Consider the following 57671-nt stretch of genomic DNA (forward strand, 5'->3'; position numbering starts at 1 on the left):
CAGTCCGGTTTAGCGCAAAAACAGGAAAAAAAACCAAAACCAAAACCGTATTCGAAAAAGGGACGATCAAAATCTAATTTTAGGTTCTGAAAATTGAATTTTTTACTCTCCTGATTATTGAAAGTCCGACAGACTCCTAGTAATTTATTAATATAACCCATAAAAACAACACACTGTATAGATCGAATTAAAAGTCCTGTTACTGATATTCATCTTACAATCAAATTTCTTACCTTTCAGTTTTCTTACTGTGACCACAAGTGATGCCTGAGACCATAGAAATCAATACAAACTTTGCATTGGCCATTGACTATGTCAACACCACCAACGAACACCTGTATCTGACTGGTAAGGCTGGTACGGGTAAGACCACTTTTCTCAAGTACATCAAAGAACACTGCCACAAAAAACTGGCGATAGCAGCACCTACCGGAGTGGCAGCCATGAATGCCGGAGGTGTCACCTTGCACTCGTTGTTTCAGTTGCCTCTGGGTAGTTTCATCCCGGAAGCCGACTCGTCCGGAAATGAAAGCAGTGATTTCTTCGATAGAAAAAGCCTGCTGAAACACCTGCGACTCAACAAAGCCAAACGTGAGCTGTTGCAGGAACTGGAGCTATTAATCATTGATGAAGTGTCCATGCTCCGATCCGATTTATTGGATGCCATTGATACCATTTTGAAATCAATCAGGCGAAAAGCCAGACTGCCCTTTGGGGGAGTGCAGGTGCTGTTTATCGGGGATTTATTCCAGCTTCCTCCGGTTATCCGAAACAGCGAATGGCACGTACTCAGGAAGTATTATACCTCTCCGTCGTTTTTCAGTGCGAAAGTGCTTACCGACTTCCCTCCCATCTATCTGGAACTGAAAAACATTTATCGACAAAGCGATGAAAATTTCATACGGGTACTCAACAACATCCGCCACGATGAAATGACTGCTGAGGATCTCGATTTGTTGAATGCCTATTACCAACCTGATTTCAAACCAGAGAAAGAAGGCGAGTACATCATTTTGACTACTCACAACAACAAGGCAGACATCATCAATCGAGATCAGCTTGCTAAATTATCAGGCACAATTCATACCTTCAAAGCCACCATTACGGGTGATTTCAATGAAAACAATGTGACTGCCGAAACGGAGCTAAAACTGAAAGAAGGGGCTCAGGTGATGTTTATCCGCAATGACAAAGGCGAAAAGCCAAGGTACTACAACGGGAAAATCGGTGTGGTAAAAAGCATCAAAGGAGAAACCATTACAGTAGTTTTTCAGGATTCCGATGATAGCGTTACGGTAGAGAAGGAAACCTGGGAAAACAAACGGTACAAACTCAATAAGGAAACGGACATACTGGAAGAGGATGTGAAAGGCACTTTTACGCAGTTTCCGATCAGGCTGGCATGGGCGATCACCATTCACAAAAGCCAGGGACTGACTTTTGATAAAGCCATCATAGATGCCGGAGGTTCATTTGCTGCCGGGCAGGTTTATGTCGCCCTCAGTAGATTGACTTCTCTCGATGGGCTGGTGTTGCATTCTAAGATTTCCGGGGACAGCATCAGTAGTGATGCTTCTGCTGTAGCTTTTAGCAAACAGGAAAAGGAAAGCGAATTGCTCAAGGAGCAACTGGAGCAGTCACGTGTTGGCTTTATCCGGGATATGCTGCTCAAAGGATTTGACTGGAGAAAACTGACCTGGACCATCAAAGACTTTATTCAGGAAATGGCAGACAAACGCATTCCTGAAAAAGAGAAAGCAATGGCAATGATGCAGAGCATCAATCAAGTGTTGAAAAGCCAACAGGAAACTGCCGACAAGTTTACCTCCCAACTGAACGGACTGCTTGATGAGGCTCAAAAAGGCCAATATGCCCAGGTACATGCACGAACGGAAGCTGCGGCAAACTATTTCAGTAAAGGGCTGAAGAATGAAGTATTCGATTTGCTGGAGGAGCATTACAAATCCATGAAAGTGAAATCGGGTGTAAAAAAATACCTGAAAGAAGTATATGAATTGATGGCAGCTGCCAAACACAAGCACCAACATCTCAAGGAATTGGTAATGCTAACGGAGGGGCTGACCAAACAGGCAGACCTGTCCAAATTATTCGGAGAAATATCTGCTCAAAGAAAGGCAACACAGAAAAAAATAGAAGCTGAAGTAAAGGAAACACATAAGCCAAAAGTAAAAGGTGAAAGCCAGCGACTAAGTTTGGAAATGTTTCAAAATGGCAAAACGATAGAGGAAATCGCTACAACAAGAAGCCTGAGTCCATCCACTATAGAAGGGCATATTGTGAGCTTTATTGGAACGGAACTCGAATTGAGTCAATTTATGAATGATGAAAAAGCGACTCGAATCAAAACGGTGATCGACTCACTCAAAGAACCTACCCTAACAGAGGTCAAAGCAAAACTCGGAGATGAATACAGTTATTCGGATGTCAGGGCAGTACAGAACAGCCTCAAGTCAACAGAAAAACAATCATAGCTTCCTTCGCAATTTCTTCTTCTCACCTAATTTCTTTTTGCTGTCAAGTCTTTTCTTAATACTAGACTTGGTAGGTTTGGTTGGCCTGCGTTTTTTTCTTTTGGTGAAAGCTTTTGCTATCAACAGATCAAGCTTTTTCATTGCTTCTTCTTTATTCTGTAGTTGAGACCTGGTACTTTGAGCTGTTATCAAAAGCACTCCATCGGTGGTAATGTGAGTGGATAATTTGTTGAGTATGGTAAGTTTCTCTTCCTCGGTCACCAATGCTGAATTAGCAATATCCCACTTCAATATCACCTTCGTATTAGTTTTGTTTACATGCTGCCCGCCAGGGCCACCACTTTTTGAAGTCAGAATTGACAATTCCCCGGAAAGATATTCGGATGATATTTTTGTAATACTACTCATGGCTTAAGCATTCAAAATTATATTGATTTGACAGGATACCCAAAGCAAACTATGAATGTTATAATTGTTCTTTAAATGTCATTAATCATCATTGCTTTAAAATCATTTTAAACAATTTTTGGATTTACATATTTAAGGTTTATTTTCGGTGCGTAGCTTTACATGGTTTATGCAAATGCATATACCCACTACTATGTACAACCCTGAAAATGCAACATTTATTCTATACTTCTAAAGCCATGCATCCTTGTATATACCATTAAGTGTGAAAAAGAAAGTTTTATTTTATTTAGGTATTCTTATTGCATGGTTTCCGGCTTTTAGCCAAACCGACAACTCAGTCTCAGCCATTACCGAAGCAAGGGAGCAATTGGTTCGCAAAAACCACGAAAAATCTTATGTTTCTCATATACTTACAGGTAAGAGGTATGACCTGAAATATAGAGGAGCAGTAAACAGTCAATTTTTCAGAGACATATATCCTTCTTATGGAACGTTGGTGTATGATGGCGTTTTCTTTGATCACATAGAAATCCAACTTGATATTTATCAGGAAAAAGTGGTGGTGTTACTCGAATCAAAAAACAACGAGCAATTTGTTACAATTGATAATGAGAAAGTATCTGAACTAACATTCAACAACTACAAGTTCGTACACATCCGACACGATTCAATCATGAGCGACGGTCTGTACCAGCATGCTTTTCAAGGTAAACATTCGGATACCTTTATCAAAAGAACAAAGTTAAAGAAAGACAAAATAGAGAACACCAAAATGATCATTGAGTTTGTACCATTAGATAAATATTATATTAAAAACGATTGGGGAACATTTGCCATCACAAATAAAAAGAGTTTTCTGAAGGCATTTCAAAACTCGGAAGCAGTAGTTTCTATTGTAAAAAAGAACAAAACCAAATTCTCAAAAAAGAAAATTGAAAACGGGCTACTCAAAGCAGTCTCATTGTTGGATCCATTGCTCATAGACAATTAAATTCATGACTAAGAAGATACCACTGCTGCTCATTATTTTATCCTTTATCTACTCCTTCTCAGCACAGAGCCAAGATTTGATGAGCGGCTCATACCAACAAACATATTTCATGGATATGATCGACGATTTGGAGTCTCGCTATGACATAAGATTCTTTTTTGAACCTAAGCTCGACAGTACAAAAGTAGATTTGACTTTTTCTGAATTGACATTAGAAAAGCTATTGAGTGAGATCACTAACATGTCCAACATTAATTTCTATCTTAAAGACAAAAAAACGGTAATCGCCACCGGAGAATACGTTATTAAAAATGAATTACCTCCTACCCTTTTTAATGAACAATCAGACACACAACAACAGCCCGTCAGAGACGATAGTTTTATTCTGGACAATATTCGGGAAGTAGCAGAACAGGACAAAGACAACAGACTTGAGAAACAACTTATTGAGATTGGAGATCCTATTAAACGCTTTGATGGCAACACAGCAATTATTTCAGGTTATGTCAGGGAAGACAAAACGGGAGAACCAGTTATTGGTGCTTCTGTTTTCAAGAAAGACCCTCTGGTAGGTGTGGTTACCGATCAGTATGGCTATTATTCTTTTACTCTCCCAAAAGGTAAATATGAATTGTTTATTAACTCTACCGGGATGAAAGCCACCAAAAGACAGATCATGTTGTATAGTGATGGTGAACTGAATATGGAAATGAGAAATGACATTATTTCTTTAAAAGAAATAGTAGTGTCAGGAGAAAAAAACACAATAGAAAACCTGCAAACAGGGTTTGCAAACCTCAACATTAAAAATATCAGGCAGATTCCTTCTATCATGGGAGAAGCAGATATTATGAAAATTGCATTAACACTGCCCGGTGTACAAACTGTAGGTGAAGGTGCGGCAGGATTCAATGTTCGTGGCGGCAGTGCAGACCAAAACCTGGTATTGCTTAACGATGTACCTGTATATAACACCAACCATCTATTCGGATTTTTTTCTGTATTCAATCCGGATGTAATTTCGAGTGCAAACCTTTATAAAAGTGGGATTGGTGCCAACTATGGTGGAAGAATAGCTTCCGTTTTTGACGTGGCACTACGTGATGGCAATAAGAAAAAATTTACTTACAAAGGAGGAATTAGTCCTGTGACTGGAAAAATTACCCTGGAAGGCCCTATTAAAAAAGACACCAGCAGCTACATAATTGGCATCAGAAGCACCTATTCTGACTGGATGCTCTCTCTGCTAGATGATCCAAATCTGCGAAACAGTACAGGTGGATTTTCTGATATAGTAGGTAAAGTGAATCATAAAATTGATGAGAAAAACAACCTGACACTATCTGCATACCATAGCCGGGACAAGTTCAGCCTAAACTCTGATTCCTTGTACAGGTATTACAACACCAATGCCTCCCTGCAATTGAGGCATACATTTTCTAATCAATTGAACTCCACATCCTCCCTGTCGTTTGCGAATTACAATTATAACCTTTCGAGTGAGGACAATCCTGTCAACGCTTTCAAGCTCGACTATAGGATCAATCATTATTCATTCAAAACGGAGTTCAATTATTTCCCTAAGGAAAAAGCTAATGTGAAATTTGGAGTATCATCCATACTATATCAACTACAACCGGGAGACAAACAACCATTGGGTTCTTCTTCTCTTGTTATCCCAATTGACTTGTATGATGAAAAAGGGCTGGAAACGGCATTGTATGGAGGTTATGAATATGACCTGAGCGATAAGCTCAGTGTATATGGAGGACTAAGGCTTTCTGTTTTCAATAGCTTTGGACCCGGACAATCATATACTTACCTGCCAGACAGCCCTAAAGAACCTGAATTCATAAAAGACACTACCTATCACTCAAACAACGAATTAATCAAAACCTATCTGGGCCCTGAAATACGCTTGTCTGGCCGATACAAGCTCCAAAATGACCTTTCTGTAAAGTTTTCGTATGACAGAATGAACCAATACATTCATGTGCTTTCCAACACCACGTCAATCTCTCCTACAGACAACTGGAGACTGAGTAGTGATGCTATAAAACCGCAAACGGGAAATCAATACTCAATTGGGCTGTACAAGACTTTTTACGGTACCAGCCTCGAATTGTCGGTGGAAGGGTACTACAAGAGGGTGAAAAACATACTTGAATATAAAGACGGGGCGGATTTGTTATTAAATGAGGCTCTGGAAACAGAAATAATCAGTGCCAAAGGAAAATCCTATGGCCTGGAAATTTTATTAAAAAAGAACTCGGGTAAATTCAGTGGATGGCTGAGCTATACTTATGCAAGGTCGTTGATTCAGGCCAATGGCTTATACAGTGTCGAACAAATCAACTCAGGAAATTATTACCCATCCAACTACGACAAGCCTCATGCGGTCGTCCTTGTTTCCAATTTCAAAATTAACAGAAGGGTCAATATTTCATTCAATGTAAATTACAGTACAGGGAGACCTGCTACTTTTCCAGTCACCAAATATGTGTTTAAAGACCAGCCTCTATTGTTATACACATACAGAAACCAATACAGGATTCCTCATTATTTCAGAACCGACCTGGCTTTTAATTTTGAAGGCAACCACAGAGTTCATAAAAAAATACATGGCTCATGGTCATTTTCAGTATATAACCTGACCAGCCGTGCCAATGCATATTCTGTCTTTTTCCGAAGTGAAAATGAAGAAATAAAAGGATACAAATTATCTGTATTTAAAAGTGCCATACCGACGGTAACCTATCATTTCCAACTCCAATGAAAATTTCTATTTCATATATAATCCCAATTTTACTTATTGAACTCAGCTTTTTTTCTTTGAGTGCCCAGGAAAAGATTACTTCGGAAAATGGGTTGAAAGAGGCTTTTGAAACGCAGGTAACAAATATTCATCAAGAAAAGGTATTCGTACACACAGACAGACAAGTATATATTACAGGTGAAACCATCTGGATGAGTGCTTACTGTGTTGATGCCTCATTTCACCTTCCGCAAAATTTATCTAAAGTACTCAACGTAGAACTCTTCAATTCGGAAGGGAAAGCTGTCAAACAGGAAAGAATCCAATTGATTGAAGGGCTGGGAAAGGGACAAATATTTGTCTCCTCAGACATTCAATCAGGAGTTTACATCATGAGGGCTTACACCAATTGGATGAAGAATTTCGAGCATGGATTGGTTTTTCAAAAGCAAATCAATATTGTTAACCCCATTTCCAATCCTGATACTAAGAAAGAAGTACAACAAGTAAGTAAAACCCTTGTCAACTTTTTCCCTGAAGGGGGAAATCTTGTAAATAGTCTAAAAAGCAAAGTGGCTGTAAAAATCAATGACAATATGGGGCAACCACTGTCTCTCACGGGTGTCGTATATGATAACAATGACAATGAAGTTGCAAAATTTAGTACTTCGGACTTAGGATATACCTATTTTCACCTTACTCCACAGCAAGGCAAAACATATATAGCCAGAATAGCCCGGAACGGTTTAATTGAAAAACACGAATTGCCAAAAGCTCAAGTGTCAGGAATAGTGATACAACTCTCTTCTACCCAAAAAGGAGATTACGAATTGTCATTAAGTGCTACTAAAGGGACTCTTACCAATGGAGTGAATGTTATCATCCAAAACAGAGGCGTGATTCAACAAATCACAAAACTTGATCTGAAATCTCAAAGTAATTTGTCTCTGCCTGTTAATTCTCTAAAAGATGGTATTTCTCAAATAACCTGCATGGATGATCGGTTCAATCCTTTAGCAGAAAGATTGTTGTTTAAATTTCCAGAGAATCCATCTTCTCCAGACCTTAAACTAGACAAAACAGAATACTCCAAAAGGGAGAAGATAATTTTAAATCTAAAAGATGAATCATTGAAAACAGGCGACTCGGTTCAGGTTTCCTTGTCGGTATTTCGATCCGAGAGGCCTAATGAGGGAAATGAGAACATCATTAGCAACTTGCTATTAACTTCGGACATTAAAGGTGAAGTCCGGAACTCATGGATATATTTTGATTCCAAAAATAAATCAAGGCAAGATCAAATGGATCTTGTCATGCTCACTCATGGCTGGAGAAGATTTGTGTGGAAAGATGTCTTAAACAAGAAAGAATTTAAGATCAAGTATCCTGCTGAAATGAATGCCCCTGTCTTATCAGGAGAACTGAATAAAAATACATTCGATAAATTACCAAAATCCGTCTTACTCAATTTTTTAGGGAAAACTTCTGTAATGAGTTCGATGGATATTGACGATGATGGAATTTTCCACTTCGAACTTCCTTTTAGACTTGAGAATAAAAATGTTTATTTTCTGCTTAATTATGATACCTTAAGTGCAGATCAAATATCCTTGTTCTCACCATTTGATTTAAAATATCATAATCCTTCTAAATCAGAAAAACCTTGGCCGATTGAATCCAAAACATATCTTGAAGCACTCAATACAAACATCCAAATCTCACAAGTATATAGAGACTACAATAACATCAACGGCACATTGCCTCAATTGGAAAAAGTAAATACCCATTTTTATGGAAAAGCGGATTATGAATACCTTCTGGACAATTATACACGCTTTGAAACAGTCAGGGATTTGTTTATAGAATACATAAGATCTGCTGTAATCAGGCGGAGACAAAAACAGAATAGTTTTCATGTGTACAATGATCTCGTGCTCCCTGGTCGAGCATTGACCATGATAGATGGTATCCCAATATGGGATGCTGATTTTGTATTGAATTTTGACCCACTTAAGGTGGAGAAAATAGACGTTGTAAATGATCTGTACTATGTTGGAAATAGCACCTATTCGGGCATCATTAACTTCACGACATATAAAGGTGATTTTGCAGAACAGGAACTTCCGGATTATCTGGTAAAAAAAGCATATCATGGACTTCAACAAAGCAGGGAATTTTACGCTCCAGATTATCAAAACACCACCAGTACATCTAATAGAATTCCTGATTACCGTAATACACTATATTGGAATCCTAATATTACTATTACCAATAAAGAAAATTTGAAAATTGAGTTTTTTACTTCAGATGATCTAGGTGAATACACTATTGAAATCAATGGCGTGACCAATTCAGGTAAACTTATCTATCATAAAAGTGGATTCAGGGTAAGAAATAACCTTCCCTAAAAGTTTTTTTTGAAAAGATCTATTTTCACACTCATACCATACGAGAATCCGGCCAGATCACCTTTGACTAATTCTTGCAATTTCAAATCACTCATTAGCCGATAACCAACGTTAAATTTAAGTTTGACCTGGCTAAAGGGAGATATTTCAAATCCTACATCCGGATGCATGATGTACACACTTTGTTTTACAATACCTGTTTCGCTATTGGTATTCAATAAACGTACCGACCCTTGCCCTACTCTTGTTCCCAAATTCAAAGTTGACGATTTTGAAATGCGGAGGTTATAACTGGTCAATACACCGCCATGGATATATTTCATCTTAAACTGACGAAGAAGCCCTGTTTTTTCAAATGAAAAATCATCGGTACTCCAGGCACTAAACACCCCCAGATTCACTCGATTATTAATGGTAATTCCCGCACTAAATCCTTTTTGAACAATTGTTCTGTTCTCTCCATGTATTTGTTCAACCATCAATGAAACAAAAGGGATAATCGTATTTGTTGGTTTCTGTTCCAAACTATCCAACTCAGAATTTGCAAACACTGAAAAGTAAATGCAAAACGAAAGGATGGATAGTATGATAAACCTAAGTTTCTTCATAACAAAACGATGTTGCTATAAGGTACTCAAATTTTATCGAATATTCTTGTAGTCCGGGGAAGAAATATTGTAATATGATTAATACACTACTTTTTTCTCTTATAATATATCACTTTCCCGACATTTATATATCCTCTTTTCATTCATTCCGCAGGGAGTTCACCGGATTGGATAGTGCTACCTTACTTGCCAGGTTTGCAACTATTATCAAAGCAAATACAAGTACAGAAACACCTGCCACCGGAAATATCCACCAGCTAATTTCAATATGAATTGGATACCTATCCAGGTAAGAATCGAGCAGATACCATGCAATAGGAGTTGAAATAAAAAATGAAATTACAACAAGTCTTGAAAATTCCTTTGACATCATCGCAACCAACTCTGATACCGATGCTCCCAATACTTTTCTAATTCCAATTTCTTTGTTGCGTTGTTGAGCGGTGTAGGATGCCAAACCATATAGCCCAAGCCCTGTAATGACAATAGCAAGAATAGAAAACAAAGTAGTAAGCCTTCGGGTCATCGTAATGGTAGTAAACTTTTTCTGAAACTCTACATCTGCAAATTTGTATTCAAATGGATAGGCAGGATTGTGTATCTCAAAAATATTTTCTACCGTTTTGAGAGATGCTTGTAAATCATTTGTTGATTTAAGCCGCACAGACAGCACATTAATCCAATCATTGTCCATAATCATAAACATAGGTTTCACCGCCTGGTAAGGTGATCCCATCAATACATCATCCACTATACCGATCAAGGTTCTCTTTTTACCCCAGAGATTCAATTTGGCACCTATAGGATCTTCCAATCCCATAATATCAAGACCTGCCTTGTTGATTATGATGGCTGCTGTATCGGTTGCAAAGTCTTTAGAGAAATCTCTACCTTGAAGCAATTTAACCCCCATGGTTTTAGTATAATCGTATTCAGTGGCAATTGTTGTAAACAGTACCTTGAGTGTTTCAGGTTTCCCAGGCCAACCAAGAAAATTATTCGAATTGATGCTTGTAATACTACTATTAGACCGTGTTACAGCCTCTACAACACCTGATTGCAATAGATCATTCTTAAGTACATCGTAATTCTTATCAAGGTTTTCTGTAGTCTCTATCGAAATTAAATTCTCCTGATTGTATCCCAGTTCCCTCCCCTTTACCAAATCTATTTGTTTGAATATGACAATTGTACTAATGATCAATAAAATCGAAAAACCAAATTGAAGTATAACCAGTATTTTGCGAGGCAATGCAGCATTCTTCCCCACCTGTATGGTTCCTTTAAGTGTAGTAACAGGTTTAAATGATGACAAGTAAAAAGCCGGGTAGCTTCCTGACAATACACCCGTAATGAAAACAACAACAACAGAACCTAGCCAAAACAAACCTGATGAGTAATCTATAAAAAGATCTTTATCAACCAAAGTATTATAAAAAGGCATAGCTATCTCAGAAATCAAAAGAGCAAAGGAAAAAGCAATAACTGAAATTATAAGTGACTCCCCTATGAAATGGAGGATCAAATCAATTCTCTTAGACCCCAGGGTTTTTCGAATACCCACTTCTCTGGCTCTATGCTCAGATCTGGCAGTAGCCAGGTTCATAAAGTTGATACAGGCAATAACCAGGATAAATATGGCAATCACGCTAAACAATTGAACATGATCACTCCTACCACCTGTTGATTTGCCATTTTCAAAATTTGAATACAATCTCCAATTAAGTAATGGATGAAGAAATAGTTCATTTGGAATATCAGTTTCTCCGTTTTCGACCAACAGCTTGCCTATATTATTTTCGGTGGTTTCATGCTGCGAAGGATCGAAAAGTTCCACATAAACCTGAAAAGAATAATTACCCCAATTTGCTTTATTTTCCACTACCCATGGACTTACAGATTCCCAGTTCTTCCACGAAATCAGATAATCAAATTCAAAGGATGAATTACCTGGAATATCGTCCAATACACCTGTCACTTTCAGTGAACTCTTATCATCTACTCTGATCACCTGCCCCATCGCATCTTTATCTTTAAATAAAACTTTGGCGAGAGATTCCGTAATAACTATGGAAGTAGGATCATCCAACACAGTTTCGGCACTTCCCGATTTCAAAGGAAACTCAAACATCTCCAGAAATTCTTCACTCACATAATAACCCCGCTTAAGGATTCTGGTGTCTCCCACAGTGAGCAAATGGTTGTCCCCCCAATTTGATACAGCAGTATTTTTGATCCGGCTATCTGTCGTTTTTAAAGCTTCATAAGTTGGAAGTGGCACAGAGTTCCAGGAATTGATTTTACCATCAAACTCCGCATTGACCCAAAGCTGATATAACCTGTCTGCCTTTGGATGAAATGAATCATAGGATGTCTCATCAGCTACCCAAAGTAAAATCAAAATACTACATACTATTCCTATGGATAATCCAGAAATATTGATAATGGAATAGAGCTTATTTTTGAATATATTCCGAATGGTTAAGAGGAAGAAGTTTTTAATCATCTGCAAAATGTGGATACAATTATCAGATGTGAGAAACTTCAAAAAAGTTGCACAAGTCTCCATTATTTTGATGAGGTAAAATATTATTTCTTATTTTTGATACAGGCTTATATCGTCAGCAACGTAGATTGACCATTAAAAAAATAAAATGAAGAGATTTGAAAATAAAGTTGTGGTAGTGACTGGGGCAGGAATTGGTATAGGGTATGAAATTGCAAGAAAATTTGCCCGGGAAGGTGCTATAGTTGCACTCAATGACCTGGATAAATCACTTACGCAAAAAGCAGTTGAGTCCATCACTCAAGAAGGAGGAAAATGTATAGGTATTGCCGGTGATGTCTCAAATGTCGGGTTTATCCAAGAACTAGTCCGACAGGTAAATAAAGAATATGGTAAAATAGATATTGTGATTCCAAATGCTGGCATCACCCTATTTGATAATTTTCTAAACTACACAGAAGAAAAGTTATCCAAAGTTATTCAGTTGAATATTATTGGATCATTTTTCCTACTTCAGGCTGCTTCCAAAGTAATGATTGAAAACAAAACAAAAGGAAAGCTTATCATAATGTCTTCTGTAACGGGACATCAGGCTCACAAAGACTTAGCAGCTTATGGACTTACAAAAGCTGCTTTGGAAATGCTTGCTCGCTCACTGGTTATTGAACTCTCCCCTTATGGGATAAATATCAACGGGATTGCACCTGGTGCAACTACAACCGAACGCACCAGTTCTGACAAAAATTATAATGCCACCTGGTCGAAAATCACTCCTCTGGGAAAACCTGCTACCACAACAGACATTGCCAATGTAGCACTGTTTCTAGCATCGGGCGAAGCTGACCACATCACAGGACAAACAATAATTGTAGATGGTGGGTGGACAGCTATTAGCCCGGGTCCGGAAACTGTTAACTAACTCTCTTTATATATCGGCATCAATCTATATACAAATCCGGGTTTCTCAACAGCTACATAGATGTAACCCTGCGGGCCTATTTTCACATTCCTCACCCTTCCAATGTTCTTCATCATAATTTCCTCTTCTACAATCTTATCTCCAACTATTTTGCACCTGTTAAGATATTTGAACCTTAAAGAACCAACCAACAAATCTCCTTTCCAATCCGGATAAATATCAGAATTGACGAAAGTCATACCGGAAGGGGCAATTGAAGGCACCCAATATAAAACCGGCTGTTGCATGCCATCAGCTTCCAGTTTGTCGGTAAAAGTGGTGCCATCATAATTGATTCCATATGAAATCACAGGCCATCCGTAGTTCAATCCTTTATTAATAATATTCACTTCATCCCCGCCTCTGGGACCATGCTCATGTTCCCATATTTTTCCTGTCTCCTGATTCATAGCCACTCCCTGAGGGTTTCTATGTCCATAGGAAAAAACAGAAGCAGCCTTGCCTTCCTGACCTGCAAATGGATTGTCAGCAGGAATACTACCATCATCCATTATCCTATGGATTTTTCCGCAATAGCTTTCCAGGCTTTGAGGATTTTCATCTCTATTGCCCCTGTCTCCAACTGAAAAATACAAGTATCCTTCCTGATCAAACTGCAAGCGAGAGCCGTAATGATGACGTTTTGTGGAATAGGGATGCCCCTCAAATATCTTTTCTCCATCAGTTAACTTATTATCCTCAAATTTATAACGGCTAACCGCAGTGCCTGACAATGTATCACCATCTTCAACCCTATAATCTGAATAACTCAGATACAACCACTTATTATTCTCAAAATCAGGATGCAACTCAACATCCAACAGTCCTCCCTGGCCTTTGTACATTACTTTTGGTACTCCGGAAACTTTTTCTTTATTCCCATTCCCGTCCACTTTATACAACTCACCAGACCTTTCAGTTACCAACATTTCTCCTGAAGGTAAAAAAGTCATGCCCCAAGGGTTGGTCATCCCTGAAACAATAGTATCCAAACTAAATTTCACCAGTTCTGTCTCAAAAGTATCTGACTCAAGTTTTACTTCCTGAAAACCATACCGTTCTACATTTTCTATCCCTTTTAGAATGTAATTGACCAAATTATTGATTTCCTTATCTGAGAACGAAGCTTCCCAACTTGGCATACCAGCATCAGCATATCCGTTTTTTATTGAAGCATAAATACTGTCTTTTTCTTTTCCATGTTTCCACTTCCTATCTGCAAATGCCATCATTTGTTCTCCATGACAACTGGAACAAAACTTTTCAAAATTATCCATCGCCTGCAATGTCGCACTATCCAACACTTCAACTTGCTGGCCTTGCTCATCATATGATGACATTTCCGGCTTCTTGGAACATTGGAAATATACAAATGCTATAAAGGTGAAAATAGTAAGCTTCTTGATGAAATTCATGGCTAATAGGTTTATCAGATTATACTCTATACTTGAGAAAATTAAAGATAGTCAAACCCAATTGAACTAGGATCATTAAACAAATGCAATTATTAAAAATAAGTTCAAAACAAAATGGTTCTTTCGTATTGAATACTAAAAGCGTGATGTAACGGAATGCTACTTGCAATATGTTCTAAGTGCTGTTTGAGCTTCTTCAACATTCAAATTGGCAGCCAACTTAAAATCCTTGCAGGCATTTTTGCTTCTTTTGAGTTGCACGTTGATAGCTCCCCTATAGAGATAGGCCTCTCCCAAACCATCATCCAGATTTATTGTTGCATTGTAGGCAACTAGTGCTTTTTTAAATTCTCCCAACTGATGAAGAGATCGCCCCTCCCAAAAATATGCCTGAGCTAATTGATCGTTGAACTCAATGGCTTTATCTGCATTATAGAGTGCCTGTTTATAATTTCCTTTCCTATAATAATACTTCGCTAAACTCAGATATGCAGCGGTATTTTTTGCATCGAGTTCCAATACGGCTTGGAAGTTGTCAAATGCGCTTTCGAAATCACCCAATTCTTCGTAAGATCTTCCTTTATTGTAAATGGATTTAATATCACCCGGATTCAACTTTAAGAATTCATCATAAGCTTCTATTGCCTGTTCGAATTTACCCGTGCTAAAAAAAATATCTCCTTTCCTTTCGTCTTCGTTTCCGCATGAAAAAAGTATAGAAATAAGCAAAATAAGTAGTGTCAATCTTTTCATTAAATCACAGCACACTTGCATTCTGGCAAGTTTCAAGGTTTTAGGTTTTAAAATCTACAATTAGATTTGTATTATATCGGTTGAATAGAAAAAATAAAAACGCAAAGTTAGAGTTTATATTTTAATAATGAATCAACAAAAGCCGAATAGAGTTATAAAATTGTTAATAATGAGTTCAAAGTAAGCCCTAGTTTTCGACCACTGCTTTAATTGAAACTGTTTGTGTCGGAGCAACAGGATCATTGGAATAAATGGTGATTGTTTTCAATTGGTTGCCCCGCCTGCCCTGCCCATCAAACTCAGCTGTCAATGTTGTTGATTCTCCCGGTTTTACATCATAGTCTTGTAACTGGACAATCACACAATTGCAGTTTGACATCACTTTTCGAATATTCAGATTGTTTTTGCCTCCATTGGTTAATGTAAATTGAGTTTCCTTAACCGTGTTTTTTGAGATCTTACCAATATCAGAAATCCTGTTTGGAATATTCAATTGAGGTGCTTGCTGCTTTTCTTCCTGAGAAAGTGGTGCAAAGTACTCCGTAATTGTCGCCATTACATTTAATTCTTTTTCTTGCTCATCACTTTCATCAGTAAAGAATTTCACATTGTGGTTTTGAAAGCCAAGGTTATTCTGGAAATTGGGGTCATAATTAATATTAATCTTTCCTTTGGTTTTGGGTTGAAGAGTGGTTGGCTCAAATGACAAATTGATAAACTCCGGTGCTAAAACCTTACCTGTAAATGAAAAGGCAGAATCACTGTCATTGTACACATCAATTTGGCGCACCACGGCTTTTTGTGTTGTCACCCTACCCATGTTCACGGTTTTGTTTTTCATCCTGAGTGCTCCTGATTTCGCCCTCAATTCCTCTTCCACAGTTTTTACCTTTGGAATTACCTTTCCCTGAATGTACAATATTTCTCTGGGATTTTCCCCATTGCTTGTTATAGTAAGAGACTTCTTAAACGCTCCCGGTCTGTTCATCGGATTGTATTGAGCCTTCACAAACCCTTTTTTTCCAGGCAGGACTGGTTCTTTTGACCATCCCGGTGTAGTACACCCACATGACGCCTTCACATTGCTTATAATAATAGGTGTAGCTCCCGTATTCGTAAATTCAAATTGATGGATTATCGGGTCTGCCTCTTCACGTACTTCACCAAAATCAAACGTTTCCTCTACAAATTTTAATTTCCCCTTTTCCTGTGCAGATGCTATATAACCAGAAAGTAATAATACCAATAAATTAAATATTCTCATTTTGTGTAAAATTTGACCCATTAAACAATTACAAATAAACAATAATAGAAGAACGTAACAAAGGGAAATAATTTTATTTAATTTGTAAGAAAAAATCAATGACGAGAGTTTTAACAGGAATACAAAGTTCAGGAAAGCCACATCTTGGAAATATATTAGGAGCTATTCAACCTGCAATTAATTTATCAAAAACACAAAAGGAAGAGTCTCTGCTTTTTATAGCAGATTTGCATTCACTGACAACAATCAAAGATCCGAAAGAGAGACAAGACAATACTAAAGCAGTAGCTGCTGCATGGCTTGCTTTCGGTCTGGATACAGATAAATCCGTATTTTACAGGCAATCAAAAGTGACAGAAGTTTGTGAATTGGCCTGGTATTTAAATTGCCTCACACCTTACCCCATGCTCGCCAACGCTCATTCATTCAAGGACAAATCTGACAGGCTTTCAGATGTGAATTCCGGGCTGTTCACGTATCCAGTACTGATGGCTGCCGATATACTTTTGTATGATGCCAACATTGTTCCTGTTGGGAAAGATCAAAAGCAACATCTGGAAATCACCCGGGATATTGCAAAAATTTTCAACAATCAATATGGTGAGACTTTTGTAGTTCCGGAAGCAAGAATAGACGAGAGTTTAATGACCATACCAGGTACGGATGGACAAAAAATGAGTAAATCGTATGGCAACATCATTGACCTTTTTTTACCGGAAAAAAAATTAAAGAAGAACGTGATGGGAATCATTACAGACTCTACTCCACTCGAAGAACCTAAAGATCCGGACATTTGCAATGTTTACAATATATACAAAACAATAGCCAACGATGAACAGATTTTACAGATGCGAAAAAATTATTCCGGAGGAAATTATGGTTACGGACATGCAAAAACCGAATTGTTTGAGTTGTTGTTGACAAAATATGCTGAAGAAAGAAAGTTATACAACCATTATATCGACAATGAAGAAGAATTGGAAAGAGCTCTGATAGAAGGAGAAAATAAAGCAAAAGACATAGCTCAAACTGTATTGTCAAGAGCTAGAAAAAAAATAGGATATTAATTTAAACTAAACGACATACATGGAATCATCTGTTAAAAAAGCAATAGATCAATGGTTAGGAAGCAGCATAGATCAGAATGATAAGGAAACGATCAACCAACTGATAAAGGATGGAAATGAAACTGAATTAACAGATTCATTTTATAAAGAACTAGAATTCGGTACCGGAGGTTTAAGAGGTATAATGGGAATAGGTCCAAACCGAATGAACAAATATACTATCGGTATGGCGACTCAGGGACTTGCCAACTACCTTAAGGCTGTTTTCACCGATCAACAAATCAGTGTGGCTATTGCTTATGACAGTAGAAACAACAGTGATTTTTTTGCAGAAACAACGGCTGCCGTTTTCTCTGCCAACGGCATCAAAGTATATCTTTTTGAAGAATTGAGGCCTACTCCAGAGTTATCCTTTGCAATAAGGTATCTGAAGTGTCAGAGTGGTGTAGTGATTACTGCTTCACATAATCCAAAGGAATACAGTGGCTACAAGGCATACTGGGATGATGGCTCTCAAATCATAGCACCACACGACACCAACATAATAGGTGAAGTACGCAAGATCAGTGACATTAGCCAGGTAAACTTTAAAGCAAACGCATCGCTTATTGAAAAAATAGGCCCTGACGTTGACAATGCTTACCTAGATGCAGTTTCTCAACAAGTGCTGTCGCCGGAATCAATTAAGAATCAAAATGACTTATCCATAGTGTTCTCTCCTATACATGGAACAGGAATTACAATGGCTCCAGCTATTTTAGAAAAAATAGGATTCAAAAATGTACATGTGGTAGAAGAGCAATCTGTGCCTGATGGTAATTTCCCAACTGTTGTTTATCCTAATCCGGAAGAACAAGAAGCAATGGCAATGGCAATGGCCAAAGCACAGGAGCTAGATGCGGATTTAGTACTTGCCACTGATCCAGATGCCGACCGTGTTGGAATAGCTGTAAAAAATTCTAATGGTGAATTTCAATTGCTTAATGGAAATCAAACAGGCGTTCTTATCATTTATTATCTATGTAAAAAATGGAAAGAAAATGATAAACTAGATGGAAATCAGTTTATTGTAAAAACCATTGTTACGACAGAATTGATAAAAGATATAGCTGACAGTTATAATATTGACTGCTATGATACACTCACAGGTTTTAAATTCATAGCTGGTCTGATCAGAGAACTTGAAGGCAAGAAAAAATTCATCGGTGGTGGTGAAGAAAGTTATGGATACCTTATAGGAGACTCAGTTAGGGACAAAGACGCTATAGCATCGTGTGCCATCATTGCAGAAATGGCCGCATGGGCAAAAGACAACAATACCACTCTTTATGAAGTGCTTATGGATATCTATTCCGAATATGGATTGTACGATGAAACCATGGTATCTATCACTAAAAAGGGAAAACAAGGAGCTGATGAGATTGTTGAGATGATGAAGGCTTTTCGCAATAATCCCCCTACTCAACTAGGCAATTCAAAAATTGCGAAGTTAATTGATTACAACTCCTCTACATCCAAGGATTTAATATCCGGAGAAACTAAAAACATTAATTTCCCAAAATCAAATGTTCTACAGTTTATTACGGAAGACCGAACCAAAATTTCAATAAGGCCTTCAGGGACTGAACCTAAAATAAAATTCTACTTTGGTGTCTATAAGAACAAGATTGAGAAAACTGCACTTAACGAAGAAATAGCTTCATTGGTCGAAAAAGTATCTCAAATTAAAGAAGAACTTGATTTATGCTAGCTAAATCAAACTGTTTTTCAGTGAATTAAAAATAATTATATTATAATTGTAACTTGATTAATTCATAGGATTATTTAATAATTATTTTGTATTTAATCAATATTTGAATTAAACAGAATCCATGTATAACGAAAAGGAAATGAATTATCCATTGAAAAGGATGCGTAATAGTTTCAATTATCATTATATTTAATTCGGTTAACTTTTGAAGCAACCCAAACCAAAAAGGAAGTGGATACTTTTATAAGCTTAGTACTGATTGTAGTTGGTTTTGTCTTATTGATAAAAGGTGCAGATTACCTCGTAAATGGTGCTTCTTCTCTGGCAAAAAGGTTCAATGCCTCGGATATTGCCATAGGTTTGACTGTGGTAGCGATGGGTACATCTGCTCCAGAGCTTGTCGTAAACCTTATTTCCGGAGCTCAGGGTGCAAATGATGTTGTATTTGGAAACATCATTGGATCAAATATCTTTAACATGTTTCTTATCCTGGGGTTGGCAGCTGTCATATATCCCATCACTGTTAATAAAAATGCTCTTTGGAAAGAAGTACCATACTCTTTAGCGGCAACAGTTATCTTTTGGTTGCTTGTAAATGATAAACTGTTGTTTGATGCAGAAACAAATGCAACAAGTGTATTTGATGGTATAATTCTATTGGTGCTTTTCATGATCTTTCTGGTATATGTATTTTTAAATATGAGCAAAGGAGGATCGGAAGCTGTACCCGATGGTGAAGACATTGAACTTTATGGAAGTGTTAAAACCACAGTGCTTATAGTGGTAGGAATTTCAGGTTTGGCATTTGGTGGTCAAATGATTGTGGACAATGCGATAAAAATTGCAGAAAGTTTTGGTGTCAGCCAAAGGCTTATTGGTCTGACTATTTTAGCGGCAGGTACATCCCTGCCCGAACTGGCAACCACAGCGGTTGCAGCTTTTCACAAAAAATCGGATTTGGCTGTAGGAAATATCATTGGATCCAATATCTTCAATTTACTTTTAGTACTTGGAGCAACAGCAGTATTCAACTCCCCTCTTGAATTTGACATAGCTTTGAATACAGACCTTTATATTGTCATGTTTGGTACAGTACTTTTATTCCTCTTTATGTTTACTTTAAACAAGTACAAACTAGATAGAATTGAAGGTGGTGTATTCCTACTTGGATTCGTAGGTTATATGGTCTTCTTGTTCCAAAGATTGTAAAGTCCCTTCTCTATTTTTCTGGATTCTATTAATAACATCTAATATAGTTGATGCTGGTTTAGTTTAACTCTAACTGCAATTGCTATAATGGGCTTGCATTTACATTTTTTGTTGTCATTAGAAAAATATATCGATTTCTCTGCAACCATATACTTTTTAAATACATCTAATAGACAAATAATAAAGTTTCATCCATTTTAAAACTAAGTAATCATGCTCAAGGTTTACATACTCCTGGCAATTAGTCTCATCCTAACGCTGTTATCAAAAGTACAAAGCCAGGATTTTTCATTTAGAGAAGAATATTCTATTTCCCAGCCTTCAGGCCTTAAAATCACTACTAATGATGGAAATATTCAGGTAATGGCATCTGATGGCAGCAAAGTGGAAGTCTATTACATCGTAAAAAAGACTTCAGAATCATAGAAATCAGCAGAGAAGAACTTGAAAAAAAATTATTTTTGGATGTATTCACCAATCAAAACAGTCTGGAAATTAAGGTGAGACAAAAAGACGGCATTTCCAATTGGAGAAACAGAATGTATGTATCGTTTAAAGTTTTAGTACCAAAACAAACTTCCTGCGTACTACATTCATCAGATGGCAATATACATATTGAGGGATTAAGCGGAGATCAGGAATTAAGAACCAGTGATGGAAATATCCATATCAGAAATATAAACGGAAATATTGATGGACGCACCTCTGATGGTAATATTGATATTGATCAGGTACAAGGATCGAATAGTCTGGTCACCAGTGATGGGAATATACAGGTAAGAAACGTAAATGGCAAAATTACCGGACGGACATCAGATGGAAATATAGACTTAGCTATTATAGAAGGAGGTGTTAGCATGGTCACCAGCGACGGAAATATAGTAGCATCTAGTATTCAGGGAGACCTTGATCTTACTACCAGTGATGGAGACATCCACTCTAGTAATACCTATGGGCATACCATTTTTAAAACGTCTGATGGCAATGTATTATTTGAAAACCTCTCCGGGTCCCTGAAAGCGGTTACATCAGATGGAGATATCAGAGGGAATATCGACGAGCTAAAAAACAAACTTGACTTACGTACCAATGATGGTAACATAGATGTAACCATTCCAAATGGTTTAGGGTTGGATCTCGCATTAAAAGGGCAAAAAATCCGTACTGAATTGAAAAAATTCAACGGAACTTCAAAGGATCATTCTGTAACCGGACAAATTAATGGAGGTGGAATCCCAGTTGAATTAGCAGCTTCAGATGGAAATGTGACTTTGACATATAGGTAAAACCTGGGGTATCCGTGGATTAAATAAATAACAATCCGGCATCTCTTAAACCCTGCATGGTATAGCTACTCATAAAAATTTTCATATCGCCCAATTGGTTATCATTAAATCTCTTTTCAAACTCTGAATAAGTCATAAGCTTTTCATTGTAAACAGACAATTCAGGTAAAATTTTAGACAGCCATTTGCCTATCGGCTCTTTCATGTTGAGTACAACATCTTCTTGTTTGGTTACAATTGACAACTCAGCCATTTCTACTGCTTTTTTCTTTTTGGTATAAAACCGTACTGAAGGCAGATTTCCAAGCCAAATTATTTTAACATTTTCTCCATACTCTGCTCCCTCATTTTCCAGCAGAACCTTTTCTATATAATCAGGTAATATTTTAGTTTTTGGCACATTAAACTCAAACCATTCGTTCAATTTAAAATCAAAACAAATGCCGTGCATATAATTGAAAATTGACTTTTTCAAACCTTCACTATATACCTCATGTATAGCCCCACTCCTATCTATATGTTGCAAATCATTGTTAGCAAAAGAACCAGACTGGCCAGTAATAGGTTCCACCATAAATTTCTCAGGAAACATCCCTACAGGGCTATGAGCAGTCATAGCAAACTGATGCCAAAATCCGGATTGAATAATGCCGTGCATAAACATTTGTCGCACTACTTCCAACGAATCGATGGTTTCCTGAGCAGTTTGGGTTGGAAAACCATACATTAAATAAGCATGGACTTTGATTCCCACTTCAGTGAAGTTGGCTGCTACCGTAGCTACCTGAGCTACAGTCACACCTTTTTGAATCATTTCGAGCAATCGATCTGATGCAACTTCCAACCCACCGGAAACCGCAATGCAACCGGAAGCAGCCAGCAACCTGCACAGATCTGATGTAAAACTTTTCTCAAAACGAATATTCGTCCACCAAACAACAGTCAGCCCCCTTCTAATAATTTCTAACGCAACGTCCCTCATCAATGCCGGAGGTGCTGCTTCATCCACAAAATGAAAGCCATTTTGACCAGTCTGTGCAATCAATTGTTCTATTCTATCACAAATAACACTGGCAGTGATGGGCTCATACCTTTTGATGTAATCCAACGAAATATCGCAAAACGTACATTTACCCCAATAACAACCATGAGCCAATGTGAGTTTGTTCCATCGTCCGTCACTCCAAAGTCGGTGCATTGGATTGGCAATTTCGATCACGGATAAGTACTTATCTAAAGGTAAATCAGAATAATCAGGTGTACCAACTTCTCGTTGAGGAACATCTTTTTCTTTCGATCCATTAAAATACTTTACTTCTCCATTACTGACCGTAAGGATTCTTTTCAACTCATCAAGGTCTCTTTGACCTGCCAGGTGCTCAATAAGGTGCATAATAGGTGCTTCACCATCATCAAGAGAAATGAAATCTATGTAGTCAAAAACACGGATATCTTTTACTGTCCTCAACTCTGTATTGGCATAACCACCTCCCATCACTATTTTGGTTTCAGGATAGTTGTACTTCAGCCATTTCCCACATTTTAATCCTCCATAGAGGTTTCCCGGAAAAGGAATAGACAATGCTACCAAATCGGGTTGATACAAGTCTATTTTTTGCTTAAGAATTCTCAAGAGTATAGAATCGATGAAACTATTCTGTTTTTGCAATTCTTCGTGAAGAGGATCAAATGAAGTAGCTGACAGTCCCAATCGCTCTGCATATCTGCTAAATCCAAAATTTCCATCTACACTATCTTTAATCAAATCAGAAATATCTTCAAGGTAAAGTGTAGCCAAATGCCTCGCTTTGTCACGGCTTCCCATTGTCCCAAATGCCCATTCCAGATCATCTATCTGATCAAACCTTGAAGCTTCGGGCAGGTAGTTCCCTTCGCATATAATATGAGCCAATGTCGGATTCTTATCCTGCAAAAAGCCAATCACTGTATCGATGGTTCTTATATACTCATTTTTTAATTCATATATCCTTTTGCTATTTACTGACAATTCTGTTTCTGTTGAGTTAACCGCCTCAAAAAGTGCTTCTAATCCTTTAGAGGAAAACAATTCCAGAATTACTTCAATCCCCAAATCCACTTGATTGGAATCAATGTGCTTAATATTAAGAAACCCTTTGAGGTATGGAGTTGCCGGATATGGAGTGTTCAACTGAGTGAACGGTGGTGTAATAAGTAGTATTTTTTGACCCAAGGTGTTCAATGTTGTTTGAAGATACAAAGCTATTCCAATTGAGTAAGCAAATTGTTGAAATAGTGATATAGATCATATTTTCTCAACTAAAAATAGTAATATTCCTTAATAGTTTTACGCTCTCAACTATTTATCAATACTACACTATTAGTTAATGCGAACACCATATCTACTCCTCATACTTATCTCTGTATTTTTTTCCTGTTCCAAACAAAAAGTCAAAAAAAATCAAATTAGAAAAACTGAAAGAAAGGAGCTTAATGCGCTTGAAACAATAGTTAAAAATGATTGTCTGCATTGTCACAGCATAGAAGATAAAGTAGTGGGCCCTCCTTATCTTGATATTGCCCGACGACACCAGCACAATCCCGAAATGAAAAGTGTTTTGGGTAATAAAATAATAGAAGGAGGCGGTGGATTGTGGTATGGAGGTATGATGTCAGGACATCCTCTACTAAAGAAAAAAGAAGTAAACCTTATTGTTGATTGGATATTATCTCTTGACAAAAAGCGATCCCATCAGCTAGCCACTTCAAAAAAATCGAATCTAACTTCTATTTTTCAGCAACAGATTTCTCCATCAGATTCAAGCAAAATAAAAATGGAGGTTTTCAAACTTGAACAAATCATAAATAATTTTTCTGCTTTTGACAAAACCTCCAAACCGGACTTTACAGGTTTTGCGGATGAAATAAATCTGCTTGGCGATGAAGCATTTTTTCCATTAAAACCCCCATACTTATTGAAAGTTACAGGGAATTTAGAAGTAAAGCTTGGTGGTAAGCACTTTTTTAGACTTGCCAAAGAGGGTTCTGGACAAATTTATTTGGATGGTAAATCAATAATTTCAAATACAGAAACGGATAATGAAATAGTATTAGACATAGAACCGGGTCAACATCCATTTACCATCTACTACAGTGGAGTAGGAAAAAGCGATACTCTGTCATTTAGCTGGATAACTCCTGGTGCTGAATACTACTCTTTAGTACAGGTAGATTAAACCAGTCAAATACCATTTTCACTAACAAAAAAGCCTCGTCTGATATCAGACGAGGCTTCATTTTTTATTTATTTACTTAATTACTTAAGTTTTCCTACTACTGCTTTGAAAGCTTCAGGATGATTCATTGCCAAATCAGCTAAGACTTTTCTGTTCAAATCTATTTTAGCAACTTTCAGTTTTCCCATAAACTGAGAATAAGACAACCCATGCGCTCTTGCTCCGGCGTTTATTCTTTGAATCCACAACTGTCTGAACTCTCTCTTTTTGGCTTTTCTATCCCTATAGGCATATCCAAGTCCTTTTTCAACGGCATTTTTTGATACCGTCCATACGTTTTTTCTTCTCCCAAAATAGCCCTTGGCCATTTTCATGACCTTTTTTCTCCTGGCCCGGGATGCTACTGTGTTTACACTTCTTGGCATTTTAATTAAATTTTTTGATCATTGGCGGCCTTCTGGCACTTATTACCAATCACCTGGTGAATAAATAAACCTTCCGATCTAATCGGAAATTTTTAATCAGATGTTAAGCATTGCTTTCACGTTCTTCTCATCAGACTTGTGTACCAAGCCCATAGCAGTAAGATTACGTTTTTGCTTGGTCTCTTTCTTGGTCAGAATGTGGCTTTTGAAAGCATGCTTTCTTTTGATTTTGCCAGTACCTGTCAATTTGAACCTTTTCTTAGCTCCTGATTTAGTCTTAACTTTAGGCATTTTAAATATATAAATTAAACAAATTATTTCTTTTTGAGCACTTTAGGAGACAACATCAAAAACATTCGTTTCCCTTCCAATTTAGGAAGCTGTTCCACCTTTGCATATTCCTCTAGTGCCTGAGCAAATTTCAACAACAATATTTCTCCTCTTTCTTTAAAGACAATGGTTCTTCCAACAAAATGAACATAAGCCTTAACTTTTGCTCCTTCTTCCAGAAAGTTCATGGCATGCTTCAGTTTGAAATTGAAATCATGGTCGTCAGTATTAGGACCAAACCTTATTTCTTTTAAAACTGATTTATGAGCCTTAGCCTTAATTTCCTTCTGCTTTTTCTTTTGTTCGTATTTGAACTTAGAATAGTCTGTTATTTTACAAACCGGAGGATCAGCATTGGGTGAAATTTCCACTAAATCAAGTCCCTGATCTTCGGCCATCTGTATTGCAGTCCTGACAGAGTAAACATCAACCTTAACATTTTCACCAACTACTCTTACTTCTCTTGCGGTGATTTTATCATTTACTTTGTAGGGTTCCTCGACACGTCCTCTAGGCCCCCTTCTTTGAAATCTTTGTTTAGCGATTGTTATTTGTGTTTAGTGTTAAAAATTTTCAGATGCAAATATCACTATTATTTCCTTAAATGCAATAAATTGATATTGAATAAAGAATAAAATTGGAGGAATGAAAACATAAAATTATATCTAAAAACAGGCATTTCCAGAATATAATCTCAATAAAGGCCTTTGCTGTCTGGCTATTTCTTCAGATAGACCAGTTCCGCAATCTCTGAAACCTGTGCGTCATTGAAATGATTGAGATATGAAGAGCTTTCCTGATAAGATCTAAACTGTTCTTTTTCCTCAAAATGTGAAACTTTTTTACTTTTCAACAATTGAGATAATCCATTGGAGAGTTTGTTGTTGGTGAAGATTTTCATACGTAGTGTATTTAAACATTTATCATTATTGCCTAAGACCATGAATGATAAACCCACCCCCAATTTCTAATTAAAAATTTATAAAAAAAGCTGACAACCGTAAATATTGCTAAACTTACGCTTGTCAGGCTTAATTTTCAATTACTCTTCAATCAGTACATAGCTGGATGATACTGCAGAAACCTGAAATATTCCAAGAGCCCCTCCACTTATATTTGATCTGGGATTTGCAGGTAAAGGACTAAACACACCTCCATCAGAAAATATCAGATTGGCTACATCACTCCAATATATAAATTCTTTTTGTGTGAGGCTATACATTTCCATTGAAACAGAATCGCCAACAGAGTGGTATTCCGGTAATTCTAACCCTTCAATTGCTTCACCAATTGCCACATCGTCGGTTACAGTAATATCTTCACCATTGTCATTGAGCCATTCTTCATTTCTGTAAAACTTAAACAAGTAAAAGTTGTCTTCATCCTGAGGCTCTTTGGTATATACAAAAACGTTATAAAAACGCCCCTCATCTTCCGGATCTGAAAACTCTTCTTCGTTCAGACCATAAGTCAGGCTATCAATATTGGCTACTCCCAATAGCTCCTCACTGGCAGTATATTTTTCACCATCAATATCGATATCTAAATTATAAATACGACCTACCTGTCCCGTAAAAGCGGCACTGGGAAGATATAAACCTGGTTTTTCAGTTGATTCGGAAAAAGTATATGTATTTCCAAGATCGTCTGAGACACTCACCTGAGCAGAACTTACCGCCGGATTAGTTCCACTGCTATAGAAGTCAGCTGTTTTACCAATTTTTATATACTGCTGCCCCGGCCGGTTGGTTATCAGTCCTTCAATAACCACCTTGGATTCTACTTGGTTTACATCTAATATAATACCTTCCTCACATGCAAAAAAGAAGATACTAAATACGATTATTATAACTTTTTTCATTTTTAATTTAAAATTTAACATTGTAAGTAATTGATGGTAAAACAGGAAACAGATAAATGAGACGGGCTTCTTTTTCTGTCCCATCTCCTAAGATATTTCCATCCTTATCTTGCTTTGTTCTGGTATAAATGGTAAATGGATTTTTCCTGTTGTAGGTATTATAAACTGCAAAAGTCCAACTGGATTTCCACTTCCTGTCTTTATTCTTTCTTGAATTAAGTGTAGCTGATAAATCCAATCTATGATAGTCAGGTAACCTGTATTGATTCCTTCCGGTAAAATAATCCAGATTGTATCCATCCATTTCATATTTTCCTACAGGTAAGGTAAATGCTCTACCTGTATTGTAAACAAAATTCGAACCCAACGTCCACTTATCATTGACTACATAAGTTCCAACTATAGAAAGGTTGTGCCTTCTGTCATGGCTGGCTGGAAATTGTATGTTATTATTAACACCTGATATATCCATCTCCGTTTTGGAAAGTGTGTAGCTCACAAAACCCCTTAAATTACCCTTGTTCTTTTTCAGGTACAATTCAAGGCCATAAGAATCCGACTTACCCTTTCTGATTTCCACAGGTAAATCCATATTGAAAAAAACATTGGCATTGTCTGCAAAAACAGCAAGGTTATTGAGTTTTTTATAATACACTTCAGATGAAAACTCATAAGCATTGTCGTTGAGGTTTTTGAAATAGCCTAAAGCTACCTGATCAGACAATTGAGGGCCTATGTATGGAGAACTAGGCCACCAGGTATTAAATGGTAATGACACTACTGAGTTTGACAATAGATGCACATTTTGAACCATTCTATTATACGAAGCTTTAAGAGAAGTCGTAGCATCTAATTTATATCTTGCTGAAAATCTTGGCTGAAGGTTATGAAACACCTTGATTGTTTCAAAATTCCCATACTCTGTAGAATCAACTCTTGTTTTGTTGATATTGTCCTGAGGATCTTCATACTCATAAATAGTGGATGCCCCCACATTCTGAAAGATCGAATACCTCAGACCATATTGCAAAGTAAGATTATCTGATACACGCATTTCATTGCCAATGTAGAGCGCATGATCCAATGCCTGATAATTTTCTAAGATGGTGGTTTCAAATATTGAGTTGTCTGAATTTGGTGCAATCTTACCTGGTTTAAACTTTCTGTATGAACCATGATAACCAAAACTTATTTCGTTTGATGGATTTAAATAGTAAGTAAAATCCTCCTTAAACATCGCCTGTCGAATGCCTGCTGACCAATTCAGGCCCTGAGTAGGATCTGTTATTTCCAGATTGTAATCAAAATTGCTATATATCAGGGATGTATTTGAAAATAACCTGTCATTGAAGAGGTGATTCCAACGAAAAGTAGCCGTTCCATTTCCCCAACCAAATGAACCATCATCTCCAAATTTCTGGACATCTCTACCAAAATATCCGGCAATAAAAAAGCGGTTGTTGTTGTTTTTTCTCCAATTGATTTTACCGTTCAAATCATAGAAATAGACTTTATTGCCATCTGTTGCTCCGGCCGTCAACACATCTACATAAGAACGCCTCGCAGAAAAAATAAATGAACTCGCATCTTTCTTTATCGGGCCTTCTAACATCACTCTACTGGATAGCAAACCAATGCCAGCTGATCCTTCCAGTTTTTTATTATTCCCATCTTTGGTTCGAACATCCAGTATGGAAGACAACCGGCCTCCATACTGTGCCGGAATTCCTCCTTTAATAAGTTCCGAATCTTTAATAACATCGGCATTGAACACAGAAAATAAACCAAATAAATGCGAAGGGTCATATATTGGTGCTTCATCTATCAAAATGAGGTTTTGATCAGAAGTACCTCCGCGCACAAAATATCCTGATGTCCCTTCTCCGGCAGAAATTACTCCTGGTTGCATTTGTACATTTTTAATAATATCAGCTTCACCAAATAAGGCCGGTAATAACTTCACCTGATTCACATCAATACTTTGTGAGCTCATTTTGATATCTTCAATATTGACATCTTCTTTTTCTGCTGTAATTATTACATCTGTAAGTTCAGTTACATCAGGTTGCAATTCGATATTCAAACTCATATTTGAGTTTAGTTCAATGGTCTTGGTCAGGTTTTTGTACCCCACATAAGAATACACCACATTGTAAGTCCCCTTATCCAGGGTAATGGAATAAAATCCATAATGATTGGAAGCTGAGCCCCCTTTAAGTTCAGTTACATAGGCTGTTACTCCTATGAGCTCTTCGCCATTAGAAGCATCTCTGATGTAGCCATTTAGGGTTAGTTTCTCTTGCGATCGGGCTTGATAGGATGTTCCAATCACGATAACGAACAGCAATACCGTTCGAAAAATTGTTTTGATTAGCATTTTAAAATTTAGTTTTTGAAATTAATTTGATTGATTAATAATTGCGGCTGATATCAATTCGAATGCCTGTTGATTAAAAGTTTGTTTTTCAAGCATTTATTATTTGCGGTTAAGATTATGACTTCATTTTCTGTCCGTTTTAAAGGTTTAAAATGTACGATAGCGACCAAAATTTGTAAGGAGGTTGATTTAGCTACTCAACTTGCCTTCAAAAACATGACAACCAACTCAAGTTTTACCCTCAAGGACACGGGAAAACTTCGAATGGTTGTGATAATATCAAAAAAAAAAGACCGGAAAATTTCCGGTCTTTTTTGTCTATAAAAAATATTAATATTTATCCTGTGTTTCTCATAGCACTCGCTATGGCATTAATAGACAACATCAATTTTGTCTGAGAATCTGCGATATCCGGATCATTGTCTTTTTTCTGTTGACGCCATTTTTTCAATAAGGCTATTTGCTTCTTATGTAAATCGACCATCACTGTGGCTCTTAACTTATTAGAATAATAATGATTTACTCTACGAGTTTCGATATTCTCCTCCAATAGGTCATACAAATAGTCTCTGGTAAGCTTCAATTCTGAAAGAAACATATTCAGAAATTTTTCTTTGATTTTTTGATCTTCAACCAAATCGGCATATTCTGCCATTATTTTTTCATCAGTGGCCGCAAGACTAGTATCTACATTGGTCAGCACATATCTGATAAAAATATCGGTTTTAGTAGCTTCTTTGAATTTGTCGTATTCTTCGGGGCTTTCGGTTTTCAACTTATGCAAGGTGGTACCGATTCCATACCAACTGGTCATGTGATACCTGCATTGACTCCATGAAAACACCCATGGAATTGCGCGTAAATCTTCCAAGCTATTGGCTCCTGTTCTTTTCGCTGGCCTTGATCCTATCTTGCTTGTCTCTATAGCATCTATAGGTGTAGCCTGACGAAAGTATGGAATAAACCCATCTTCACGAAGAAGGTTTTCATAATGTTTCTTACTATTTGCAGCGAGCTTTTCTATTATATCAGCCAGAGGATGGTAGTGTCTTTTGGTGGATTTATCCAAAATAGTTTTAGACATAGCATTGGCAGCCAAAAGCTCTAAATTATAAGTTGCATTTACCTTATTTTCATATTTCTGGGCAATCGTTTCGCCTTGCTCGGTCAACCTAATCTCACCATTTATCGCATTATAAGGGAGTGCTTTGATAAAGTAATGTGTAGGGCCTGATCCACGGCTTATCGATCCACCTTTTCCATGGAAAAATCTAATCTTCACTCCATTATCTACTCCAACTTGTGCCAGTTTGTACTGAGCCTTGTACAAATTCCATTGGCTGGCCATAATACCACCGTCCTTATTACTGTCACTGTAGCCAACCATGACCTGCTGTACCGGTATCTCCCATTTGTATTGTTTTTGGAGAAAATCCATAGTGTTTTTGGTGAAGGCGTGGTTAAGAAAACCGTTCAATATTTCGGTACCGTTTTCTAAGTCTTCAATAGTCTCCAGCAATGGAACAACCGGAACTTTACAGGCAATACCATTTTCCGTCAACTCTGTCAATCCAGCTTCTCTGGCCAATAGGTACACAACAAGTAGATCAGAGACTGATCTGGTCATGCTAACGATAAAGGATCCTATACCTTCTGTACCAAACTGAAATATATGTTGTTCAATCACCCGATAGCAATCCAAAACAGCCTTTGCATTACCTTCCAGTTTGGCATTTATGCTGGTAAAAGGACGGTTGGTTTTTAATTCTTTGGTAAGAAACTCTACTCTTTTAGCTTCATCCCATTCTGCAAAATTGGTTTCCTCATATTGAGCAGCTTTGAGCAGTTGTTCAACAGCTTTATCATGGAAGTCACTGTTTTGTCTGATATCAAGATTGGCCAATCGGAATCCGAAGGTTTCTACTATTCTGATTGCATTGTTGACATCATCAAATGCGACTGATTTAGCTCCATAGGCTATTAGACTCTTTTGCAATATCTTTAAATCATTTAACAATTCTGAAGAATACACATAACATCCTTTGTGTTCAAACAAATGAGTAGCATGCCCCCTCTCCGAATCTACCGGAAGTTTAAACACCATCAGGTTGGTAAATTGTCTAAACGCCTCTCCTTCATTTCTACTAATAGCAATCTCTCCCCTTTCATCAAGTTCAGACAGCATTTCTTGTACTCGTTCTTTTAGTCCTCCTTCGCTACTTTCAAGAGCACAGCTAAAACTCAACCGCTTTAATAAGGTCATCAACTTGCGTCTGATTACAATAATCGAATGTAACCTCAGTTGTTTTAAAGTATCTGCGGTAATTGCCGAAGTAATGAGCGGGTGACCATCTCTGTCTCCACCTACCCAGTTGCCAAATGCGATTTTTGGGAAAGCATGTTTTTCAAGAATATCTTCAATTTTATTACCGGACTCACTCCATGCCTGTAACAACCTCCTGTCAAGCACGGGGATTACCTGGGGAAATACATTTGTCAGATAATGCAAAATATTAGCAAGTTCAGATTGTACATCTGGTTTTTCCAGGTATATCTCCCCTGTTTTCCACAAGCGGTATAGCGTAAGCTTGACATTGTGTCTTATGTTGTTTCTTTCCCTTTCCGTAAACATTTTGTTCTCCAACTGAACCAACAAAAGATATAATTCCCGGTGGTGATCTAATACTGTTCCCCGTTTGGCTTCTGTAGGGTGCGCTGTTAATACAGGTTCAATGCGGATTTTGGGAATATTCTCAATAATTGTTTCAGAAGAAATCCCGTTTTTCAGTAAGTCGTTAATGTTTTGAGCCCACAAACCATTTTCTGCTGCAAGAGACTTTTCGTTTTCCAGTTTTCTTCTGCTTTGTACTGCCCCATTTACCTCGACCATATTCACCAACTGAAATACCAAAGAGTACAACTGAACATGTTTTCCTGTAATACTATCTCCCAAGTTGTCTGCCAGGTCATTTATAAAAGGAATTTGTCCGGCAATATCCGCTTCCCCATTATCTTCCAGAATTTCTTTTAAAGCAACCAGTAAAAATTCGAGATCATAATAAGGCTTTCCGAGCTTTTGCTGTACTTCTTGTAATATTTTCTTCATTATAGTGATTTTGTTAATATTTTGACAATGATTTTGAGGTTCTGTTGTTTTGAAAGTGCAATTTAGATTGTTTTTACATCAATTCATAAAATGACTGGAGTTAGAAAAAACTCAAACCAATTGTTCTTTTCATTCCAAAACTTCGACTGCACTTTTCCCTGCGATAAACCCTGTAGTCCATGCAGCCTGAAAATTAAATCCACCTGTAACACCATCAATATCCATTACTTCCCCTGAAAAATAGAGACCGGGGCACACTTTGCTTTCCATTGTTTTCACATCAATGTTCTGTAAGCTTACTCCACCACATGTTACAAACTCTTCTTTGAAGGTTGTTTTTCCCTTTACCTTATAAAGGTCATTTAGAAGTACATTAATTAATTGATTCAATTTCTTCTTTGGCAAGATGTCCCAAACCTGCTCTTGAGAAATGTCCACCTTTTCCAAAAGAAATAACCACAAGCGAGATGGTAAATTAAATGGATTCTTATTGATCATTTTCCTTTTCCTGAAACCATCAAATTCTAAATGTAATTTCTCCCGAAGTTGATTTTCATTAAAGCTTCCAAGCCAATTGATCCTGACTTCAAAATCGTAATTTCTGGTATAGAGTTCTCTCGCTGCAAAAGCAGAGAGTTTTAGTATAGCCGGTCCACTCATACCCCAATGAGTAATTAATAAAGCTCCTTGATTTTTCAATTTAGTTCCTTGAATAGAAACAGTCACATTATCAGCAACCAGCCCCATAAGAGACTTGATAGGCTCATTGGGCATATTAAAGGTAAATAAAGAAGGAATCGGTGGCTCTATTTTATGACCTAACTCCTGCAGCCACAGATAAGAAGACATTTTAGGACTACCACCTGTGGTAACAATAATCTTATCTACCGCTACTTTTTCATAGTCAACATCTAAAATAAAGTAACCTCCATCTTGTATTACTTTTTCAACAGTACTTTCCTTTCTAATTTCTACTCCTAACTTTCTGGACTCGGTCAACAAACAATCAATTATGGTCTGTGAGTCATCAGTAACAGGAAACATTCTGTTATCAGCTTCAACTTTCAGCTTTACCTGCCTTGACTCAAACCACTTAATAGTGTCTTTTGTATAAAATTGTGAAAAAGCCTTTTTCAAAAACTTTTCTCCTCTGGGATATTTTCCAGCCAATTCAGAAATACTGAAACAAGAATTAGTCACATTGCAACGCCCTCCACCAGACACTTTGACTTTTGCCAGTAGCTTTTTTGTCTTTTCAAACAAAACTACCTCGACATTCTTATTATAATTTTTACAAGAAATGGCAGCAAAAAAACCTGCAGCTCCCCCACCTATCACTGCTATTTTCATTTGGTATCTATTCTGTAGTGAAAAAAAACAAAAATATTCCTTTTTAAGGGAAAGACGACTCAGACAAAGAATCAATCTTTTGAAGGAAGCAGAACAACTAAATCACTATGCACTGCAGGTGTATAGGTTTAACTCATTTTGTGACCAATAAATCAAAAGTCAATACTGTATGACTAATAATTAATGGATAAATCACTACTTTTGCAGCAATTTTAGAACCAAATAATAATTAAAGGACGATGTTTGACAATCTTAGTGTAAAGCTGGACAAAGCGTTTAAAACGCTGAAGGGACAAGGCAGGATAACTGAAATAAATGTTGCTACAACAGTAAAAGAGATCAGAAGAGCACTCATTGATGCCGATGTAAACTACAAGGTTGCCAAAGACGTCACAGACAATATTAAAGAAAAGGCTCTGGGACAGGATGTATTGATCGCTGTATCCCCGGGGCAATTGCTTACCAAGATTGTAGCAGAGGAGTTGACACTGTTGATGGGTAAATCCAACGAACCTATCAATTTACTGGGTGATCCAAATATTATTCTTATTTCAGGTTTACAGGGTTCAGGTAAAACCACTTTTAGTGGAAAACTTGCCAACCACCTCAAAAGCCAAAGAAATGTACTTTTGGTAGCCTGTGATATTTACAGGCCTGCCGCAATAGATCAGCTAAAAGTATTGGGCGAGCAAATTGACGTGGATGTATATGCTGAACCTGAAAACAAAGACGCACTCAGTATTGCAAAAAATGCCCTGAAATACGCCAAAGAAAACAACAAAAAAACAGTAATAGTCGATACTGCCGGACGTTTGGCAGTGGATGAGGAAATGATGCGGGAGATAGAGTCACTGAAAAAGAATCTGAATCCGGCGGAAACCCTGTTTGTAGTTGATTCCATGACAGGTCAGGATGCGGTAAACACAGCCAAAACCTTCAACGAACGATTGAATTTTGATGGTGTGGTATTGACCAAACTTGATGGTGATACCCGGGGTGGAGCAGCACTTTCTATCCGCACTGTTGTCAATAAGCCCATCAAATTCATCAGCCACGGTGAGAAAATGGAAGCCCTTGATCTGTTTCATCCGGACAGGATGGCCAACAGGATTTTGGGTATGGGTGATGTGGTGTCTTTGGTTGAAAAAGCACAACAGAACTTTGATGAAGAAGAATCCAGAAGAATTCAGAAGAAAATCAGAAAGAACCAATTCGGTTTTGATGATTTTTTATCTCAATTGGAGCAAATCAAAAAAATGGGTAACCTAAAAGACCTGATGGGAATGATCCCGGGTGTAGGCAAAGCCATAAAAGATATAGACATTGATGACGATTCGCTGAAACCAATAGAAGCAATCATCAAATCAATGACACCCTCCGAAAGAGAAAATCCGGATATTATCAATGGAAACAGGAAAATCAGAATCTCTAAAGGCAGTGGCACCACTGTGCAGGAAGTAAATCAACTGCTGAAGCAGTTTGACCAAATGCGCAAAATGATGAAAACCATGAACAAAATGGGTGGAGCCAAACGAGCACTGCAAGGGATGAACCTGATGGGTCGATAAAAAGTGAAAGACATTCACGGACAAGCCATTCTCGATTACCATCTCGGAGACCGTCAATCCAGACTTTTCATTAACAACACTTATGGAGAACCCGAAGAAATGCCCGTTGAGGTATATTTCAGGTCAGTTGATGACTTTTCTGAAATAGAAACCAAAGCCATGGCTCTTTGTTCAGGAAAGATATTGGATATAGGTGCGGCAGCTGGCTCTAATGTATTGGCACTACAAAATGAAGGCAAAGAAGCTTATGCACTGGAATTATCAGAAGGGTGCGTTGAAGTAATGAAAGCCCGAGGCATTTCCAATGTCATTTTTGAAGATTACAAACAACACTCCGGCAAATATGACACTCTCCTGTTATTGATGAATGGAATCGGTATAGCCGACACACTCAATGAAATTCCTGATTTCCTGAAAGTTTGCAAGGGACTTCTTAACCCGGGAGGACAAATCATTTTGGACTCATCAGATATCAAATACTTGTATGACGAAGACCCTGATATTGAAGTCCCCTATCCTTATTATGGTGACATCCGCTATCAATATGAATACAAAGGTCAGCCGGGCGAATGGTTTAACTGGGTATATGCTGATCAGGAAATGCTTACGCAAATTGTAGAAGATGCAGGGCTACAGATTGAAATAATTATTGAAGATGAATTTGATCAATACCTTGCAAGGATTACAGGATTTTAATCTGAAGGTTACTATTCAATAGAAATCATGTATCTACAGTTTTGTCAAATTTCTATCTTGTTTTCTGGAATACCATGCGCTTGGTAGTCAGTCTGTGTGCCTAAGATTCTTAACTTCCTGCCCCGCCAGCCATAGCCGTCAGTTCAGGATGACAAGGGTACAGGTGAACCAAAACTAATCATCCTTCCTAAAGCCTGATGTAACACTACTACATTTAGTTTTTTCACGCTGAGCGTAGCGAAGTGTCTCAACTTATTTGTTTTTTTAAAGTAATCAACCTCCCTTTATCATATTCTAATTTCTATTAACCTTACGCTCTACCACAACAACTCTCCTACTTATTCCTAAATAGAATATTTTTTAGAAAAAAATTAAATATGTTATGCGTGCATACTAAGTATTATTCGTATATTTGAACATGTTATGCATGCATAACATGTTAAAGTAGTAAACATTACTAATTTCTATTCTCACTATGGAAACATTACAAAAAAAATATTCAATTAAAGGAGGTGAATTTCTCATCCGTGAAACGAATTGTCAGGATGTATTTATTCCTGAAGAATTCACTGAAGAGCAAAAGATGATGGCAGATGCCACTACTGATTTTATAAAAAAAGAAATCTATCCAAACATTGAGAAAATAGAAAAACAAGAAGACAACATCATGCCTCAACTCATGGAAAAGGCTGGTGAACTGGGTCTTTTGGGTATTTCTGTACCGGAAGAATATGGTGGTCTTGGAATGAATTTCAACACATCAATGCTTATTGCAGATAAAGTAGGATCCACAGGGTCTTTTTCTACAGCTTATGGTGCCCATACAGGTATAGGAACCCTTCCTATTCTTTATTACGGCACAGAAGAGCAAAAGCAAAAATACCTTCCACTGATTGCTTCAGGAGAATGGAAATCCTGCTACTGCCTGACAGAACCTGATTCAGGATCGGATGCCAATGCAGGAAAAACCAAAGCAGTACTGACAGAAGACGGTAAGCATTATTTGATCACAGGTCAGAAAATGTGGATCTCTAATGGAGGCTTTGCAGACCTGTTAATTGTATTCGCCAAAATAGAAGATGATAAAAAATTGACTGCATTTATTGTAGAGAAGACATTCGGTGGAATAACCATGAATGACGAAGAAGTGAAGTTGGGTATCAAAGGATCATCTACCAGGCAGATATTCTTCAACGACACCAAAGTGCCTGTTGAAAACATGCTTTCAGAAAGACAAAATGGTTTCAAAATAGCCGTAAACATACTCAACATAGGAAGGATCAAACTGGGTGCAGGTGTTATCGGTGGCTGTGTAGAAGTAATCAACACCGCCGTAAACTACGCCAATGAGAGAAAACAATTTGGAGTCTCTATCTCAAGTTTTGGTGCTATCAAGCACAAGATCGCAGAAATGGCCATCAAAACATTTGTAACGGAATCCACTGCATACAGAGCGGGACAGAATATTGACGACAAGATTGAAGATCTGATTGCAAGTGGTACTCCTGATGGAGAAGCCAAATTGAAAAGCTTTGAACAATTTGCCATTGAATGTGCCATTATAAAAATACACGGATCGGAAGTACTCGACTATATAGTAGATGAAGGGGTTCAAATCTATGGTGGCATGGGCTTTTCAGAAGAAGCTCCTATGGCGAGAGCCTATAGAGATGCCAGGATCACCAGAATCTATGAAGGTACCAATGAAATCAACAGAATGCTGTTGGTAGGAATGATCCTCAAAAGAGCATTGAAAGGTGAACTGAATATCATGGAGCCTGCTATGGCAGTAGCCAAGGAATTGACTTCTGTTCCCTCTTTTGAATCAGTGGACTTGTCACAACCATTTGCTGAAGAAAAAGAAGTACTCAAGAAACTGAAAAAAGCGGTATTGATGGTAGCCGGTAAAGCTGCCCAGTCTTTCGGTCCTAAACTGGACGATGAGCAGGAAATACTGATGAACATAGCCGACATGCTGATCGAAATATACGCCAGTGAATCGGTACTGCTTAGAGCTGAGAAACTGATGCTGACAAAAGGAGAAGAAGCTTGTAAGCTTCAAATCAATGCAGCCAAAGTTTACCTCAACGATGCAGTAGATAAAATCAATAAAGCAGGAAAAGAAGCCATCTGTTCATTCACCACAGGAGACGAACAAAAAGTAATGCTCATGGGAATGAAAAGATATACGAAAATAAGCACTGTTAACCCAAAGCAGCTTAGGAGAGAAATTGCAGATGCAATAATCTCCAAAAATCAATATGTGTTTTAATTAATACGTATTGCGATTCTACTTATAAAGCCGTCCCGATATTTTCGAGACGGCTTTTTTTCTGCTATTATCCCCATAACTCTGAATAAATATCAAACAGATAGACTGATATATATCAACCCATGAGGTAACAAAAGTCACCGAATAGGTATATTGTATCTGCTACCTTTGATTCATACCAAAAACAAATACGATGGCAAAAGTAGTCATATTAGGCGCAGGGGTTTCCGGGCATACAGCCGCATTGACCTTGAGACGGAAACTGTCAAACAAACACGAAGTGGTAGTTGTTAGCCCAAACAGCAAATATCAATGGATGCCGTCAAATATCTGGGTGGGTATTGGAAGGATGAAATCCAAACAGGTAACCTTCTCGCTGGCTCCTGTGTACAAACGCAAGAGAATCAGTTTTCATCAGGCCAAAGCAGTTTCTATACATCCGGAAGGCAACATCAAAGAAGCCAAACCTTATGTTACCATTGATTATACCGATCCTGAAAAACAAGGGGTACAAGAAACAATCACTTATGATTATCTGGTCAATGCAACTGGCCCCAAATTGAATTTTGAGGCAACAGAGGGGCTTTCCCCGGAAGTCGGACACTGCAACTCAGTTTGTACTTTTGGCCATGCCGAAAATACGTGGAACAACCTGCAGGCTGTAATAAAAAAAATGGAAGCCGGGCAAAAACAAACTCTTGTGGTTGGAACAGGCCATGCTATGGCCACCTGCCAGGGAGCCGCTTTTGAATACGTATTAAATATCGCTTTTGAAATAAAAAAACGAAATCTGGAAGAACAGGCAGAATTGATCTGGATCACCAATGAATATGAAGTTGGTGACTTTGGAATGGGTGGAGCATATGTACAACGCAATGGATACATCACTTCTACCACGGTATTTGCGGAATCTATACTGGCAGAATACGGTATCCGGTGGATCAAACGTGCCGGAGTTCAAAAACTAGATGGCAAGAAAATATATTATGAAAACCTGGATGGAGAAAGCCTGGAACTCCCCTACGACTTTTCAATGCTGATACCTTCATTTTCCGGAGTAGGGTTAAAAACATATGACAAAAACGGACTAGACATTACAGATACCGTATTTGCAGCCAATGGGTTTATGAAGGTAGATGCTGACTATACAGCAAAGCCTTATGAAGAATGGGACGCAGAAGACTGGCCATCTGTATATCAAAATCCTACTTACGACAATATGTATGCTGCAGGTATTGCTTTTGCTCCGCCTCACGCTATTTCAAAGCCAATGAAATCCAAAACAGGAAAAATGATTTCGCCAACACCTCCCAGAACGGGTATGCCATCTGGGGTTATAGGCAAAGTTGTAGCACTGAATATAGCCGAAAAGATAAAGAAGGGGATTTCTACCAACAACCACAGAGCCTCTATGGCCAAAATGGGTGCAGCATGCGTGGTTTCAGCAGGCTTTGGCATGACAAAGGGTATGGCAGCCACTATGACGGTTTTCCCAATAGTGCAAGACTGGAAAAAATACCCACGCTGGGGAAGAAACCTGAGTTATACCGTTGGTGAAGCCGGGCTTGCAGGCCATTGGATCAAAGTTATGTTACATTATCTTTTTCTATACAAAGCCAAAGCACGTCCGTTTTGGTGGTTAATCCCTGAATGACATGAACGCTAAAAAATTTATCCCTTATTCTGAAGTAAGCTTTGCTACTGTACCCGGTAAAAGCACACGTTTCTGGCGAAATTTCTGGCCCTGGCAAATTATACGGTTCATCGTATTGAACCTGAAAATGATGCGTATAGTTGTGGGTGGGCATTCTTAAAATCTAGTTAATACAAATACACTTATATATTAGAAATACTGAATGCAGCAACACTCACCTAATATTACGTCAGTACTGACGTAGTATAACGAAGATTAGAAATTTCATTAGTATGAGACAAGTATTTAAAATCTCCAATTTACGTAGTGATTTTCGAAGTTTCACCAAGCCTACTTCATAATGCTTTAGCAATTTCTTGATTAGGAAGTATTTCTAGCTATTGACGGCAAGTCTCAATACCTGAGACAATGAATTTACCACAACTTCAGAGTATATCAAGTTCTCGGGTTGTTCTTCTTGAAATTCAAAGTTGAATAGGACTGAGTACATTTTTCTTCTTTCTTCTTCGCCGTACACAATACACTCATGCTTAACCAACCTAAAGTGAGAATTTGAGGCTTTTTTAAGCACTATTTTGGTCAACCCGATTATTGATAAGTTATCATAGTCAAGGTCATCAATACTTTGATATCTTTTATCAAATTCTTCTTTGAATAGAATAGCACTGGGATCTTTTAGATTACTTGAAATTGTCTTTTTTAGTAAAGACTTGTATGCTTCTTCGTCATCATCTTCAGTTGATGGCCAAGTCATAAAGAAAGAAAAACTTCTTTTGTGGACAGCTTGAAATTTAAATATTAGATCTACTTTTTCATCAATCGGAACCTTATTCTTGGAAATATTACCATCGTAATCAAGGTTCACAGCATCTACAGGAAAAATCCGTTCACTTCCTCTCATGATGCCTTCGTATTTCTGTCTTAGATGAGAACCGATTTCTTGACTTTCAACCACTGCATTGACAAGTTTAGTACTTAGAGTCATAAATATCTTACTTCGTTTTTCAAAGCATACAACCTTTCCTTTGGTAATTGTTAGTGTCCCTGTTTCATTTTCTTCCCAATCAATCAGCCCATTATTTTTAAAAATATATAAGTCGTGCATTTCTTCGGCTGGAAAAGTGATCACACCAACACCATTATCATGTGAAACACATTCTCTAATAAATTCCACCCATTTTTCTCTTATTAAATCTTTGTGCGCTGAGTTGTTTAGATAGGTCGGTGTTGTGCTCATAAGAGTCAGTTCTTAATGTTTTTCCAGTCGTTTACCTTTTGATAAAAGAGCTTTCTAAGCTTCTGGACATCCCCATCCGCTTCCTTGAACGCACTTTCAAAAATCAAAAAAATGCTTTCTAGATATTCCCAATCCTTTTTCTTGAATTTTTTAACTATTGACTCATCAACTTCTACAGTTGAAGTCTTAGCTGATGAATCTACAATTCGAATGGGTGCAAATACTTTTTCTTCTTCAGAAGTATCGCTCTCTTTTGATGATCCTTTTTTTGGTTTTGGAGGGTGTGAAGCTTTTGTATACTCAACTTTAGCTGAGCTCAGTATTTTTCTACCAGCCTCCTTCTTTGCATTTTTCTTTTCTTCTTCTCTAAAATCTCTTGCCCCCTGATAAAGAGCAAGAGCCATTTTAAACACTTTATCATCCAATAGTCGATGAAGAAAATTCTGAAGTGCCAAATAATGTTGGTGAGTTACTCTGAATGACTTCCTGTCAATATTCATGGCATCTTCAAGACCCTTTTCGATATATAATTCACCTGAAACCCAGCTCCTAAAGAGCTGATAAGTATAGTAGGGGAATTTCATGAAGGAATCATCAAACCCGTAATTATCAGAAATAGGAACGTTTTTAATTCTAATAGCAACTCCATTATATTCCTTAGGAAAAATTATTCCATGTTGTACATAGAAATATCCTGTCAATTTTATCTCGTCACCATCTTCATTCGGAACTTTGATGCTTTCTTTAAATGATAGGTACTGAGAATTTACATCCTTATTTTTTGAAAAGTAAATTGGTTTTTTGAGATATATCCCGTCCAAATCAACTTTAAAATCAAGTTGTTTATGTCGAGCAACAATGTCATCTATGATTTCATCATTTGCGTTCTCAATTGGCCCTCCATCAATATATTCCACAGGGATATATGATGCCAAGTCAATAATAAATTGCACATAGGCATTATCCTCGCTGAATGATTTTAGCTTATTACTAGTATGAAACTCTAGCAAGTCCTTCATGCTAGTAAAAAAATTCTTATCGTAATTTTTGTTTTTTTTCTTAAGTAACTCCGACAAATACTGCTTGTCATCAAGGATATTTTTAACAGATTCCTTAAGTCCTAAAAGACGAATAATTGTATAATGTTCGTCAGAATCTTCCGCATCATTAACCAATTCATATTCGCCTTTTATAATCCCCTCTTCTTCACCTTCATCCGGAACAGCTGCATCTTCAAAATATTTTTTAAAATTTATATTCGCAGTAAACTTAAGTGGCTCACCTTTTTTTGTAGATGTTATCTCCAACTCATGGCAGATTTCATTTACTGCTATAAAACCAATGCCAATTTTTCCTATCAAAGGTCTTTTGAGCATTTCAGATAGGCTAGAATCGGTTCGCTTTGTTGAATGGCTAATCCATGCAAATTTCTTATCAAAATCGACAGCATTCATCCCTTTTCCATCATCAATAATTGTTATGCTATCATGAACAGGTTTTACTCTGATAGTCACCACTTTGGCATCTGCGTCATAGGAATTATTTACAAGCTCCTTAATGCAACTGGCTGGAGAACTATATATCCCTGAACTTAAGTCATTAATTATTTGAGTATGGACTTTGATTCTGCCCTTTTGAACGACATCCAGTGTAAGGTCTATTTTGTTATCAGTGAGATCACTCATAATCTTTCTCGTCTAATTCAACCTTGATTTCGCTCAAAATCAATTCATTCTTTATTTTAAGTGATAAATCACGATTTTCTAAAAACCTCTTGTACTTATGTGTTACTTTATTAGTATAAACATAAATATCTTTTTTCGAAATTAACGGCTTAAATTCTTCTATTTCTGATGTAAGAAAGAATTCAGGTTCTACTCCGAATTTTGACAATGGGGCTTTTTGGATACAGGATTCGATAGATTCAAGTATCGATTCATGATCCGAATTTGGAATTAAAAGAATGGCATACTTACATTTTACGATTGCGTTTAATTTTTCTGGTTGGCCATTCGTTTTTTGGACAAAAATTTTCGAAACAGACTGCTTTAAATCAGTATCTATTTTTTGATAAAGGATTTTTGCAAACTTTAGACATCTCAGGTTTATTATTAAATCCCTGAAGTCTTCTTGTAAGTATTTGTTCTTCTCTTCTATTTCATATTCTCTCTTCTTGTTGTTACCTGTTTCCTTCAAGTAATTCTCGAACATTTCTATATACTCAGTATTTAACTCAAAGCCTAAATACTTGCGTTTCATATTGTCAGCTTTTGCTAAGACTGCTCCAGACCCAGAAAAAACATCCAAAACAGTCTCTCCCTCTCTAGTCGTCAACTTTAAAATTTGCGCAATCATTTCCTCTGGCAAAGGACAGAAATGATCAATATAACCATCACCCCATGATCCTTGTGTTGGAATATCAAAATGCCATATAGCATCTGGCGTTTTTCCTTTTGGATTGTAACGTTCAGGATATTTTACCCACCATTTTTTTAAAGATTGAAAATCACGTACCTCATCAACATAAAAATTGTATTCTTTAGTTTTTGAAAACATTAAAACATACTCAAACAAATTCCTCATTTGACCTTTGTGAGCCCAGGGGACCGTTCGATCTTTACCCCAGATAATTACTTCTTGTAATTTCCAACCTACTTGAGTTATTTTGTTTGAAAAATCAAAGGGAAGAGGAACAACTTCTCCATCTCTTCTAAAGGCATCAATTATAACCCATAATGTTCCCGTTTCTTTTGTTGCATCATAGACCTTTTTGAAAACTAGCTCTAAATCATTTAAATAATCATCATACTTTTGTCCGTATCCTATTTGATTTTTAGAACCATAATCTTTTAAGTCAAAATAAGGGGGTGAAGTAATAGTAACATCAACAAGTGGTTCTTTAATTACAGTATCAATTTCCCGAGCATCAATATTATGCACTGTATATATATCCTTCATTCTTTTTTTTACCGCAACAAATTTTGTGCATAAAATTAGTACTTTTGGCTCAAATGATAGTAGCAAACAGAATTTAATGAACCAGATTGAACAACACCCGAGATTGAATCTTTCAAATTTGACTTTAATTGAATCAAAGATAATTCTTGGAAGTTTTCCAACTTGGACTTTAACTGGCTCGGATACTGAAAAAAACAATCAAAAAGAAACTGAAAGAACTGAAAATGGGGACATCCCTTACTTTTATGGCAGTTCATCAAATAGATTCTGGATTTGGTACAAAAACTATATTGATCAGAGTATCCCGATAAAAGATATTAGTTCAATTGAAAAGAGTCTCAAAAGGAATGAAATAGGCATCACAGACGTTATTATTTCTTGTAGTAGAAAAGGGAAATCAGCATTAGATAAACATTTAACAAATCGAACCTACAATTTTACCTTTTTTAAATACCCAAAAAAAGGACAAACTCTTAAAATCCTCTGTACTTCAAAAGGGGTTATGAACGACATGTTTCTCAGTCGGAAATTCTTCAACATTCACCCACATTTATCAATCAATCAGAAAGAATCTAACAATTTTCAAAAAAAACTAGCACCCAATTTTAATGGTAATTTAGAGTTAGTAAGAATGCCGTTTTATCAAGAAATTGATGTCCACCAAGGAGGGAAAATAAAATGTTTTGCCTTACCGTCACCAGGGAGTCCTTTTAGGAGATTGATTGATTTTGGACATGTTGCAGATAGTTCTGATAAGTTTTTGAGTAATTATTTGAAAACAGTTTTCGATTGGTTCAATACCTGAACTCCAGTAATTTCTTAATTGGTTTTTTATTTGTATTGCATTTACGGTTACAGATAAATTGACCACAAAAAAACCGTCCCCAAAAAATGGAGACGGCTTTCTAAGCTAATTATTTTGTACTATAACCTTACTTACACTTCAAATAAGCCTGAGTGGTAGTGTAATACTTGGCAAGCATATTGGGTACTTCCCAGTCTGGTAGTTTTCCATCTTTAAGGTATTCCAGATACTTTTCTGTCACCTGAGTAAAGTGGGCTTCATGTCCCTTTTTGTATTTTTCAGGAATAGCAACAATCCATCCATTGGCAGACTTTTCAATCGCCACTCCCGGGTATTGTGCATTGATTTTGTCTATTCCCTTTTGAAGTTCCTGCCCGAAGGCAGCTGCATCTACTCCAGCAATTGGCTCCACATATAACATAGGTTTGTAGCCCTGCTCCTGCCCTTGCCTGATCACCAAGTTAGATTTTGTTCCCCTCATAATGGAATAATGTGTATCCTTGGCTCCTTCTGGTGCTTCGTAGTTCCAGATCACAGAAGCTTTGGCATAAATGCCCTTGATCTTATAATTGATCTCTCCGTTTGCAAATACATGTAATACAGAGTCATTTTGAACATCTTTCAACAGGTCGTCAGGATAACCATCCAGCCCTGTCACTCTATTGAATTGAGAAGGAGTAAGTTTTGTAGGCCATCTTTTTGCCGACACTATTTCCACATCCTTTTCATAGTCAATAATTTGCTCAGGAAAACATTCCCACTGGATCAGATCAACCAAGTGTGTGTTAACATCCACTATCCCCTCGCCTTGTTTGGAAACATCAAAAAACCAGGATGGCCTGATCAACGCTTTTCCAGATACATATTTGAAAAAATGATGTACACTTTCCTTGGTTACTGCCGGATTATCTTCACTCCCTACTTCCAACTGGCCAAAGACTGAAGGCATCTGAGACAAGCTCTTTTGCAAAATTGTAGAAATCTCATAACGCTCGGTCATGATGTCATACAACAACACACCATTTGCTTCTGCCAGTTCAAAAGCTTCTTTAAGCAAGTCAAACTTTTCTGGTGTTATGATCATTGGCTTGTCAGCCAGCACATTGATACCGGCTGCCACTGCATCTTTAATGTATTCTGTTTTCAGTGCATTGTTTCCCGCAACCACCATCACATTTCCCGGACGTTCTGCTACCATTTTCTCAAAGAAATCATCCCCTCTGTACACATTTTCCTTCCACTGTGTAGGGTTGTCAGCTCTGGTATTGAAACCGTCAATACGAGCAAGGTGTCCTTCCAAATCAGGCCCGGCAGGTGCAAATACATATACTTCAGGATCTACCTGCCCGTACATAAACTTTTGCACCAAAGCGGCATGAAAATGCCCGGGATCAAGGGTCATCAGCCTGACTTCACCCTTCGCTCCTGTGAACTTACCTGCGCTATTTTGATCCATATTATTCTTTTCTTTAGTTGGCTGGCATGCGACAACCACAGCCATTGCCAACAAAAAAACAATCGTTTTGTCTAATCTCATAATTAATGTTTGATATAGTTTGTACCATAAGGATAACGCTGTGGCCTGCTCAACATTGAATTTGCCACATCGTTGTTTTTGAATCTTTCTATCTTGGGATCCCATTCCAGTTTCGTATCCAGTTTCATCGCTATATGACTCACTAAACACACAGAACATGCCCTGTGCCCGATTTCTACTGGAGAAATAGGTTGCTTGCGTGTTTTAATACAATCCAGCCAATTGCCATGCTGTTCATCACTTCTATACAACCTGATTTCATTGTCTTTGATCTCAGAAGTTAAAATCTTTGGATCACTGGCATTAAGTGCTTTTGCACTTTTTTCTTTATCTACAGGATCGCTTGCTGATGCAGTATAGCTACCTCTGGAAACAAAGATCCAACCGTCTTCACCTTCATATCTGATACCGTTGGTGTAGCCACCACTGGTGTACATGGTAATGCCATTGGCATACTCAGCTTTCACCATAAAATCACCATGCACGTCCCAAAACCCTGATTTAGGAAACTGAGCCACCGCTTCAACAGATATTGGCCCTGTATATTCTGTATCCATCCCCCACGCTGCAGAGTCGAAATGGTGCTGTCCCCATCCTGTAATCATTCCGGCACCAAACTGTTCCTTTCTTAACCAACCTGGCCGGCTGTACCCTTTCTGAGGGTGCACTCCGGTTTCGGTGTAAGGCACTTCAGGAGTAGAACCCAACCACATGTCGTAGTTCAGGTTTTTCGGTACAGGCATTTCTTCCACTTCTGGCCCGGACGGATCACCTGGTAATCCGACCTTTACTGTATGGATTTTTCCGATTCTTCCATTCCGCACCAACTCAGCAGCAATACGAAATTGTGGCATGGAACGCTGTTGCGTACCAACTTGCAATATCACTCCTTGTTTGTGTACAATGTCGCTGAGCAACCTTCCTTCTTCTACTGTAAGCGAAGTTGGTTTTTGAACATAAATATCTTTTCCAGCCAAAGCTGCTTCTATAGCAGGCTGGGAATGCCAGTGATCAGGAGTTGAAATAAGTACTCCGTCAATATCAGGATTTATCAACAACTCACGGTAATCATCATAAATTTTGGCATCCATATATCCCTTGCCATTTTTCTTTTCATAGTAGCCATCTACTAATTTCTTAGCATCGGCTACTCTGTTGCTGTCCAGGTCACATACAGCAATCATTCTGGCCTGGTCGTATTTCAACGTCTCAGCCATGTCATGATCTCTGGCGATACGGCCACATCCTATTTGTCCCAAGTTGATTTTGTTGCTTGGTGCATTTTTACCAAAAACAGAAGATGGAACTATAGTAGGTGCGAATATCAAACCTGCTGAGCCCAAAGCTGCCTTTTTCAGGTATTCGCGTCTTCCCATTCCTTTTTTTGTTTCATTATTGTTCTTCATAGTTCTAGTTTGTAAAAGTGAATTTAATCAATGATAAGTTTAGTAGTGGCATTGGTGTAGTCCAATTTGCCTTTTTTATTTATTGCCCATTTTATGCCTCCCAATAAGTGCTTTTGAAATGTAGGATCTTCATAGTGCTCAATTTGATGTCCCAAAGAGGTGTACCATTGTCTTCCTCCATCAAACTCATGATCCCAGCACAATGGAAACGTTTTACCGAATATATCAAATGGGTACTCCTCTTTCTTACTGTCTTCTACTGAGGTCATGTCTGCAACCAGCAACACATGAATGTCAGGGTTTAGGTTGGAATGGTAGTAACATTCTTCTTTTTCTCTTTGATAAATCTCTGGCAAAAAATCAGTTGAAGGATGGTTTTTGTCTAGCACCTTAACAGTAAAGTCCTGATTTGGAGCATGTCTCCTAAACTTTCCCCCTATCATTTTCCAAAACCAAGGCCACTCCCTTTCTGATCCCGTAGCGGAATGTATGCCTACAAATGAACCTCCGGCCTGGATGTACCTTTGAAAAGCCAGTTTTTGCTCATCCGTATCAAAAATTCCATTATTGGTATTTGAAAAAATCAAAGCATCGTATTGCTTTAGGTTTTCCTCTGTGAAAAGTGACGGGTCTTCAGAAACATCAATTTCTATCTTATTTTCCAAACAGATCTTCGTGATAGCTTTAATACTGCTTGGAATGTTTTTATGCACATAACCTTCTCCATTTTTGGTATAGAGTAGTACCTTCTTCTTTTTCGCTGAAACTGAAAATGAGGAAGTTACTAAAAAAGCCAGTAGTAAAACCCCTGTAATAATGTTAAACCTTTTGTTCATGATTGTATTTAGTTAAATATTAATTCTACTCTTGGTGGATGGGCAAAATCATTCCAAACCTGTTCTGCCCGTTCTTTTGATATTTTGCCGTCATATACCAGCATTCGGTATTTCAATACATAGTTATTGCCAGGCATCAGTTTCCAGTCTCTATCCTGGGTTGGGTTAAAGTTGAAAAACACATTTTCCTTGCCCTTGTTGGCTCCAACTGGCCAAATTCTAAGCTGTTCCGGATAATTGAAATTGGAAGGATGAGTCATAAACAAAATGCCTGAAGTGCCAAAATCAGACACTCCATTCACATCGCACCAACGTGCTCTTGTTGCATTGCCATCTTCTTTGGTTTTGCCCCCGGAAGTAAGCAATGTAGCTGTATTGTCATTCCATTTTTCAGTGGCTCTAAAGCCGAATCCTTCGTACCTGTATTTCTCAATCGTCAGAGGACTTTCACTGTCACAATTTATAGAAGACATAAAATCAATCAGCCAAATTTTCGATTCAGGATCAACATTCCAAACCCTTATCTCCCATTCCTCATTCAAGGCTACTTTCGATCCATCAGGATCAGGAGCGGTAAGGTCAATATGTTCATGTATGGCTTTAAATCTCCCCATTACATCACTGCTTTCCACCAGTGTTACCTTTTTAGAGCGCACTGTTCCTTCGGCTTTGTTCAGGTTCCAAAAGTCGATTTTTCTATCTTCAAATTCAGTATGAGTCCAGGGATTCCAGATCCCCACATGATGGTAATGATCCGGTGGTTGCACCCGTGTAAGCACCTCTCCTTTTGGCGACCAGAGCGGATGGATAAAACCACCCCGTTGGTACAAATCAGTAGTACCTTCCGGTGCAGGGATAGGCGAAATTTGATATTGCAATACATTCGTACCTTTTATGGTTACTTTCAGGTTGTCTTTACCTTTTTCCAATTGCACTTCAGGTATTTTGCTTCTTTGAGCCATAGTATCCAAAGCAGTCAGCACAATTTCAAAATTACGTTTTGCCTGCCTTTTTGTGCTACCTGAAAGTACCCACCACAATCTGGCATAGTACCCCTGCTCAATATGAGATTTGACCAGTTCTTTGCTCTTCCCTTTTACTTCGTAAACTCTCAGTTCTTTATTGGCCTGATCAAATTCAAGACCTTCCAGTGATACACCTACTACAGTATTGTCTCTTGCAAATTCTCCCGCATAAACGACTACACTGCTTAATCTAATATCCTGACAATTGGCACTGGACACTGCCAGGCATATTACAATCAGTAAGCTTATTTTATTTTTTAGCATTTTAGTATAGTGATATAAGTTTTATAGCAAAGCAAGTCAAACGCATTTAAAAATTCCAGCTATCCATTAGGCAAGTTGTTCAAGAGATATTTCTTACTTATTACAGGCCGACAAGAAAGATTTCTCCTTCGTCGAAATGACAAAAGAGCTCAAAATGACGGCTATTGCAACTAGTGCTGTAAGGAGATGTAGCATTTAAAATGCGTTTGACCTACCTATTGCCAGAAGCCTAAGCTTTTAACCAAAGATGGCATTTCACCCCAAAATATTGAGCTAATTCAGAGTTAATTCAGAGCTAATTTCTAAGAAAAGAGTATTTATTTTCCATTAGGGATGAAAATCATTGAAAGAAACGGTGAATTCTTCACTATAAAATTGGTGGTAAAGCTTGACAAAACCCTGATATACCTTGAGGGCTTGTTCGTGCTTTTTTTGATTTTTAAGTGCTGCCACTTTGTATTTAATAGCAATTTCATGCACTACATCAAAAGTCAGGATATTGTCGCAGTAGTCAATAAGCAGGTCAAATTCCTTTTCATTCCACAACCGATTTAACTCAGGAGTATATATGTCAATAATTTTATTCGACACTTCAAATTTATAGGGATCGAGCCACTCTTTGGAGAGGTTCGGCAGAAAATCACCATAACGAATAATCTTACTAAGCTTATTCAGATTTTCCTCTTCACTGGAAAACCCATTCACCAAGTCCAAAAATTCTTTATAGTCCGAATAGACATCATCCGCTACTACAAGTGTCCAAAATTGGTTATTGTACTTCAATTCGACACCATCCAGTTTGGATAAAACCTGTCTCAGCTTGGTAGTTGACACGCCCCGATTGTTGATGGCTTTATCCCTGGATAAATCAGGCCAAATATTGATTGATAAATCCTCCGATGAAATTCCTTTTTTACTTTTCAAAGTCGCCAGGTACAATAATATAAACAGCTCTTTGAGCCTTGGAGTGATTTCATTAGTGATATTAGTACCATCTCTACCCAAAACTTTCAATCCTCCAAACATATAGATTGCATTGCATTCAGTCTGGTTCAAAATCGTCGGACTTTTTGTAATCACCAAATCCGAAGTGGTGGTTTTCTTAGCAAAGAATTTAGATTTAAACCCCACTAAAACCGTGACGAGAAAAACTAGTGTGAGTGGTATCCAAACAATGTACCAGGGAAAGGCAGTCTCCATCTCAAACGAACCCTGATAAACATTCAGAATTTCACTCTCTCCCAAAGCCCTGTTCCAAAAAATGACATCATCTATTTTGCCGTCAAAAAAGGTTTCCACACCTAATGAAGTTTCCCTGTGTCCCAAAATCAAATTGCCAACTCCTCTAAATGGGGCTCTACCACCGGAAAGCGTGTCCAATTTTCCATTGATAAAAATGGCTTGTTGCTGAAGCTCTTTTCTATACCGCCACACAATGTTGTACCACTTATCGGCCTCCAATACTGTCTTTCCTTCCAAGTCGTTGTGATAAAAGGCAAAATATGGTTTTTTTTTCCTGACCAAAACATGCAATCCCTCGGAGTATTTGTTCTTAATAGATGAAAGAATAATCTGATCTCTCATATCTATACTATCCAGTTTAATCCAGGTAGAAATGGTAAAACTCTCATTCACTATTCCTAAATCCTTCAAATCTGGCAAGCGGGCAAAATATTTTCCTTCCAGAGAAGCTACTTTGGATCGATTAAAATCATCAGTAAACACAATTCCACTGCTCTCACCAACAAGGTGGTTGGATGAAATATCATTGATACCTTCATCAAGTGGAAAGAAAGCTGTGACCCCATCCGATAGATTTTTCTTGATGGATTTTATTTTGATCAACTCATTGGTTTGACCATTAAAAACCAATTGCTCAGGTGAAAATGAATACCCGGGGCTTTGAGGAGTCAATGAAAATGTTTCTCCACTATAAGCCGGAAAACAAAAAGTATTTCCAGTAGTAACAGGGAAATCTCCCTTCCAGTTGATCACGTCCTGTCCTGCATTTTCAAAACTTACACTGCCGTACAAGCGTTCTGTGGAATTGATAATTTCATAAATCCTCTGTGGGAATGTTACTCCATCCAACAAAATGAAATTAGGAATTTGACCTGTTGCTTTCCAGACTTCAATAAATGCGTCCACAAAATTGGGAGTCAATTGAAATTGGCTTATTTCCGTATCTTTCGGTAATTCCACAGATAGAAACAAAAGCTGTCCTGGCAACACCACTTCTCCTGATAACTGGAAAGACCCCAAATCATGGACATAATTTCCATGAATTATATTTTGAGTATTGCTGCCATCCAAGAAAAATACAATCAATTGCTTTCCTTTTCTGGAAAGTACTTCGGGTGACTCCCATTCCATAGAAGCAGATTGCGTATGCTTTTTACTTGTTAATTGAGCCTGAGTGAAAATACGATCAACCCACACTTCAGATACGGATTTGAAAAGAACGGTTTTCACCTCATCAGGATGTTCATTCAAAAATTGATTGAGCCTGGCAAAAAGCAAATTAAACTCTTGTTCAAACAAGTACTCCTGGTCTTTGTTTCCACTGAAATCAAATAGAATGGCTGTATTAGAACGATTTATAAAATTTTTAAAAATTGTTTCTTTTGACTTTTCATCACCATTAAAACGGTATTTCACCAGCTCATTACTAAGGTGTTCATAGCTAAGCTGCGCATGGCCAATCAATGAGAAAAAAACGAAAAACAGAACCAGACAGGTATTCTTGGTCATTCTAACAATCTGTATAATAGTGGTCTGCTACAAATCTAATCGAAACCAGATTAAATGAACTAATCAGAGCAAAAACCGATGTATCAGCTCTGAAAAATCTGAACATTACATTGTCATTTTATTCAATCTGTTTGACTGGTGTCTTCAGAAGATAAGGATTAATCCATCAACAAAATAGTTCCATTTGCTGATAATGTAACATAACCGGTTTTGTCCAATGCAGACCTAAAGGAGAACAAAATCCTTGAGTAATTTGCATAAGGCTTAGTCAAGCTAAATTCTTCAGTAAGATTGCCCACATTGTGGAGGATTAAAACCGATTGTCCTTCCCAAGACCGTATGTAACCCAAAACACTGTTGTTTCCCGATTTCACTTCTTTCAAATCTCCAAAATAGAGCACTGGGGTTTGTTTCCTTAGTTTGATAAGATTTTTATAAAAATTCAAAATAGAGTATGGATTGGATAGTTGGTTTTCTACCGATACTCTCTTCGCATTCTTATTGTATTTAGGAGTCATCCAGCTTGTCTGAAACTTGCTATCATTTCCCCATGAAAAAGGTTCTCTAATATATTCATCTGGTTTATCTCCCAACATCCCTAGTTCCTCACCATAATAGATGTAGGGTCTTCCCGGTAAAGTAAAGAGCATAATTACAGCTTGTTTTATTTTATTCTTTCTGTTTTTTAAAACAGACGCTGTACGTTTTTGATCGTGATTACTCAAAAAAATAGCATCAACGTATGTTGAATTCACTTTTGTGAAAAGTGACTGGTTAGCGATTAATGTTTTTATAAATAAAGAAGTTTTAGAATCAACTAAAGTGTCACCCTTCATAAGCGTGTCAAAAATACTAACAGATAAGTCGAAATTAAAAAGAGATGGAATACCTTTTGCGTAAGGAACAACTGCTTTTACATCGTCCCACACTTCGCCTACTATGTACACATCCGGTTTGATCGATTGCATAACGCTGCGGAATTTTTCCCAGAACTTATGATTGTCCTTTTCTCTGCCGTCTCCAAAAATGTGTTTCGCTGCGTCTAACCTAAAGCCATCAACTCCAATGTTTTCCAACCAAAACCTCCCAATCTCTACTATTTCATCGAAAACCTTATGATTATCATGATTCAAGTCCGGCATTCCTCCCCAGAAAAAACCATAGTACATTTCATCATTGCCTGTTGATGTGTGCCACTGAGTCAGGTTATCAGAATCCTTAGAAATTTTCTTTTTGTAAATCTCATCCTCAATATCACTCTTCTTCCTCCAGATATAATAATTGCGGTATGGATTATCTGTGCCCTTCGAAGATTCTATAAACCAGGGATGCTGAGTCGATGTATGGTTTATGATAAAATCAATGATTACTTTAATTCCCAGTACATGTGCTTTTTGTAAAAAGGCTTGAAAATCCTCCAGTGTTCCGTAATCAGGATGAACTGATTTATAATCAACTACATCATATTTGTGATAAGAAGGTGACTTGTGAACAGGCATGAGCCAAATTGCCTCAATGCCGAGATCGACCAGGTAATCCAATTTGGCTGTCAACCCCGATATATCTCCAATTCCATCACCATTTGAATCAGCAAAAGATTGAACAAATACCTGATATGTGATCTCATGATGCCTTTCTCTACTCTTAGTGATAGTTTTCGTCATTGTCAGTCATTAACACTACCAACAAATTCTTCCTGATTGATACAATAGCTCCAACTCCCCTAAAAAATTACTTAAGAATCAATTCGATTCTTTCCAATTCATCATCAGAAAATGTAGTATTAGCCAGGCTTCCCAGATTCTCTTTTATCTGTTCTACACTACTCGCTCCAATAAGTACGGAAGTAACTGTATCGGTTCGAAGCAACCAGGCTATTGCCAGTTGGGTAATTGATTGTCCCCTATCTTTTGCTACCTCCTGAAGCTTTAATACTTTGTTAATCTTCTCTTCACTTACCTCATCTTTTTGTAAAAAACCGTGATCCTTACTAGCCCTGGAACCTTCCGGGATACCCTTCAAATATTTTTCGGTCAACAAGCCCTGCGCTAGCGGAGAAAACGGAATACATCCTTTTCCATGTGCAGACAACACATCCAACAATCCTCCTTCTACCCATCGTTCAAACATTGAATATTTAGGTTGATGAATAATAAATGGTGTTTTCAGTTCGTCAAAAATTTCAATTGCTGCCAATGTTTGTGCTGCTGTATAATTAGAGATCCCCACATAAAGGGCTTTACCTTGTTTCACAGCAATATCCAATGCCAATACAGTTTCTTCTAACGGTGTATCCGGATCGGGTCTGTGGGAATAAAATATATCCACATAATCCAACTGCATACGTTTGAGAGACTGATCCAAACTCGCCAGAAGATATTTTCTGCTGCCCCACTCTCCATAAGGACCAGGCCACATCAGGTAACCCGCTTTCGAAGAAATGATCATTTCATCACGATATACTTTCATATCGCTTTGCATTATTTTACCAAAATTTTCTTCAGCAGATCCCGGAGGTGGGCCATAATTATTTGCCAAATCAAAATGAGTGATCCCGTTATCAAAAGAATAGGTAATCATCTTTTTAGCATTTTCCAGGTCATCAACATGCCCAAAGTTGTGCCATAAACCCAATGACAATTCCGGTAATTTCAATCCACTATTACCACATCGGCGGTAATTCATAGTATCGTATCTTTCTTCTGAAGCTATATATGTCATATCAATTTTTTGTGGTGAAAATTATTGATTGGCTAAAATAATGGCTTTCGGGCAAATTAGGTACAATCATTTTAAACCTTCATATTCTACTCCTGAAGAATTTCGTTTTTTAATGGAATGAACAGGCTATAAGATTCATTATTTTTTCTCACAGCAAAGCTCAAAACAGTTGGTATCCCATTTTCAATAAAAACAAATGGGCGTTCTAATCTGTCAGGTTGAAATATAGAACCATCTTTCATTTTTACTACTTTATCCATTTGCTTATAATGCTTTGCTTTTTGCCAATCTATTCCATTTGTAGAAGTCACCAATCCTATAAAGCCTACCGCATGAAATATAGCATAAAAACGTTCCCGTTTATAGTCATACCACATGGATACATCTTCAGTATCTACATAATCAATTACCGGCTTTTGCTGCATTTCAAATGGCCCCACGGGAGTATCCGATATAGCAATTGCCTGATCACGGATAAAGTCATTCTGATTTGGTTTATCCCCTTTCACAATTAAATAATATTTCTCATCTTTCCCTCTGGCAATAGCGGGGTTTACAGTCACGTTGGCAATAGACCCTGAAGGTTCAATCAAAGGTTGATCCATACGCTTCCAAGGACCATTTATGGAATTTGAAACAGCAACACCCGTACGCTGATTGACTCTTAATATTCCCCAATTAGGACTTTTTCCTCCAATTTGTGCAGTTTGAAACAGTTCTTCTTCTGAAATGGCCTTATCCCCCATATTGGTACTTATATAGTACAAATAATACTTTCCTTCGAAATATTTTATTTTAGGATTATGAGCAGTAATGGCATCCCAATGGTCACCTCTTCTCCCTGAAAGGGCTGTATTCTTATATTTCCATGAACCTGCCGGACTGTCAGATATGGCATGTGCTACTTCACAATGGGTTAACCAACCCATGTGTTGATACTTCTTTTTCCATCGTGCATAAAAAAGATGGTATTTTCCATCGTCAGTTTTAACAATAGATGTCCCCCAATTGAAATACTTTTTTGACTTGAGTATGTTGTCTTTCCCCACAGGCATTGCATTTTCAGGAAGGTTAACGTCATCTTGTTTTGGCTGAGCAAATGCTACTTCTGCTACCAACAAAATAAATATTAAAAAGAGTTGTTTCATTTTTTTACTTAGTTAGAATTATTTTTTTATAGAATGTTATGTATCAATCTTGCGGCCTTAATGGAACAAAAACACAGAAGGATCCCTTATCTTTGGTTGCAGCAAAACTTAAAACTGTAGGGATACCATTTTCTAAAAAGACAAAAGGACGTTCTAATCTATCCGGAATCAATATTGATCCGTCACCTTTATTTATTCTCTTTTCCATTAGGACATAATGTTCCGCTTTGTCCCAATGAAGACCATCTGTAGAACT

The 57671-nt window shown here is 37.5% G+C and carries 44 protein-coding genes (1 of these 44 running past the window's edge); 17 read left to right on the forward strand and 27 right to left on the reverse strand.

What is annotated here, in order from left to right:
• Positions 1 to 263: 263 nt before the first annotated feature.
• On the forward strand, positions 264 to 2492 hold the full coding sequence (locus AAOP42_RS16715) for a helix-turn-helix domain-containing protein (RefSeq protein ID WP_349529697.1): 2229 nt from the start codon (positions 264 to 266) through the stop codon (positions 2490 to 2492).
• Here AAOP42_RS16715 and arfB read toward each other — a convergent pair.
• Positions 2487 to 2900 carry an alternative ribosome rescue aminoacyl-tRNA hydrolase ArfB gene (gene arfB, locus AAOP42_RS16720; RefSeq protein ID WP_349529698.1) on the reverse strand — a complete coding sequence of 138 codons (414 nt, stop codon included), beginning with the start codon at positions 2898 to 2900 and terminating at the stop codon, positions 2487 to 2489. The two genes, AAOP42_RS16715 and arfB, sit on opposite strands and share 6 nt — an antisense overlap.
• 265 nt (positions 2901 to 3165) lie before the next feature.
• Between arfB and AAOP42_RS16725 the strand changes: the two genes are divergently transcribed.
• From AAOP42_RS16725 to AAOP42_RS16735, 3 genes are read left to right on the forward strand one after another with little or no spacing between them, the layout of a single operon-like run.
• Entirely contained in the window at positions 3166 to 3894 is a 729-nt protein-coding gene (locus AAOP42_RS16725) for a hypothetical protein (RefSeq protein WP_349529699.1), read from the forward strand.
• Positions 3895 to 3898: 4 nt separating this feature from the next.
• Positions 3899 to 6670, forward strand: a complete 2772-nt coding sequence (locus AAOP42_RS16730; protein WP_349529700.1) for a TonB-dependent receptor — start codon at positions 3899 to 3901, stop codon at positions 6668 to 6670.
• Positions 6667 to 9057 carry a hypothetical protein gene (locus AAOP42_RS16735; protein WP_349529701.1) on the forward strand — a complete coding sequence of 797 codons (2391 nt, stop codon included), beginning with the start codon at positions 6667 to 6669 and terminating at the stop codon, positions 9055 to 9057. The genes AAOP42_RS16730 and AAOP42_RS16735 overlap by 4 nt, the downstream gene beginning before the upstream one ends.
• On the opposite strand, the gene AAOP42_RS16740 is transcribed toward AAOP42_RS16735, so the two are convergent.
• Positions 9054 to 9665: a hypothetical protein gene (locus tag AAOP42_RS16740; RefSeq protein ID WP_349529702.1), complete on the reverse strand. Its 612-nt coding sequence runs from the start codon at positions 9663 to 9665 to the stop codon at positions 9054 to 9056. The two genes, AAOP42_RS16735 and AAOP42_RS16740, sit on opposite strands and share 4 nt — an antisense overlap.
• Positions 9666 to 9804: 139 nt before the next feature.
• On the reverse strand, positions 9805 to 12171 hold the full coding sequence (locus tag AAOP42_RS16745; RefSeq protein ID WP_349529703.1) for an ABC transporter permease: 2367 nt from the start codon (positions 12169 to 12171) through the stop codon (positions 9805 to 9807).
• A gap of 148 nt (positions 12172 to 12319) precedes the next feature.
• Between AAOP42_RS16745 and AAOP42_RS16750 the strand changes: the two genes are divergently transcribed.
• Positions 12320 to 13090: an SDR family NAD(P)-dependent oxidoreductase gene (locus AAOP42_RS16750; RefSeq protein ID WP_349529704.1), complete on the forward strand. Its 771-nt coding sequence runs from the start codon at positions 12320 to 12322 to the stop codon at positions 13088 to 13090.
• On the opposite strand, the gene AAOP42_RS16755 is transcribed toward AAOP42_RS16750, so the two are convergent.
• The 3 genes from AAOP42_RS16755 to AAOP42_RS16765 all read right to left on the reverse strand — a co-directional run bounded on the left by AAOP42_RS16755 (position 13087) and on the right by AAOP42_RS16765 (position 16561).
• The gene (locus AAOP42_RS16755; RefSeq protein ID WP_349529705.1) at positions 13087 to 14544 is read right to left on the reverse strand and encodes a PQQ-dependent sugar dehydrogenase; all 1458 of its coding nucleotides are present in this window, start codon (positions 14542 to 14544) and stop codon (positions 13087 to 13089) included. The genes AAOP42_RS16750 and AAOP42_RS16755 overlap by 4 nt on opposite strands.
• Positions 14545 to 14703: 159 nt before the next feature.
• Entirely contained in the window at positions 14704 to 15318 is a 615-nt protein-coding gene (locus tag AAOP42_RS16760) for a tetratricopeptide repeat protein (protein WP_349529706.1), read from the reverse strand.
• Positions 15319 to 15484: 166 nt separating this feature from the next.
• Positions 15485 to 16561: a DUF1573 domain-containing protein gene (locus AAOP42_RS16765; protein ID WP_349529707.1), complete on the reverse strand. Its 1077-nt coding sequence runs from the start codon at positions 16559 to 16561 to the stop codon at positions 15485 to 15487.
• 98 nt (positions 16562 to 16659) lie between these two features.
• Here AAOP42_RS16765 and trpS point away from each other — a divergent pair, with 98 nt between their 5' ends.
• The 5 genes from trpS to AAOP42_RS16790 all read left to right on the forward strand — a co-directional run bounded on the left by trpS (position 16660) and on the right by AAOP42_RS16790 (position 21873).
• A complete protein-coding gene (gene trpS / locus AAOP42_RS16770; protein ID WP_349529708.1) occupies positions 16660 to 17628 on the forward strand; it encodes a tryptophan--tRNA ligase in 969 nt (322 codons plus the stop codon).
• A gap of 19 nt (positions 17629 to 17647) precedes the next feature.
• Positions 17648 to 19378: a phospho-sugar mutase gene (locus tag AAOP42_RS16775; protein ID WP_349529709.1), complete on the forward strand. Its 1731-nt coding sequence runs from the start codon at positions 17648 to 17650 to the stop codon at positions 19376 to 19378.
• A 231-nt stretch (positions 19379 to 19609) separates the two neighbouring features.
• Positions 19610 to 20587 (forward strand): calcium/sodium antiporter, encoded by a 978-nt coding sequence (locus AAOP42_RS16780; RefSeq protein ID WP_349529710.1) that lies wholly within the window; start codon positions 19610 to 19612, stop codon positions 20585 to 20587.
• A 213-nt stretch (positions 20588 to 20800) separates the two neighbouring features.
• Positions 20801 to 21013: a hypothetical protein gene (locus tag AAOP42_RS16785; RefSeq protein WP_349529711.1), complete on the forward strand. Its 213-nt coding sequence runs from the start codon at positions 20801 to 20803 to the stop codon at positions 21011 to 21013.
• 35 nt (positions 21014 to 21048) lie between these two features.
• Positions 21049 to 21873 (forward strand): DUF4097 family beta strand repeat-containing protein, encoded by an 825-nt coding sequence (locus AAOP42_RS16790; RefSeq protein WP_502947670.1) that lies wholly within the window; start codon positions 21049 to 21051, stop codon positions 21871 to 21873.
• Between the two features lie 19 nt (positions 21874 to 21892).
• On the opposite strand, the gene AAOP42_RS16795 is transcribed toward AAOP42_RS16790, so the two are convergent.
• Positions 21893 to 24085 carry a B12-binding domain-containing radical SAM protein gene (locus AAOP42_RS16795; RefSeq protein ID WP_349529712.1) on the reverse strand — a complete coding sequence of 731 codons (2193 nt, stop codon included), beginning with the start codon at positions 24083 to 24085 and terminating at the stop codon, positions 21893 to 21895.
• A gap of 154 nt (positions 24086 to 24239) precedes the next feature.
• Between AAOP42_RS16795 and AAOP42_RS16800 the strand changes: the two genes are divergently transcribed.
• The gene (locus AAOP42_RS16800) at positions 24240 to 25088 is read left to right on the forward strand and encodes a c-type cytochrome (protein WP_349529713.1); all 849 of its coding nucleotides are present in this window, start codon (positions 24240 to 24242) and stop codon (positions 25086 to 25088) included.
• An 80-nt stretch (positions 25089 to 25168) separates the two neighbouring features.
• On the opposite strand, the gene rplT is transcribed toward AAOP42_RS16800, so the two are convergent.
• The 8 genes from rplT to AAOP42_RS16840 form a co-directional block, all read right to left on the reverse strand.
• The gene (gene rplT / locus AAOP42_RS16805) at positions 25169 to 25513 is read right to left on the reverse strand and encodes a 50S ribosomal protein L20 (RefSeq protein WP_349529714.1); all 345 of its coding nucleotides are present in this window, start codon (positions 25511 to 25513) and stop codon (positions 25169 to 25171) included.
• Between the two features lie 96 nt (positions 25514 to 25609).
• Entirely contained in the window at positions 25610 to 25804 is a 195-nt protein-coding gene (rpmI, locus tag AAOP42_RS16810) for a 50S ribosomal protein L35 (RefSeq protein ID WP_349529715.1), read from the reverse strand.
• 23 nt (positions 25805 to 25827) lie between these two features.
• Complete coding sequence (gene infC, locus AAOP42_RS16815) at positions 25828 to 26388, reverse strand: translation initiation factor IF-3 (RefSeq protein WP_349529837.1); 561 nt, start codon at positions 26386 to 26388, stop codon at positions 25828 to 25830.
• A 173-nt stretch (positions 26389 to 26561) separates the two neighbouring features.
• Positions 26562 to 26744, reverse strand: coding sequence for a hypothetical protein (locus tag AAOP42_RS16820; protein ID WP_349529716.1), 183 nt, complete (start codon positions 26742 to 26744; stop codon positions 26562 to 26564).
• A 141-nt stretch (positions 26745 to 26885) separates the two neighbouring features.
• Positions 26886 to 27704, reverse strand: a complete 819-nt coding sequence (locus AAOP42_RS16825) for a DUF4249 domain-containing protein (protein ID WP_349529718.1) — start codon at positions 27702 to 27704, stop codon at positions 26886 to 26888.
• A 7-nt stretch (positions 27705 to 27711) separates the two neighbouring features.
• On the reverse strand, positions 27712 to 30081 hold the full coding sequence (locus tag AAOP42_RS16830) for a TonB-dependent receptor (RefSeq protein WP_349529719.1): 2370 nt from the start codon (positions 30079 to 30081) through the stop codon (positions 27712 to 27714).
• A gap of 337 nt (positions 30082 to 30418) precedes the next feature.
• Positions 30419 to 33187, reverse strand: a complete 2769-nt coding sequence (locus AAOP42_RS16835) for a phosphoenolpyruvate carboxylase (RefSeq protein ID WP_349529721.1) — start codon at positions 33185 to 33187, stop codon at positions 30419 to 30421.
• Positions 33188 to 33316: 129 nt separating this feature from the next.
• On the reverse strand, positions 33317 to 34537 hold the full coding sequence (locus AAOP42_RS16840; protein WP_349529722.1) for a BaiN/RdsA family NAD(P)/FAD-dependent oxidoreductase: 1221 nt from the start codon (positions 34535 to 34537) through the stop codon (positions 33317 to 33319).
• 239 nt (positions 34538 to 34776) lie between these two features.
• On the opposite strand from AAOP42_RS16840, the gene ffh reads away from it, so the two are divergent.
• The 5 genes from ffh to AAOP42_RS16865 all read left to right on the forward strand — a co-directional run bounded on the left by ffh (position 34777) and on the right by AAOP42_RS16865 (position 40887).
• The gene (ffh, locus tag AAOP42_RS16845) at positions 34777 to 36105 is read left to right on the forward strand and encodes a signal recognition particle protein (protein WP_349529723.1); all 1329 of its coding nucleotides are present in this window, start codon (positions 34777 to 34779) and stop codon (positions 36103 to 36105) included.
• A 3-nt stretch (positions 36106 to 36108) separates the two neighbouring features.
• On the forward strand, positions 36109 to 36801 hold the full coding sequence (locus AAOP42_RS16850; RefSeq protein WP_349529724.1) for a class I SAM-dependent methyltransferase: 693 nt from the start codon (positions 36109 to 36111) through the stop codon (positions 36799 to 36801).
• A gap of 475 nt (positions 36802 to 37276) precedes the next feature.
• A complete protein-coding gene (locus AAOP42_RS16855; RefSeq protein WP_349529725.1) occupies positions 37277 to 39073 on the forward strand; it encodes an acyl-CoA dehydrogenase FadE in 1797 nt (598 codons plus the stop codon).
• A gap of 193 nt (positions 39074 to 39266) precedes the next feature.
• Positions 39267 to 40727 carry an NAD(P)/FAD-dependent oxidoreductase gene (locus AAOP42_RS16860; RefSeq protein ID WP_349529726.1) on the forward strand — a complete coding sequence of 487 codons (1461 nt, stop codon included), beginning with the start codon at positions 39267 to 39269 and terminating at the stop codon, positions 40725 to 40727.
• A 1-nt stretch (position 40728) separates the two neighbouring features.
• A complete protein-coding gene (locus AAOP42_RS16865) occupies positions 40729 to 40887 on the forward strand; it encodes a hypothetical protein (RefSeq protein WP_349529727.1) in 159 nt (52 codons plus the stop codon).
• A 213-nt stretch (positions 40888 to 41100) separates the two neighbouring features.
• On the opposite strand, the gene AAOP42_RS16870 is transcribed toward AAOP42_RS16865, so the two are convergent.
• The 3 genes from AAOP42_RS16870 to AAOP42_RS16880 are packed head-to-tail and all read right to left on the reverse strand — an operon-like array spanning position 41101 to position 44922.
• On the reverse strand, positions 41101 to 41964 hold the full coding sequence (locus tag AAOP42_RS16870) for a hypothetical protein (protein ID WP_349529728.1): 864 nt from the start codon (positions 41962 to 41964) through the stop codon (positions 41101 to 41103).
• A 5-nt stretch (positions 41965 to 41969) separates the two neighbouring features.
• On the reverse strand, positions 41970 to 43649 hold the full coding sequence (locus AAOP42_RS16875) for an ATP-binding protein (RefSeq protein ID WP_349529729.1): 1680 nt from the start codon (positions 43647 to 43649) through the stop codon (positions 41970 to 41972).
• Complete coding sequence (locus tag AAOP42_RS16880; RefSeq protein ID WP_349529730.1) at positions 43642 to 44922, reverse strand: DNA-methyltransferase; 1281 nt, start codon at positions 44920 to 44922, stop codon at positions 43642 to 43644. The genes AAOP42_RS16875 and AAOP42_RS16880 overlap by 8 nt, the downstream gene beginning before the upstream one ends.
• Before the next feature lie 25 nt (positions 44923 to 44947).
• Here AAOP42_RS16880 and AAOP42_RS16885 point away from each other — a divergent pair, with 25 nt between their 5' ends.
• Positions 44948 to 45727: a uracil-DNA glycosylase family protein gene (locus tag AAOP42_RS16885; protein WP_349529731.1), complete on the forward strand. Its 780-nt coding sequence runs from the start codon at positions 44948 to 44950 to the stop codon at positions 45725 to 45727.
• A 127-nt stretch (positions 45728 to 45854) separates the two neighbouring features.
• On the opposite strand, the gene AAOP42_RS16890 is transcribed toward AAOP42_RS16885, so the two are convergent.
• The 9 genes from AAOP42_RS16890 to AAOP42_RS16930 all read right to left on the reverse strand — a co-directional run.
• Positions 45855 to 47264 (reverse strand): putative oxidoreductase C-terminal domain-containing protein, encoded by a 1410-nt coding sequence (locus AAOP42_RS16890; RefSeq protein WP_349529732.1) that lies wholly within the window; start codon positions 47262 to 47264, stop codon positions 45855 to 45857.
• Positions 47265 to 47266: 2 nt separating this feature from the next.
• The gene (locus AAOP42_RS16895) at positions 47267 to 48640 is read right to left on the reverse strand and encodes a Gfo/Idh/MocA family protein (RefSeq protein ID WP_349529838.1); all 1374 of its coding nucleotides are present in this window, start codon (positions 48638 to 48640) and stop codon (positions 47267 to 47269) included.
• Positions 48641 to 48693: 53 nt separating this feature from the next.
• The gene (locus tag AAOP42_RS16900) at positions 48694 to 49506 is read right to left on the reverse strand and encodes a ThuA domain-containing protein (RefSeq protein WP_349529733.1); all 813 of its coding nucleotides are present in this window, start codon (positions 49504 to 49506) and stop codon (positions 48694 to 48696) included.
• A gap of 8 nt (positions 49507 to 49514) precedes the next feature.
• Positions 49515 to 50795 (reverse strand): DUF6807 domain-containing protein, encoded by a 1281-nt coding sequence (locus tag AAOP42_RS16905; RefSeq protein WP_349529734.1) that lies wholly within the window; start codon positions 50793 to 50795, stop codon positions 49515 to 49517.
• Between the two features lie 327 nt (positions 50796 to 51122).
• Positions 51123 to 53546 carry a LamG domain-containing protein gene (locus AAOP42_RS16910; protein WP_349529735.1) on the reverse strand — a complete coding sequence of 808 codons (2424 nt, stop codon included), beginning with the start codon at positions 53544 to 53546 and terminating at the stop codon, positions 51123 to 51125.
• Positions 53547 to 53704: 158 nt separating this feature from the next.
• On the reverse strand, positions 53705 to 55210 hold the full coding sequence (locus AAOP42_RS16915) for an alpha-amylase family glycosyl hydrolase (RefSeq protein WP_349529736.1): 1506 nt from the start codon (positions 55208 to 55210) through the stop codon (positions 53705 to 53707).
• A 67-nt stretch (positions 55211 to 55277) separates the two neighbouring features.
• A complete protein-coding gene (gene mgrA, locus AAOP42_RS16920) occupies positions 55278 to 56267 on the reverse strand; it encodes an L-glyceraldehyde 3-phosphate reductase (protein WP_349529737.1) in 990 nt (329 codons plus the stop codon).
• A gap of 86 nt (positions 56268 to 56353) precedes the next feature.
• Positions 56354 to 57415, reverse strand: a complete 1062-nt coding sequence (locus AAOP42_RS16925; protein ID WP_349529738.1) for a glycoside hydrolase family protein — start codon at positions 57413 to 57415, stop codon at positions 56354 to 56356.
• Positions 57416 to 57458: 43 nt separating this feature from the next.
• A protein-coding gene (locus AAOP42_RS16930; RefSeq protein WP_349529739.1) for a glycoside hydrolase family protein crosses the window boundary here: on the reverse strand, positions 57459 to 57671 show its 3' end. It continues 846 nt past the right edge of the window; only the last 213 of its 1059 coding nucleotides appear in the window; its start codon lies beyond the right edge, outside the window; its stop codon occupies positions 57459 to 57461.

The organism is Reichenbachiella sp. MALMAid0571 (genome assembly GCF_040151475.1).
Taxonomy (GTDB): Bacteria; Bacteroidota; Bacteroidia; order Cytophagales; family Cyclobacteriaceae; genus CAXBNB01.

Bases quoted from the DNA above. Each gene is read 5' to 3' on its own strand.
- AAOP42_RS16715 (WP_349529697.1), top strand. From the start codon at position 264: ATGCCTGAGACCATAGAAATCAATACAAACTTTGCATTGGCCATTGAC.
- arfB (WP_349529698.1), bottom strand. From the start codon at position 2,900: ATGAGTAGTATTACAAAAATATCATCCGAATATCTTTCCGGGGAATTG.
- AAOP42_RS16730 (WP_349529700.1), top strand. From the start codon at position 3,899: ATGACTAAGAAGATACCACTGCTGCTCATTATTTTATCCTTTATCTAC.
- AAOP42_RS16735 (WP_349529701.1), top strand. From the start codon at position 6,667: ATGAAAATTTCTATTTCATATATAATCCCAATTTTACTTATTGAACTC.
- AAOP42_RS16740 (WP_349529702.1), bottom strand. From the start codon at position 9,665: ATGAAGAAACTTAGGTTTATCATACTATCCATCCTTTCGTTTTGCATT.
- AAOP42_RS16745 (WP_349529703.1), bottom strand. From the start codon at position 12,171: ATGATTAAAAACTTCTTCCTCTTAACCATTCGGAATATATTCAAAAAT.
- AAOP42_RS16750 (WP_349529704.1), top strand. From the start codon at position 12,320: ATGAAGAGATTTGAAAATAAAGTTGTGGTAGTGACTGGGGCAGGAATT.
- AAOP42_RS16755 (WP_349529705.1), bottom strand. From the start codon at position 14,544: ATGAATTTCATCAAGAAGCTTACTATTTTCACCTTTATAGCATTTGTA.
- AAOP42_RS16760 (WP_349529706.1), bottom strand. From the start codon at position 15,318: ATGCAAGTGTGCTGTGATTTAATGAAAAGATTGACACTACTTATTTTG.
- AAOP42_RS16765 (WP_349529707.1), bottom strand. From the start codon at position 16,561: ATGAGAATATTTAATTTATTGGTATTATTACTTTCTGGTTATATAGCA.
- trpS (WP_349529708.1), top strand. From the start codon at position 16,660: ATGACGAGAGTTTTAACAGGAATACAAAGTTCAGGAAAGCCACATCTT.
- AAOP42_RS16775 (WP_349529709.1), top strand. From the start codon at position 17,648: ATGGAATCATCTGTTAAAAAAGCAATAGATCAATGGTTAGGAAGCAGC.
- AAOP42_RS16785 (WP_349529711.1), top strand. From the start codon at position 20,801: ATGCTCAAGGTTTACATACTCCTGGCAATTAGTCTCATCCTAACGCTG.
- AAOP42_RS16800 (WP_349529713.1), top strand. From the start codon at position 24,240: ATGCGAACACCATATCTACTCCTCATACTTATCTCTGTATTTTTTTCC.
- rplT (WP_349529714.1), bottom strand. From the start codon at position 25,513: ATGCCAAGAAGTGTAAACACAGTAGCATCCCGGGCCAGGAGAAAAAAG.
- rpmI (WP_349529715.1), bottom strand. From the start codon at position 25,804: ATGCCTAAAGTTAAGACTAAATCAGGAGCTAAGAAAAGGTTCAAATTG.
- AAOP42_RS16820 (WP_349529716.1), bottom strand. From the start codon at position 26,744: ATGAAAATCTTCACCAACAACAAACTCTCCAATGGATTATCTCAATTG.
- AAOP42_RS16825 (WP_349529718.1), bottom strand. From the start codon at position 27,704: ATGAAAAAAGTTATAATAATCGTATTTAGTATCTTCTTTTTTGCATGT.
- AAOP42_RS16830 (WP_349529719.1), bottom strand. From the start codon at position 30,081: ATGCTAATCAAAACAATTTTTCGAACGGTATTGCTGTTCGTTATCGTG.
- AAOP42_RS16835 (WP_349529721.1), bottom strand. From the start codon at position 33,187: ATGAAGAAAATATTACAAGAAGTACAGCAAAAGCTCGGAAAGCCTTAT.
- AAOP42_RS16840 (WP_349529722.1), bottom strand. From the start codon at position 34,537: ATGAAAATAGCAGTGATAGGTGGGGGAGCTGCAGGTTTTTTTGCTGCC.
- ffh (WP_349529723.1), top strand. From the start codon at position 34,777: ATGTTTGACAATCTTAGTGTAAAGCTGGACAAAGCGTTTAAAACGCTG.
- AAOP42_RS16855 (WP_349529725.1), top strand. From the start codon at position 37,277: ATGGAAACATTACAAAAAAAATATTCAATTAAAGGAGGTGAATTTCTC.
- AAOP42_RS16860 (WP_349529726.1), top strand. From the start codon at position 39,267: ATGGCAAAAGTAGTCATATTAGGCGCAGGGGTTTCCGGGCATACAGCC.
- AAOP42_RS16865 (WP_349529727.1), top strand. From the start codon at position 40,729: ATGAACGCTAAAAAATTTATCCCTTATTCTGAAGTAAGCTTTGCTACT.
- AAOP42_RS16870 (WP_349529728.1), bottom strand. From the start codon at position 41,964: ATGAGCACAACACCGACCTATCTAAACAACTCAGCGCACAAAGATTTA.
- AAOP42_RS16875 (WP_349529729.1), bottom strand. From the start codon at position 43,649: ATGAGTGATCTCACTGATAACAAAATAGACCTTACACTGGATGTCGTT.
- AAOP42_RS16880 (WP_349529730.1), bottom strand. From the start codon at position 44,922: ATGAAGGATATATATACAGTGCATAATATTGATGCTCGGGAAATTGAT.
- AAOP42_RS16890 (WP_349529732.1), bottom strand. From the start codon at position 47,264: ATGAGATTAGACAAAACGATTGTTTTTTTGTTGGCAATGGCTGTGGTT.
- AAOP42_RS16895 (WP_349529838.1), bottom strand. From the start codon at position 48,640: ATGGGAAGACGCGAATACCTGAAAAAGGCAGCTTTGGGCTCAGCAGGT.
- AAOP42_RS16900 (WP_349529733.1), bottom strand. From the start codon at position 49,506: ATGAACAAAAGGTTTAACATTATTACAGGGGTTTTACTACTGGCTTTT.
- AAOP42_RS16905 (WP_349529734.1), bottom strand. From the start codon at position 50,795: ATGCTAAAAAATAAAATAAGCTTACTGATTGTAATATGCCTGGCAGTG.
- AAOP42_RS16910 (WP_349529735.1), bottom strand. From the start codon at position 53,546: ATGACCAAGAATACCTGTCTGGTTCTGTTTTTCGTTTTTTTCTCATTG.
- AAOP42_RS16915 (WP_349529736.1), bottom strand. From the start codon at position 55,210: ATGACGAAAACTATCACTAAGAGTAGAGAAAGGCATCATGAGATCACA.
- mgrA (WP_349529737.1), bottom strand. From the start codon at position 56,267: ATGACATATATAGCTTCAGAAGAAAGATACGATACTATGAATTACCGC.
- AAOP42_RS16925 (WP_349529738.1), bottom strand. From the start codon at position 57,415: ATGAAACAACTCTTTTTAATATTTATTTTGTTGGTAGCAGAAGTAGCA.